At 72.7% G+C, this 55,391-nt stretch carries 51 protein-coding genes and 1 pseudogene (2 of these 52 only partly in view); 19 read left to right on the top strand and 33 right to left on the bottom strand.

Annotated features, from left to right (window positions below; all coding sequences use genetic code 11):
- Window positions 1-806 carry the 3' portion of a TerD family protein gene (locus ACFV1J_RS08015; RefSeq protein ID WP_385856397.1) on the top strand. It extends 298 nt beyond the left edge of the window, so 806 of the gene's 1,104 nt are visible here — the last part of the coding sequence; the start codon falls outside the window, past its left edge; it ends in the stop codon at window positions 804-806.
- 81 nt (window positions 807-887) lie between these two features.
- Here the strand turns inward: ACFV1J_RS08015 and ACFV1J_RS08010 are convergent, their stop codons facing one another.
- Both ACFV1J_RS08010 and ACFV1J_RS08005 read right to left on the bottom strand, forming a co-directional pair.
- Complete coding sequence (locus ACFV1J_RS08010; protein WP_385856437.1) at window positions 888-1,574, bottom strand: DUF305 domain-containing protein; 687 nt, start codon at window positions 1,572-1,574, stop codon at window positions 888-890.
- Window positions 1,575-1,728: 154 nt separating this feature from the next.
- Window positions 1,729-2,205, bottom strand: coding sequence for a DUF6153 family protein (locus ACFV1J_RS08005; protein ID WP_385856396.1), 477 nt, complete (start codon window positions 2,203-2,205; stop codon window positions 1,729-1,731).
- Between the two features lie 291 nt (window positions 2,206-2,496).
- Between ACFV1J_RS08005 and ACFV1J_RS08000 the strand changes: the two genes are divergently transcribed.
- The gene (locus ACFV1J_RS08000) at window positions 2,497-3,396 is read left to right on the top strand and encodes a hypothetical protein (RefSeq protein ID WP_385856395.1); all 900 of its coding nucleotides are present in this window, start codon (window positions 2,497-2,499) and stop codon (window positions 3,394-3,396) included.
- Window positions 3,397-3,412: 16 nt separating this feature from the next.
- Here ACFV1J_RS08000 and ACFV1J_RS07995 read toward each other — a convergent pair whose 3' ends face one another.
- Together ACFV1J_RS07995 and ACFV1J_RS07990 are read right to left on the bottom strand one after the other, a co-directional pair.
- Window positions 3,413-4,936 (bottom strand): chitinase, encoded by a 1,524-nt coding sequence (locus ACFV1J_RS07995; protein WP_385856394.1) that lies wholly within the window; start codon window positions 4,934-4,936, stop codon window positions 3,413-3,415.
- A gap of 193 nt (window positions 4,937-5,129) precedes the next feature.
- Window positions 5,130-6,602 carry an MFS transporter gene (locus ACFV1J_RS07990; RefSeq protein WP_385856393.1) on the bottom strand — a complete coding sequence of 491 codons (1,473 nt, stop codon included), beginning with the start codon at window positions 6,600-6,602 and terminating at the stop codon, window positions 5,130-5,132.
- Between the two features lie 138 nt (window positions 6,603-6,740).
- Between ACFV1J_RS07990 and ACFV1J_RS07985 the strand changes: the two genes are divergently transcribed.
- The gene (locus ACFV1J_RS07985; protein WP_385856392.1) at window positions 6,741-7,745 is read left to right on the top strand and encodes a LysR family transcriptional regulator; all 1,005 of its coding nucleotides are present in this window, start codon (window positions 6,741-6,743) and stop codon (window positions 7,743-7,745) included.
- Here the strand turns inward: ACFV1J_RS07985 and ACFV1J_RS07980 are convergent.
- From ACFV1J_RS07980 to ACFV1J_RS07970, 3 genes are all read right to left on the bottom strand, one after another.
- Complete coding sequence (locus ACFV1J_RS07980; RefSeq protein ID WP_385856391.1) at window positions 7,650-9,218, bottom strand: protein kinase; 1,569 nt, start codon at window positions 9,216-9,218, stop codon at window positions 7,650-7,652. The two genes, ACFV1J_RS07985 and ACFV1J_RS07980, sit on opposite strands and share 96 nt — an antisense overlap.
- 176 nt (window positions 9,219-9,394) lie before the next feature.
- Window positions 9,395-10,135, bottom strand: a complete 741-nt coding sequence (locus ACFV1J_RS07975) for a PP2C family protein-serine/threonine phosphatase (protein ID WP_385856390.1) — start codon at window positions 10,133-10,135, stop codon at window positions 9,395-9,397.
- 42 nt (window positions 10,136-10,177) lie between these two features.
- Window positions 10,178-11,314, bottom strand: coding sequence for a site-2 protease family protein (locus ACFV1J_RS07970; RefSeq protein ID WP_385856389.1), 1,137 nt, complete (start codon window positions 11,312-11,314; stop codon window positions 10,178-10,180).
- A gap of 157 nt (window positions 11,315-11,471) precedes the next feature.
- Between ACFV1J_RS07970 and ACFV1J_RS07965 the strand changes: the two genes are divergently transcribed.
- Window positions 11,472-11,759: a hypothetical protein gene (locus ACFV1J_RS07965; protein ID WP_385856388.1), complete on the top strand. Its 288-nt coding sequence runs from the start codon at window positions 11,472-11,474 to the stop codon at window positions 11,757-11,759.
- Window positions 11,760-12,068: 309 nt separating this feature from the next.
- Window positions 12,069-12,479 carry a hypothetical protein gene (locus ACFV1J_RS07960; RefSeq protein ID WP_385856387.1) on the top strand — a complete coding sequence of 137 codons (411 nt, stop codon included), beginning with the start codon at window positions 12,069-12,071 and terminating at the stop codon, window positions 12,477-12,479.
- A 70-nt stretch (window positions 12,480-12,549) separates the two neighbouring features.
- On the opposite strand, the gene ACFV1J_RS07955 is transcribed toward ACFV1J_RS07960, so the two are convergent.
- From ACFV1J_RS07955 to ACFV1J_RS07945, 3 genes are all read right to left on the bottom strand, one after another.
- Window positions 12,550-12,888: a hypothetical protein gene (locus ACFV1J_RS07955; RefSeq protein WP_385856386.1), complete on the bottom strand. Its 339-nt coding sequence runs from the start codon at window positions 12,886-12,888 to the stop codon at window positions 12,550-12,552.
- 265 nt (window positions 12,889-13,153) lie between these two features.
- On the bottom strand, window positions 13,154-14,032 hold the full coding sequence (locus ACFV1J_RS07950) for a transglycosylase family protein (RefSeq protein ID WP_385856385.1): 879 nt from the start codon (window positions 14,030-14,032) through the stop codon (window positions 13,154-13,156).
- A gap of 281 nt (window positions 14,033-14,313) precedes the next feature.
- The gene (locus ACFV1J_RS07945) at window positions 14,314-15,114 is read right to left on the bottom strand and encodes a hypothetical protein (RefSeq protein WP_385856384.1); all 801 of its coding nucleotides are present in this window, start codon (window positions 15,112-15,114) and stop codon (window positions 14,314-14,316) included.
- Window positions 15,115-15,440: 326 nt separating this feature from the next.
- Here ACFV1J_RS07945 and ACFV1J_RS07940 point away from each other — a divergent pair, with 326 nt between their 5' ends.
- Window positions 15,441-16,730 carry a sensor histidine kinase gene (locus tag ACFV1J_RS07940; protein WP_385856383.1) on the top strand — a complete coding sequence of 430 codons (1,290 nt, stop codon included), beginning with the start codon at window positions 15,441-15,443 and terminating at the stop codon, window positions 16,728-16,730.
- A gap of 256 nt (window positions 16,731-16,986) precedes the next feature.
- Window positions 16,987-17,637, top strand: coding sequence for a response regulator (locus tag ACFV1J_RS07935; protein WP_385856436.1), 651 nt, complete (start codon window positions 16,987-16,989; stop codon window positions 17,635-17,637).
- Window positions 17,638-18,210: 573 nt separating this feature from the next.
- Here the strand turns inward: ACFV1J_RS07935 and ACFV1J_RS07930 are convergent.
- The 6 genes and pseudogenes from ACFV1J_RS07930 to ACFV1J_RS07905 all read right to left on the bottom strand — a co-directional run.
- A pseudogene (locus tag ACFV1J_RS07930) lies at window positions 18,211-18,576 on the bottom strand (protein-L-isoaspartate O-methyltransferase); the annotation flags it as partial.
- 614 nt (window positions 18,577-19,190) lie between these two features.
- Window positions 19,191-19,595, bottom strand: a complete 405-nt coding sequence (locus ACFV1J_RS07925; RefSeq protein ID WP_385856382.1) for a hypothetical protein — start codon at window positions 19,593-19,595, stop codon at window positions 19,191-19,193.
- Window positions 19,592-19,930: a DUF6415 family natural product biosynthesis protein gene (locus ACFV1J_RS07920; protein WP_385856381.1), complete on the bottom strand. Its 339-nt coding sequence runs from the start codon at window positions 19,928-19,930 to the stop codon at window positions 19,592-19,594. The genes ACFV1J_RS07925 and ACFV1J_RS07920 overlap by 4 nt, the downstream gene beginning before the upstream one ends.
- A 273-nt stretch (window positions 19,931-20,203) precedes the next feature.
- Complete coding sequence (locus ACFV1J_RS07915) at window positions 20,204-21,394, bottom strand: helix-turn-helix domain-containing protein (RefSeq protein WP_385856380.1); 1,191 nt, start codon at window positions 21,392-21,394, stop codon at window positions 20,204-20,206.
- 101 nt (window positions 21,395-21,495) lie between these two features.
- Window positions 21,496-22,137: an HAD family hydrolase gene (locus tag ACFV1J_RS07910; RefSeq protein WP_385856379.1), complete on the bottom strand. Its 642-nt coding sequence runs from the start codon at window positions 22,135-22,137 to the stop codon at window positions 21,496-21,498.
- A gap of 508 nt (window positions 22,138-22,645) precedes the next feature.
- Window positions 22,646-23,254 (bottom strand): TetR/AcrR family transcriptional regulator, encoded by a 609-nt coding sequence (locus ACFV1J_RS07905; RefSeq protein WP_385856378.1) that lies wholly within the window; start codon window positions 23,252-23,254, stop codon window positions 22,646-22,648.
- Window positions 23,255-23,438: 184 nt separating this feature from the next.
- Here ACFV1J_RS07905 and ACFV1J_RS07900 point away from each other — a divergent pair, with 184 nt between their 5' ends.
- Window positions 23,439-24,596: an FAD-dependent oxidoreductase gene (locus ACFV1J_RS07900; RefSeq protein WP_385856377.1), complete on the top strand. Its 1,158-nt coding sequence runs from the start codon at window positions 23,439-23,441 to the stop codon at window positions 24,594-24,596.
- 127 nt (window positions 24,597-24,723) lie between these two features.
- On the opposite strand, the gene ACFV1J_RS07895 is transcribed toward ACFV1J_RS07900, so the two are convergent.
- From ACFV1J_RS07895 to ACFV1J_RS07865, 7 genes are all read right to left on the bottom strand, one after another.
- Complete coding sequence (locus ACFV1J_RS07895; RefSeq protein ID WP_385856376.1) at window positions 24,724-26,538, bottom strand: FAD/NAD(P)-binding protein; 1,815 nt, start codon at window positions 26,536-26,538, stop codon at window positions 24,724-24,726.
- A gap of 88 nt (window positions 26,539-26,626) precedes the next feature.
- Window positions 26,627-26,704 carry a class III lanthipeptide gene (locus ACFV1J_RS07890; protein WP_355782455.1) on the bottom strand — a complete coding sequence of 26 codons (78 nt, stop codon included), beginning with the start codon at window positions 26,702-26,704 and terminating at the stop codon, window positions 26,627-26,629.
- A gap of 77 nt (window positions 26,705-26,781) precedes the next feature.
- Complete coding sequence (locus ACFV1J_RS07885; RefSeq protein WP_236680023.1) at window positions 26,782-26,859, bottom strand: hypothetical protein; 78 nt, start codon at window positions 26,857-26,859, stop codon at window positions 26,782-26,784.
- Between the two features lie 132 nt (window positions 26,860-26,991).
- On the bottom strand, window positions 26,992-27,069 hold the full coding sequence (locus ACFV1J_RS07880) for a class III lanthipeptide (RefSeq protein ID WP_355782455.1): 78 nt from the start codon (window positions 27,067-27,069) through the stop codon (window positions 26,992-26,994).
- Between the two features lie 9 nt (window positions 27,070-27,078).
- Complete coding sequence (lanKC, locus tag ACFV1J_RS07875) at window positions 27,079-29,760, bottom strand: class III lanthionine synthetase LanKC (protein ID WP_385856375.1); 2,682 nt, start codon at window positions 29,758-29,760, stop codon at window positions 27,079-27,081.
- Window positions 29,757-30,458: a GNAT family N-acetyltransferase gene (locus tag ACFV1J_RS07870; RefSeq protein ID WP_385856374.1), complete on the bottom strand. Its 702-nt coding sequence runs from the start codon at window positions 30,456-30,458 to the stop codon at window positions 29,757-29,759. The genes lanKC and ACFV1J_RS07870 overlap by 4 nt, the downstream gene beginning before the upstream one ends.
- Before the next feature lie 79 nt (window positions 30,459-30,537).
- On the bottom strand, window positions 30,538-31,803 hold the full coding sequence (locus ACFV1J_RS07865) for a beta-ketoacyl-[acyl-carrier-protein] synthase family protein (RefSeq protein ID WP_385856373.1): 1,266 nt from the start codon (window positions 31,801-31,803) through the stop codon (window positions 30,538-30,540).
- A gap of 461 nt (window positions 31,804-32,264) precedes the next feature.
- Here ACFV1J_RS07865 and ACFV1J_RS07860 point away from each other — a divergent pair, with 461 nt between their 5' ends.
- Window positions 32,265-32,444 carry a DUF5708 family protein gene (locus ACFV1J_RS07860; RefSeq protein WP_261956826.1) on the top strand — a complete coding sequence of 60 codons (180 nt, stop codon included), beginning with the start codon at window positions 32,265-32,267 and terminating at the stop codon, window positions 32,442-32,444.
- A 690-nt stretch (window positions 32,445-33,134) separates the two neighbouring features.
- Here ACFV1J_RS07860 and ACFV1J_RS07855 read toward each other — a convergent pair.
- Window positions 33,135-34,439 carry a helix-turn-helix domain-containing protein gene (locus ACFV1J_RS07855; RefSeq protein ID WP_385856372.1) on the bottom strand — a complete coding sequence of 435 codons (1,305 nt, stop codon included), beginning with the start codon at window positions 34,437-34,439 and terminating at the stop codon, window positions 33,135-33,137.
- 496 nt (window positions 34,440-34,935) lie between these two features.
- Between ACFV1J_RS07855 and ACFV1J_RS07850 the strand changes: the two genes are divergently transcribed.
- Together ACFV1J_RS07850 and ACFV1J_RS07845 are read left to right on the top strand one after the other, a co-directional pair.
- Window positions 34,936-35,604, top strand: a complete 669-nt coding sequence (locus ACFV1J_RS07850) for a DUF1707 domain-containing protein (RefSeq protein ID WP_385856371.1) — start codon at window positions 34,936-34,938, stop codon at window positions 35,602-35,604.
- 14 nt (window positions 35,605-35,618) lie between these two features.
- Window positions 35,619-36,461 carry an ABC transporter permease gene (locus ACFV1J_RS07845; RefSeq protein ID WP_385856370.1) on the top strand — a complete coding sequence of 281 codons (843 nt, stop codon included), beginning with the start codon at window positions 35,619-35,621 and terminating at the stop codon, window positions 36,459-36,461.
- A gap of 235 nt (window positions 36,462-36,696) precedes the next feature.
- Here the strand turns inward: ACFV1J_RS07845 and ACFV1J_RS07840 are convergent, their stop codons facing one another.
- The gene (locus tag ACFV1J_RS07840) at window positions 36,697-38,421 is read right to left on the bottom strand and encodes a thiamine pyrophosphate-binding protein (RefSeq protein ID WP_385856369.1); all 1,725 of its coding nucleotides are present in this window, start codon (window positions 38,419-38,421) and stop codon (window positions 36,697-36,699) included.
- On the bottom strand, window positions 38,418-39,659 hold the full coding sequence (locus tag ACFV1J_RS07835; protein ID WP_385856368.1) for an aldehyde dehydrogenase family protein: 1,242 nt from the start codon (window positions 39,657-39,659) through the stop codon (window positions 38,418-38,420). Before ACFV1J_RS07835 ends, ACFV1J_RS07840 begins: the two co-directional genes overlap by 4 nt.
- A 385-nt stretch (window positions 39,660-40,044) precedes the next feature.
- Between ACFV1J_RS07835 and ACFV1J_RS07830 the strand changes: the two genes are divergently transcribed.
- Entirely contained in the window at window positions 40,045-41,319 is a 1,275-nt protein-coding gene (locus tag ACFV1J_RS07830; protein ID WP_385856367.1) for a helix-turn-helix domain-containing protein, read from the top strand.
- A gap of 968 nt (window positions 41,320-42,287) precedes the next feature.
- Here the strand turns inward: ACFV1J_RS07830 and ACFV1J_RS07825 are convergent.
- Entirely contained in the window at window positions 42,288-42,782 is a 495-nt protein-coding gene (locus ACFV1J_RS07825; protein WP_385856366.1) for a 4'-phosphopantetheinyl transferase superfamily protein, read from the bottom strand.
- Between the two features lie 676 nt (window positions 42,783-43,458).
- Window positions 43,459-43,713 (bottom strand): acyl carrier protein, encoded by a 255-nt coding sequence (locus ACFV1J_RS07820; RefSeq protein WP_385856365.1) that lies wholly within the window; start codon window positions 43,711-43,713, stop codon window positions 43,459-43,461.
- Between the two features lie 343 nt (window positions 43,714-44,056).
- Between ACFV1J_RS07820 and fabI the strand changes: the two genes are divergently transcribed.
- The 3 genes from fabI to ACFV1J_RS07805 are packed head-to-tail and all read left to right on the top strand — an operon-like array spanning window position 44,057 to window position 47,120.
- Window positions 44,057-44,827, top strand: a complete 771-nt coding sequence (fabI, locus tag ACFV1J_RS07815; RefSeq protein WP_385856364.1) for an enoyl-ACP reductase FabI — start codon at window positions 44,057-44,059, stop codon at window positions 44,825-44,827.
- 6 nt (window positions 44,828-44,833) lie between these two features.
- Window positions 44,834-45,592, top strand: a complete 759-nt coding sequence (locus ACFV1J_RS07810; protein WP_385856363.1) for a MaoC family dehydratase — start codon at window positions 44,834-44,836, stop codon at window positions 45,590-45,592.
- Window positions 45,593-45,611: 19 nt separating this feature from the next.
- Complete coding sequence (locus ACFV1J_RS07805; protein WP_385856362.1) at window positions 45,612-47,120, top strand: class I adenylate-forming enzyme family protein; 1,509 nt, start codon at window positions 45,612-45,614, stop codon at window positions 47,118-47,120.
- Window positions 47,121-47,457: 337 nt separating this feature from the next.
- Here the strand turns inward: ACFV1J_RS07805 and ACFV1J_RS07800 are convergent, their stop codons facing one another.
- The 3 genes from ACFV1J_RS07800 to ACFV1J_RS07790 all read right to left on the bottom strand — a co-directional run bounded on the left by ACFV1J_RS07800 (window position 47,458) and on the right by ACFV1J_RS07790 (window position 49,011).
- Window positions 47,458-48,018: a DUF6344 domain-containing protein gene (locus ACFV1J_RS07800; RefSeq protein ID WP_385856361.1), complete on the bottom strand. Its 561-nt coding sequence runs from the start codon at window positions 48,016-48,018 to the stop codon at window positions 47,458-47,460.
- Between the two features lie 340 nt (window positions 48,019-48,358).
- Window positions 48,359-48,775, bottom strand: a complete 417-nt coding sequence (locus ACFV1J_RS07795) for a DUF5994 family protein (RefSeq protein WP_385856360.1) — start codon at window positions 48,773-48,775, stop codon at window positions 48,359-48,361.
- Entirely contained in the window at window positions 48,772-49,011 is a 240-nt protein-coding gene (locus ACFV1J_RS07790) for a hypothetical protein (RefSeq protein ID WP_385856359.1), read from the bottom strand. The genes ACFV1J_RS07795 and ACFV1J_RS07790 overlap by 4 nt, the downstream gene beginning before the upstream one ends.
- A 621-nt stretch (window positions 49,012-49,632) precedes the next feature.
- Between ACFV1J_RS07790 and ACFV1J_RS07785 the strand changes: the two genes are divergently transcribed.
- From ACFV1J_RS07785 to ACFV1J_RS07775, 3 genes are all read left to right on the top strand, one after another.
- The gene (locus ACFV1J_RS07785; protein WP_385856435.1) at window positions 49,633-50,058 is read left to right on the top strand and encodes a BlaI/MecI/CopY family transcriptional regulator; all 426 of its coding nucleotides are present in this window, start codon (window positions 49,633-49,635) and stop codon (window positions 50,056-50,058) included.
- A gap of 56 nt (window positions 50,059-50,114) precedes the next feature.
- On the top strand, window positions 50,115-50,363 hold the full coding sequence (locus ACFV1J_RS07780; protein ID WP_385856358.1) for a hypothetical protein: 249 nt from the start codon (window positions 50,115-50,117) through the stop codon (window positions 50,361-50,363).
- A gap of 474 nt (window positions 50,364-50,837) precedes the next feature.
- Window positions 50,838-52,169 carry an LCP family protein gene (locus ACFV1J_RS07775; protein WP_385856357.1) on the top strand — a complete coding sequence of 444 codons (1,332 nt, stop codon included), beginning with the start codon at window positions 50,838-50,840 and terminating at the stop codon, window positions 52,167-52,169.
- A 127-nt stretch (window positions 52,170-52,296) separates the two neighbouring features.
- On the opposite strand, the gene ACFV1J_RS07770 is transcribed toward ACFV1J_RS07775, so the two are convergent.
- Window positions 52,297-52,569 (bottom strand): DUF1876 domain-containing protein, encoded by a 273-nt coding sequence (locus tag ACFV1J_RS07770; protein ID WP_385856356.1) that lies wholly within the window; start codon window positions 52,567-52,569, stop codon window positions 52,297-52,299.
- A gap of 217 nt (window positions 52,570-52,786) precedes the next feature.
- Between ACFV1J_RS07770 and ACFV1J_RS07765 the strand changes: the two genes are divergently transcribed.
- Window positions 52,787-53,554 (top strand): DUF4097 domain-containing protein, encoded by a 768-nt coding sequence (locus ACFV1J_RS07765; protein WP_385856355.1) that lies wholly within the window; start codon window positions 52,787-52,789, stop codon window positions 53,552-53,554.
- A 49-nt stretch (window positions 53,555-53,603) separates the two neighbouring features.
- Here ACFV1J_RS07765 and cobN read toward each other — a convergent pair whose 3' ends face one another.
- Window positions 53,604-55,391, bottom strand: partial view of a cobaltochelatase subunit CobN gene (cobN, locus tag ACFV1J_RS07760; protein ID WP_385856354.1) — the 3' portion only. The gene runs 1,863 nt beyond the window's last position; the window shows 1,788 of its 3,651 coding nt (coding positions 1,864-3,651); the start codon falls outside the window, past its right edge; the stop codon is at window positions 53,604-53,606.

Genomic DNA, 55,391 nt, shown 5'->3' with positions numbered 1-55,391 from the left:
CCGCGGTCCCGCCCGAGGTCGAGAAGATCGTCTTCCCGGTCTCGCTCTACGAGGCCGAGCAGCGCGGGCAGAGCTTCGGCCAGGTCCACCGCGCCCACATCCGCGTCGTCGACGAGACCAGCGGCACCGAACTGGCCCGCTACGACCTGCGCGGGGACGCGGCCACCGAGACCGCCATGGTCTTCGGCGAGCTCTACCGGCACGGCGCGGAGTGGAAGTTCCGGGCCATCGGCCAGGGCTATGCGTCCGGGTTGGCCGGTATCGCGCAGGACTTCGGCGTCGACGTCCTGCGTCCCCAACCGCCGGCCGCCGCACCGGGCGCAGCGCCCCTGTCCGCCGAGCCGGCCCCGCCGGCCGCCGCCCCGCCGGCCCCGTACCCCTCATCCGCCCCCTCCTCCACCGGGAGTTCCGCCATGACCTGCTTCTTCGACCCCGGCCACGGCCCCGGCAGCACGCCCGTCACCTGGTCCCCGCAGTGGGGCGTTCCGCGCCAGATCCAGGCGTGCCCCGGCTGCGCCCAGCGCGTCCGGACCACGCCGCCGCCGTACTACACCGCGCCCCAGGCCGGATACCCGGACCCGTACGCGCAGGGGAATCCGCAGGGTTACCCGCAGGGCTACCCGCAGCCGGTGCAGCAGGGTTATCCGCAGCAGCCGGACCACCACCAGCAGGGCGGCGGGCGGCGGTTCGGCACCGGTGCGCTGATCGGCGCCGGCGCGGCCGGACTGGTCGGCGGCGCCCTCCTCAACGAGGCCTTCGACGACGACGAACCGGACGTCGTGGTGAACAACTTCTACGAGGAGTAGGCGCGCGGCCATGAGCGAAGGGGCGGGCACCGGTGCTCCGGGTGCCCGCCCCGTTCCCTGGGTGCCGCGGGAGACGACGCGTCAGCCGAGCAGCTTCCGCATCGTGGCGATCTCCGCGTTCTGGGCGGTGATGATGTCACCGGCGAGCTTCTTGGCCGGGCCGTACGCGCCCTGCTTCCGCTCGGTGCCGGCCATCTCGACCGCGCCCTGGTGGTGCTTGACCATCAGCTTCAGGAACTGGGTGTCGAACGCCTTCCCGGTGGCGTTCTTCATCGTCGCCATCTCCTGGGCACTCATCATGCCGGGCATGGCCTCGCCGGCGCCCTCACCGTGGTCCATGCCCGGCATGCCTTCCATGCCGTGTGTGCCGCCGTGCATCCCGGCCATGTCCTGGTCCTGCGGGACCTTCTCGCCCCAGGACTTCAGCCAGCCGGACATCTTGGTGATCTCCGGGTCCTGGGCCTTCTTGATCGCGGCGGCGAGTGCCTTGACGTCGGCCGAACCGGCCCGGGTCGCGGCCAGGTCCGCCATGGCCACGGCCTGCCGGTGGTGCGGGATCATCCCCTTCGCGAAGGTGACATCGGCGGCGTTGTGGGTGCCCGCGGACGCGCCGGCCGCGGCGGACGGCCGGCCGCTCGGGGAGGTGCCGTCGGTCTTGCCGCCCTCGCTGCCGCAGGCGGACAGGGTGAGGGCCGCAGCGGTCACGGCGGCCGCCGCCAGCGCGGCGCGACGGATCGGAACGGTGCGGGCAGAACAGGTTGCGTGCATCACGCAGAGCTCCTGGGTCAGTGGATCGATCAGCGGTCGATCGGTGCGTCGATCGGTGCATCGACCAGTGCGTCGATCAGTGGAGGGAAGGCGTGCTCGTCCGTGGCGCGGGCCGGCCATGAGGGCGTACGGCGCCGCGCCGGGCGGGCGCGTCCTATATCCGCAGGACCTGGAGCTGGGCGAGGGAGGGCGGGGCGCGGGCACCGGTGGTGCCGTCCGCCAGCCGGCCGGCCAGGGGCGCCGCGTGATCGGCGGTGCCGGTCAGGGACGCGGGCAGCGCGGGCAGGACCACGGCGCCGGGCAGCGCGGCCGAGGCGCAGGTCGGGTCGGCGTGGTGGGCGTGCCCCTGGCCTCCGTCGCTGTCCTTACCGCTGTCACCGTGGTCCGGGCAGCAGGCGTGCGGCCCGTGGGCGTGGGAAGCCGAGACCAGGGCCGGGGCCGGGGCCGGGGTGGCCCTCGCCGTCATCGGCCGGTGCTGGTGGGCGGCGTGCGGCCGGGACGGGGTGGTCGGCGGTGCACCGGCGTTCGCCAGTCCGTGCATGCCCAGCAGACCCGCCAGCACGGTGAGGACGAGCAGCACCTTCAGCCGCGGCCGGGGCGGCGGGGCGGAGGCGTGCTCGCGGATGCTCACCGGCCCATCGTAGGGAAGCCCGTACGGCGGGCCCCCCGGCCGGTACGGCGAGGGCCGTTCTGTGATCCATGTCGCACAAGGAAACGGCGAAGTCCAGCCTGCCCGTAACGGATTCATCAGGGCTTGTCGGTCATGCCGGGGCCGCTGCCCGGGAATCTCCACGGAAGCGTCACAACCTCTTCGTGCCGTGTGCGGGGGGTGCCGTTAGCGTTGCTGATCGCTCGATACCGAGTGCGATGAAGATCCGGTCTCCGGCGCCCCTGGCGGCGCGACAGCACAGAAAGCTCGCAGATGGACTACTGCTCCTCGTGCCGCCGGAACCTCAACGGGGCGCTCGTATGCCCGGGTTGTGGTGATTACGCCCCGGACATAGCCCCACCCACCCAGCAGCAGTCCCGGACGGGTGCCGAGGCGGCCGCGCTGTGGGAGTCCTGGCAGATACCGGAGGCCACGGCCGCCGCTCCCTACGAGGACGCCATGACGCCGGCGGCAAGGGCTGCCGGATCCGCACCGGAGGCGGGCCTCGCGGCCTCCGAAGGCGCGGACGTCCCGACCGCCACCGGCACCGGACAGGGCCGCGCCGCCCGGCGCCGGCAGCTGGCGCGGTGGAAGAAGTACCGCCGCCGGGCGGTGGCCGCCACCGCGTTCGCGCTGGTCGGCGGCGGTCTGACCGCGACGCTGCTGCAGAACAACCGGCCCGCCACCGCGCACACCGAGGCGTCCGCGGCACCGGACCCGGAGACCGTGTCCGCGCCCGGCACCCCGACCGCGTCGCAGGAGCCGGACGACCGGGCCTCCCGGCAGCCCGGGGACCGCGCGCCCCTGGGCCGCCACCGCAAGCCCGACTCCGCCGCCGGCCACTCCTCCGCACCGGCGGCCGCGCAGCAGCCCTCCGCCGCCCCGACGCGCCCCGCCGCCCCGAGCGCGGCACCGCACACCGCGGCCGCCCCCGCCCCGGGCGGGCACTCCGGCCACACCGACACGGCACCCGCGGCCGCCGCCCCGGCCTCCTCCGGACACTCCGACGACGGCTCGGGCGGCTCCTCGGCGCAGCAGCCCGCCGCCTCGGGTGCGGACTCGGGCTCGTCCTCGACGACGCCGAAGGCCCCGGAGCAGCAGCCCTCGACGTCGCCGTCGACCGAGCCGACCTCGCCGTCCCACCTCTGCGTGCTCGGCGTCGTCTGCCTCTGACCGGCCGGGCCGTCGTTCAGCAGGCCCCGAGGTCCTGCCAGACGCCCCATTCACCGGTGGTGCCGGGCTCCTCGCCGGTCGTCCACCACTTGGCCTTCCAGGTGTGGCCCTGGTGGGAGACCTGCTGTCCGCCGGTGTAGACGGTGCCGGCGGACCAGGCCGCGGCGGTGCACTGGTGGCCGCTGCCGCCGGTGACGGTCAGGGCGTACGTGGTGGTGTGGCTGCCTTTGGTGCCCGTACCGGTGACCGTGAGGGTGTAGGTGCCCGAGGCGGTCGCCGGGGTCGTGGCGAGGGTGAGCGTCGAGGAACCGCCGGCGGTCACCGAGGCCGGGCTGAACGAGGCGGTGACGCCCGCGGGGGCGCCGCCGACCGTGAGCTTCACCGGCTGCGCGGCGCCCGCGGTCACCGCCGTCTTCACCGTGGTGGTGGCCGTCCTGCCCGCGGCGACCGAACCGGCGGCCGGTGCGGCGGTCACCGAGAGGTCGTCGGCCGGTGTGCCCGTGCCGCCCGTGAAGGGCGCGAAGACATGGGTGAAGTCCCAGGTGTTCTGCTGGATGCCGGAGCAGTTGTCCGCGGCCTTGCCGCCGGGGCAGCCGCCGTTGTCCCGTTGGAGCGCCCAGAACGACAGGGTGTTGATGCCCTTGGCGACCGCCCAGTCGTAGACCTGGGTGGCATGGGCCAGGGTGAAGGTCTCGGCCGGGCCGAAATCGTCGACCCCGGGCATCTCGGTGACGCCGATCATTCCCCACAGCTGGGCGGTGGACTTGCCGGGGTAGAGCTGGGCCAGCTGGTCGTGCAGGCCCTGGGCGGCGGTCCTGGTGTCGGCCGCCATGTCGTGGGTGGCGTTGTCGTAGTAGTCGAACGTCATGAGGTTGGCGACGTCCACCCGCGTGCCGTTGCTCACCGCGTTCCGCAGTACGGCGAGACCGCTGTCGGCGAGGCCGTGGGTGGTGGTCGGCAGGGTGTAGGAGATCTGCAGGGGGCGCCCGTTGGCCGCGGCCCAGTCCTGGACCTGCTTGAGGGCCTTGTTCCGGCGGTCGATGCCGGCGGTGTTGTTCAGCGAGTCGACCTCGACGTCCATGTCGAGCCGGGCGACGTCGTAGGTCGTGATGACCTTCTCGTAGGCGGCGGCGATCCTGCTCACGTCCGTACAGCTGTCGGCGATCTCGGTGCCGGTGGTGTCGGCGGCGTAGCCACCGAACGAGGGGATGGCGTCCCCGCCGCGGGCCTGGAGGGTCTTGATGTCGTCGCCGAACGCGGCCGGGGAGACCGGCAGCCCGGTGTTGCCGTTCCAGTACGGCGTGCACGAGCCCTTGGCCTCCGTCTGGAGGAAGGCCATGGTCAGGTGCTTCGCGCCCGACGCGGCGGCCAGCGCGGCGGGGCTCTCACCGGTCCAGGTCTCGACGTAGGGGGCGAAGACCCGGTCCGGAAGAGGGGTCGCCGCGTGGGCGGTGCCGCCGCCCAGCGCGGTCAGCCCGGCCGCGGCCACCGCGGTGACGGCGGCCGCGAGAGCCGCCCGGAAGGAGCGCGTACGTCTCATGTCTGTCCAAGGGGTGAGGAGGGGGAAGGGGGAAGGACTCTCCGCCAATTCCCTTTCATGCAAGGGAAGTTGCATGTCAGGGAAGTTGGCGTGAGATATGGGATAGCCCCGTGGACGACGACCCGTCAATGGACTGGACCAAGACAGGAATAGACCAATTCCTGGGCGACGGCGCTGCGTTCCTGCCCAGCTTTCAGGCGGCGCCCTGGACCACTCGCCCGCCCCGCGCGAGGAAGACGACGGCGAGCAGCCCGACGACCACCAGCACGGCTCCCGCCACGGACAGCCCGGGCAGGGTGCCGAGGACGGCGACCCCGAGCGCGGAGCCCGCCTGACGGATGCCGTTCAGGGCCCCCTGGCCGGTCGCGGCGGCCTCCGGCGGCGCGGCGACGGCCATCTCGGCGGCGGCGCCGGGGATGGACAGGGTGCCGGTGGCGGCCAGCGCGAGTTCCGCCGCGAGGAGGAGCGGCAGCGGCGGATGCGGGCCGGTGGCGCAGGCCAGCAGCACACCCGCCAGCGCGGCGGCGGACATGCCGGCCAGCAACACCGGGCGCGCCCCGTACCGCGCCACCAGCCGCCCGGTGAAGAACGGCATCACACACACCGGGAAGGTGAGCGGCAGGACGGCCAGACCGGCCCGGAACGGCGAGAGCGCGTACGCGTGCTGCAGCCACACGCTGAGCGTGTAGAGCCCGCCGAAGTAGGCGAAGCAGGACACCGCCGCGGCCACCATGGCGACGCGGACCCGCGGCAGGGCGAACAGCGCGGGCGGGAGGACGGGTGCGGCGGCCCGGCGTTCCCAAAGGGCCAGTACGGCGAAGGCGAGCAGTGCGGCGACGATCGGAAGCCAGGCGGCGGGTGCGGCCCAGCCGTCGAGCCCCGACTCGACCAGGCCGAAGGTGAGCGCCCCGAGCGCGGCGGTGGACAGCAGCAGACCGGTGCGGTCGACGGCCCGGGTGGCCCGGACCGGCGGGGCCGGCAGCCGACGGGCCAGCAGCAGCGCGGCCAGCGCGAGCGGCGGGTTCACCAGGAACACCAGCTGCCAGCCGCCGAGTTCGACCAGGGCACCGCCCAGGACCGGCCCGGCGGCGGCACCCAGCCCGCTCAGCGCGGCCCAGGCGCCGATGGCGCGGGCGCGGCGGCCGGGATCCGGGTGGAGCGCGATCAACAGGGCGAGCGAGGCGGGCACCAGCCCGGCACCGGCGGCACCGAGCAGTGCCCGGCCGGCGATCAGCAGACCGGCGTCCGGGGCGGCGGCGCAGAGCGCGGACAGCACGGCGAACGCGCAGAGCGCACCGCGGTAGAGCCGGCGGGCACCCCAGCGATCGGCGAACACCCCGGCGGCGAGCAGCAGTCCGGCGAAGACGACGGTGTAGGCGTCGACGGCCCAGGGCAGCGCGGCGGGCGACGGGTGGAGGTCGCGCTCCAGGTCGGGGACGGCGACGTTGAGGATGGAGGTGTCGAGGAGGACGAGCAGATTCCCGGCCGCGATACCGGCAAAGGCGAGCCGCGAACGGGACGGGACGGACGGCGGGGCGGTCGGCGGGGCGGACGACGGGACGATCGGAGAACTGTCGGCGGTCGCAGAACTGTCGGCGGTCGCAGAACTGTCGGTGGTCGCAGAACTGTCGGTGGTGGGACAACTGTCGGTGGACTCGGTGGACATGGGAGAACCGTCGCCCGAGGTCCGCTCGGCGCGCGACGACGCACTTCCGATGGGCCCATCGGGAATTCCGATGGCCGGCGCCACGGAAGCGGCCACCGCCCCCTCAGGGTCGCCGGCGGCCGGTGGCATCCTGAACGGGTGGACACTCGCTATCTGCGTGCCTTCGTCGCCGTGGCCGAGCACGGCGGGATCTCCGCAGCCGCCCAGCAGCTGGGCTACGCCCAGTCGAGCGTGAGCGCCCAACTCAAGCGGCTGGAGGCCGAGTTGGGCGCGACCGTACTGACCCGCGGCGGGACCGGCGCGACGCTCACCGACGCCGGGCGGCGACTGCTGCCGCATGCCCGCGAGGCGCTGGTGCTGGAGGACCGGATGCGCCGGGCCGCGCTCGGGGACCGCCCGCGGCTGCGGATCGGCGCCCAGGAATCGCTCGCCCACGCCTGGCTGCCGGAGGTGCTGGCGGCGCTGGAGTACGGCGCGGGCGGCCCCGGCGCGAGCGCCGACATCGAGCTGACGGTGACCAGCCGCAGCCGCCTCCACCAAGCCTTCGCCGCGGGCGAGCTGGACCTGGTGTTCCAGTACGACAACGGGGTACGGGCGCTCGGCCCGCACGCCGTGGTGGGCCACGACCGCACCGTCCTGGTGGTCGCCCCCGGCCACCCGCTGGCCCGGCAGGACACGGTGCCGCCCGCGGAGTTGCTCGGCTACGACTTCCTGGTCGCCGAGCGGAACTGCACCTCCGAGATGCTGGTGGACCGCCTCGGCCGGGACCTGCTCGCCGGCGCCCAGCTCACGATGGTCGTGGGCTCGCTCTCCGCACTGCTGCGGCTGGCCGGGCACGGGCACGGCGTGGCCCTGCTGCCGGAACTGGCGATCGCCCGCGAACTGGCGGCCGGCGAACTGACCGCACTGCGGCTGACCGAACGCCTCCAGCCGGTCGCCATCCTCGCCCAGTGGCACCCCCGCCTCGGCCTGGCCGAGCCCGCCGTACGGGCCCTGCTCGACCTGGCCCGGCAGGCGGACCCACTGCCGGACGTCACCCGTAGCGGGTCAAGTGCCCGCCCGCGTCCGGGACTTGAGGACCTGGGTGCCGATGGCGAGGGTGACGGCGAGGAGGAGGACGTAGAAGACGCCTATCTTGCGTAGGTCGTCCAGGAAGAACCAGATGGCGGTGAGGGCGGTGAACCAGAAGGCCACCAGCGCGAAGCCACCGGAGCGTTCGTCCCGGTAGCCGGCGACGAAGCACAGTGCGGCGACGACCGCGAGGAGCAGGGCGATGACGACGTAGTGGGTGTCCCAGCCGACATAGCCACGGGCCAGTTCGGACCATACGGCCACGGCCTCGGCGACCGGGCCCCACACCACCGCGCAGGCGAGCCGCGCCGACCAGAGCAGCAGCACCGCACCGGCGACCGCGGCGAGCAGCGCGACGCGGGAGAACTGGCCCACCTCGATCACCTGCGAACGGGAGATGACCAGCGACAGCACACAGCCGAGCAGGGCGACCGCACCCTCGGGCGTGGGCCGGAAGACCACCCGGCCGGGCAGCCGCCGGCGCCGCGGCCGCGGTGCGGACTCCGGCGCGGGGCCCGGGGCCTGCGAGGGGCCGGCATCGCGCGAGGCGGCCGGATCGTGCGAGGGGGTCGGGTCGTGCGAACGGCCCGGCTCGTGCGAGGGGTCCGCAGCGCGCGCCCGGTCCGGATCGTGCGAGTGGGCCGGTCCGGCCGGGGCCACCGCCCGCGGATCGAGGGCGGTGGGGGTCGGGACCGCGGCGGGTACGGCCGCGGGGGCGGCGGTGGCCGCGGTGAGGGCGGTGCGCATCGCGGCGGCGCTCGGGTAGCGGCCGTCGCGGTCCTTGTGGAGCGCCCGGACGATCACCGCGTCGAGCGCGGGCGGCAGGTCCGGCCGGAGCCGGGACGGCGGGAGCGGGTCCGCCGCCAGGTGCTGGTGCATCACGGAGAAGGGCGAGTCACCGGTGTACGGCGGGCGGCCGGTCAGCAGTTCGTGGAGCAGGCAGGCCACCGCGTAGAGGTCGGTGCGGTGATCGGTCTCGGCGCCCTTGATCTGTTCCGGTGCGAGGTAGGCGGGCGTGCCGACCGCCACCCCCGTGCCGGTCAGCCGGGTGGCCATCTCGCTGAGCGCCTTGGCGATGCCGAAGTCGACGACCTTGGCGGTACCGGCGTCGGTGAGCATCACGTTGGCGGGCTTGATGTCGCGGTGGACGATGGCGTGCCGGTGGCTGTGGTCGAGCGCGTCCAGCACCTGGCAGGTGAGGTCGACGGCCTGTGCCAGCGGCAGCGGCCCCGCGTCGAGGACCCGGCTCAGGGTGCGGCCCTCGACGTACTCCATCACCAGATAGGGCTCGGTGGACCCGTCGGCGGTGTCCTCGCCGACGTCGTGCACGGTGGCCACGCCGGGGTGGTTGAGCGCGGCCGCGGCCCGCGCCTCGCGCTGGAACCGGCTGAGGAACTCGGGCTGCCGCGCCAGCTCGGCGGAGAGCGTCTTGACCGCGACGGTGCGGCGCAGCCGGTGGTCGACGGCGCGGTGGACCGTCCCCATCCCGCCCTGCCCGAGCTGTTGCACCAGCTCGTAACGCTGCCCCAGCATTCTGCGCTCCACCCGGGTTCCTCCACGGACCGTCACCGTTTGCACCACGGCCGAAGACGCCACCGGGCGGGGGCGGGTTCCGTGCGGGGAGGGCGTGTGGGATGACCCACTGCGGCTGCCGATGCGGTCCCGGGGGCGGCGCCGGGCCGTCGCCCCGAGTGCCGTCGGCCCGGCGCCGTCGTGGGCCGTCAGTCCCCGAGGCCGATCAGCGCCAGCGTGATGTTGTCCGGGCCGCCGGCCTCGATGGCGGTCTTCCACAGTTCGAAGGCGGCCCGGCCGGTGTCATGGGTGCGCAGCAGGTCGCCGAGGGTCGGTTCGGGGACCGGGTCGGTCAGGCCGTCGGTGCACACGAGGTAGCGGTTGCGGGGGGTGAGCGGGGCGGTGGTGACGTGCGGGGTGATCTCGTTGAACGTCCGGGTGCCGCCGAGCGCCTGGGTGACCAGGGAGGTGCTGCGGCGGCCCGGGGCGAGCGGCGGGCTGTCGTCCACGCTCATCCGGTGCAGGCCCTCCTCGGTCACCGACAGCACCCGGCTGTCGCCGACGTTGAACACCAGCAGGGATTCGTGCAGTACGACCGCGCCGGCGACCGTCGTACCCATGGTGCTGAGCTCCGGGTCCCGGCCGGCGGCCGCGTACACCGCCCGGTTGCAGACGTCCAGCGCCTCCCGGACCGCCTGTTCGCTGACGAGCCCGGGGCCGACCGCGGCCAGTTGCCGGACGGTCAGCGCGCTGGCCACCTCGCCGGCCGGCTGTCCGCCGATGCCGTCGGCGACCGCGACCACGAGCGGGGTGCCCAGCGGGAACACCAGCGTCTGCGGGTTCTCGGTCACCGTGCCGCACAGCGTCCACGGCCCGGCCACCAGGCTGTCCTCGTTGTGGTCGCGCAGCAGCCCGGGATGGCTGAGGGCGGTGACGGTGATGTACGGCATGGCGGGTCCCGTCTCTCTTCGGCCGGCGTGCGCCGGCCGTGGTCAGCCCTGGCCGCCGGTGCCGCCCAGCGTGCGGCGCCGCAGGAGCCGGGTGATGTCCTTGGCGGTGACGATCCCGACGAGGTGGCCGCCGTCGACGACCAGGATGCGCGGGCCGGTGCGCAGCGCGATCCGGTCGACCGCCTCGCCCAGTTCCTCGTCCGGGGCGGCGACCGCGCACTGCGACAGCGGCACCGCCACCTCGCGCACCCGCAGCGTGTCCCGTTCGGCCACCGGTACGGCCGCCAGCCGGCGCAGCTGGACGAGCCCGCTGGGGCGGCCCTCGAAGTCCAGCAGCGGCACGGCGGAGTGGTGCGAGGGCACGGCGACCTCGTCGATGAACCGCTGGACGCTCAGCCAGTCGGCGCCGGTGGTCACCGGGGTCGTCATGGCGTCGGCGACCCGTAGGCCGCGCAGCTCGGTGTGGAGCGCGGCGCGGCGGCGTTCCGCACCGGCCACGATCATCACGAAGAGCCCGATGAAGACGATCCACAGTCCGCCCGGCGAGCCGCGCAGCACGGAGATCCAGCCGCCGGCCACCAGCAGGACGGCGAGCACCTGACCGCTCCGGGAGGCCGCCAGGTCGGCCCGCTCGCGGTCCCCGGTCCGCCACCACAGGACGGCCTGGACGACCCGCCCGCCGTCGAGCGGTACGGCCGGCAGCAGGTTGAAGACGCCGAGGAAGAGGTTGGCCCAGCCGAGCCACATCAGCACCACCGCGGGCACCTCGGCCCAACCGGTGAGCTGGTGCAGCCCGATGCCCGCGCCGAGCACGGCGCCGCCGATGAGCAGGCTGGTGAGCGGGCCGCTGACGGCGACCGCGAAGGCCGCGGCGGCGGTCTGCGGCCGGCCCATCCGGGTCATTCCACCCAGTGCCCACAGCGTCACGTCCTCGACGGAGATCTGCTTCCGGCGGGCGGTTGCGGCATGGGCGGTCTCGTGCAGCAGCAGACTGCCGGTGAGCAGCGCGGCACCGACGACGCCGGCGAGGGCGTAGACCGCGTCCGGCCGGCCCGGGGTCCAGGTGGGCAGGGCCTGCCGGCCCAGCCCGTAGGCGAACATCACCACCAGCAGGGGCACGCTCCAGTGCATCCGCAGCGGTACCCCGGCAATCTGTCCGACACGCACCGAGCCGTTCATCGCCGTCTCCCACGCCCATTGTCGCTCGCGATCCTCGCTCTCCGCCGGACGGACGTCCTCCGCAGCCTCGCTCTCCGCCGGACAGTCGTCCTACGCTGGTCGTAACGGCCGCGAGCGCGGCCGCGCCGTCCGTACCTGGCTCTGCCGGAGGTGCGCCATGGGGCACAGCCACCACTTCCACCTTGATCAGGGGGGCCACTCGATCACCGTGAACGTCGGCCCCGGCCGGGACGGGGAGGTCGAGCTCCTCGTCGACGGCAAGGTCGTCGCGTACCGCAAGCACCACGCGCCGGGGATGAACGTGCTGACCGGTGAGCTGCCCGACGAGCCGGTCCACCCCTTCCGGGTCCTGCTGCGGCAGCCGCACCTGGTCCCGTCCATGCCGCGCTGCACGCTGGAGCTGGACGGGGTCAAGCAGCCGATGCCGGAGCGGCTGGTGATCTGACCGGGGCCACGGACCGGGGACGCTCCCGGGCCGACCCGGCACGGCTCGGAGACGCTCCCGGGCTCACCCGGTCGGCTCCGGGCAGCCCGTGGGGCCATCCCGGCACGACCTTGGGACGGCCCGTGGGGCTCCGGGGGAGGTGCCGGGGCGGCCCGTCCCTAACGGCAGCACCCCGGCCCGAGTTGTTGGGCCACCCGGCTGATTCTGGCCGACGAGCGTTTTACCTCCTGCGGGTTGAAGGGGGATGCGGACCGGCGGGCGCAGCACGATACGTCTGGCATCGGAACGATGAACAGGCGAGGGAGCATCGTGAGAAGACTTGCGCAGGCGGGCACCGTCATCGGGGCGTGTGGGTTGGTGCTGCTCAGCACCAACCCCGCCCAGGCCGTGACCATTCCGGGCGAATCATTGCTGTCGGCGGTGGCCGGGGCCGACGTCGGCACCATCACCGGCATGATTTCGGGCGTGGTGTGCAACAACCGCTTGGCCGATTTCCACTACAAGTCCCCCAGGATCAACTCGCCGTCGCCGCAGCCCTGCATCAACGGCCCGGTCCACAGCGGCAACAGCCTGAACAGCGGCAACTTCATCAACCACGGCAACCCGAACCACAGCGGCAACTTCGCGAACACCAACGGCTCGACCAACAGCTCCAACCTGGTCAGCGGCGCCCAGCAGGGCAGCGGCAACACCGTCCAGAAGATCCTCAAGTTGCACTGACCCGTCCGCACCTCACACAGCGGCCCCGCTTCCCGGTACGAACCCGGAAGCGGGGCCGCCGCAGTTGGCGTCAGATCTTGGTCGATCCGGGGCCGTTGTGCTGGATGTCGTTGCCGGTGTGGTTCTCGGCACCCGTCGTGCCGCCGCTGTCGACGTTGGTGTTGCCGTTGCTGTTGGTCGGGCTGCCGCTGTCGCTGTTGTTGCCGGACATGTGGACGTTCTGCGAGTTCTTCGTATTACCGGAGTTGACCGGTCCGTTGACGCAGATCTTGGCCCGCGGCGAGCAGCGGATGATGGAGTGGAAGGAGGCCCAGACGTCGCTGTCGATCACGTTGCCGCCCGTTCCGAACCCCCCGTACCCGCCGTCCCAGGCCATGGCGGGGCTGACCCCGCCGGCGGCCAGGAGCATGCCGCAAGCTCCTGCGATCACGATGCTGACGCGTGTTCTCTTCTTCACTGTCGCTCCTGCACTTCGCGGTGGATGAACCCGCGGTCTTGCTACCGGGCGGGCCCGCCTGTACCAAGCCTGAGCAACGGCCCGTCCCTCGCATTCACCCTCTCCGACCACTGGATTCACCGTGACGGCCCTCGTCTCCCCGGCATCCCGAGGCGGGCCGCCGCTCCCCGCCGCAACCGCCCGCGCGCCCGCGCACCGACCGGATCCGCCCGGGCGGCTACGCCCGGAGGCGCAGCCGCTGGCCCGGGTAGATGTGGTCCGGGCCGTGCGGGAGCCGGTGCTTGTTGAGCTCGTAGAGGGCCTGGGTGCCACCGGGGACGTGGTTCCGCTCGGCGATGACGGAGAGGCAGTCCCCGGTACGGACGGTGTAGGTCGCACGGTTGGGATGGTGGTGGTGGGGATGGTGGTGGTACGCCGCGACACGGACCGGGGGGTGGGCCCGGGTCGACGGGGCCTGCTGGACCAACTGGCCGGTGTCCGCGGGCTCTTGCTGCGCCGGGGCCGCCGTCCGCGGGGCCTGCTGCGGCGGAATCTGCTGCGTCGGGGCGGAGGCCCGGGGGCTCTCCCGGTCCGGGGCGGTGGCCCGCGGGCTCTCCCGGTCCGGGGCGGACGCCCGCGGGCTCTCCCGGTCCGGAGCGGTGGCCCGCGGGCTCTCCCGGTCCGGGGCGGACGCCCGCGGGCTCTCCCGGTCCGGAGCAGAGGTCCGCGGGGCCTGCTGGCCCGCGGTGGTGGCCCGGGGGGACTGCTGGGTGTAGCCGCAGCGCGGCCAGGCGGACAGGCCGCGGTCGCGGACGATGCGCCGGCCGACGGCGATCTGCTCGGCCCGGGTGGCGAGGTCGGCCCGCGGGGCGTAGCGGCTGCCGCCGTAGGCGCGCCAGGTGGCGGGGTCGATCTGCAGGCCGCCGTGGTAGCCGTTGCCGGTGTTGATGTGCCAGCGGCCGTTGCTCTCGCAGTCGGCGATCCGCTCCCAGTCGGGCACCGGCCCGGACGGCGCGGCCGCGGCGGCCCGGTGGACGGCGAGGCCGACGACGGTCAGCACGGCCAGCAGCACGGACAGGACCGCGTGGGCGGATCGCTTGGCGAGGGGCGACGGCATCACGGGAATCCTCCGCTGTGCTCCGGCGGCGCCGTGACGCGGTTCTCGCCACGACCGGTGGGCAGGCACCAAGTAACCCGGCAATATGGTTTTCGGCATGCCCGGGGCGTGCGACATGCGCGAGTTTCACCCGGGTGGTCCATTGCCCGTCCGGTAGCGGTGCCGTAGTGGTCCCTTACCGGTGCCGTCGCCCGCGTTCGCCCGCGTTACGGCCCGAATTCCGGCCAGTGGCGGGAATTCCCCGCCGACCGGATTCCCGGGCCGGATGTGGGAACGGGCATTCAGCTGACCGAATAGGCGAAGGAGGGGGCGAGCGGCAGCGGTTCCGGAGTGGCCACCGCGAACTCGTAGGAGGGTGAGAAGGTGAAGTTCCTTACCGACACCGGCACTTCACAGCCGTACGGGCCGGGCACGGTGACCGTGCCGTGATCCGCCGGGAAACCGGCCTCGATGCGCTCCGGACCGATGGACAGCCCCCCGCCGGCGGCCTGCATGGCGGCGTCCTTGCGGACCCAGAAACGGGTGATCATCCGCTCCCGCTCGGTCTCCGGACATCGGTCCGCGGCCCGCAGTTCCCGGGCGGTCAGCACCTCGTACGGGGTGTGCGGCGGCGGACTCCCGCGGCGCACCGACTCCACCGAGAAGCCCATCTGCCGGGCGTCCTCCCCGCAGGCCACGACCAGCAGGCCGCGGGTTCCGCACAGCTCCCAGTAGGTGGCCTCGGCCATCGCCGCGCTCACCCGGGCGGGGAGCCCGGCCAGCAGCCAGCGGCGGGAGGCGTCGTCGAGGGTGGCCGCGGAATGGCCGTTGAGCCCCAGACAGCTGTCCGGGGACAGTGCGCTGCCCGAGCCGCGGGAGGAGGAGGGCGAGCCGGCGAAGGAGGGCGAGGACGGCAGGTACGACAAGGAGGGGGAGGGGGACGGGGGCGGCGCGGAGGGGCCGTCCTCGCCGATCGGGACGATGAATATGGGGACGGGGGCGAGGGGCGCCAGGCGGGGCCTGGCGGGCTGGTGCGGGTGACCGGGGACGTCCTGGTCAAGGTGTCCCGGACAGAGTTCGAGAAGAGCGGCGTTCGTTTCCACGTACTTTCCGTCCTCCACTGGTGAGCGGTGCCAAGACTGCCCTGGGTGAGTGGCAGCCCGTCAAACAGCTGGAGTCTCCCCCTATTCCACCTACATCGATCGATACAGACAGCCCAAGGTTTGCAGATCCTCCGGATCCTTCGAGTCATCCCTCTTGCTGATGTCCGGCTACATACTTCGATGTACGGGAGACCTCCTCAAATTCGGGCGCCAGGGCCAGGAGAACGGGCAACGCCCGGAAGTACTGTCCTCGTGTGTGGTTACGTCTTTTCAGAGGTACGAACGCGCGCCGGCCTCCCCTGCCGCTCCGTGACCTCAGACTGGCCGTGGGCTTTTTCGCCGCCTGTCTGATTCTCTACGTCCTGGGCGGCTCCCGGGTCATGGGCGACATCCCCGTCTGGCAGGCCGTCCTGCCGGTCGTGGTGCTGTGCACCGCGAGCGCCTTCCGCAGCACCCTGCCGACGGCCGCGGTCCTGGTCGGCACCGTCACCGTCCTGGTGGAAATGACGTCGAGCGGCGGCCTCGGCCCGGTCCTGGTCTACACCGACCTGCTCTACGCCGCGGCGCTGTACGGCGCGCCCTGGCTGTGCCGGGTGCTGCAGTTCGGGACGGTCGCGGTCACCGTCGCCACCACCATCACGCTGATCGCCCTCAGCGACCGTTCCGAGGGCGTGACCACCGGCGTCATCGTCGCGATGCTGCTCATCTCCCCCGTATGGACCGGCATCCTGATACGCAACCACAAGGAGCGCGCCGACGCCGAGCGCGAGCGCGCCGCCCAGATCAACCGGCTAGCGGAACTGGACCGCAAGACCGTCCTGCAGACCGAACGCACCCGGATGGCCCGTGAACTGCACGACCTGGTGGCCAACCACCTCAGCGCGATCGCCATCCACTCCAGCGCGGTGCTCTCCCTGACCGAGGCCAAGCGGACCCAGAACGGCGAGGCGGGGCCTGCCGGGCCTGTCGGGTCCGCCGAGCCTGCCGGGTCCACCGGCTCCGGGGGCTCCGGGGGCTCCGGGGGCTCCGGGGGCTCCGAAGGTTTCGGGGGTTCCGGTGAGGACGACCCCGTCCTCCGGGCGCTGGCCGTCATCAGGGAGAACAGCGTGCAGGGGCTGGCCGAAATGCGTCGCATGGTGGTGCTGCTCCGCTCCGACCGCGGCGTCGACGACGACTGGGACCGGCCGCAGCTCAACGCCCTGGGCGCACTGGTCGAACAGGCCCGGCCGGCCGCCGACGCCGCGGCACTGACCCTCCACACCGAATTCCCCGAGACCTTCCCCGAGGTCTCCTCGGTGATCGAGGTGACCGCGTACCGCATCGTGCAGGAGGCGCTGACCAACGTCCTCAAGCACGCCTCATCGGGCCGGGTCCGGATCCGCTGCGAGGCCGGCGCCGAGCAGCTGACCATCTCGGTCGACAGCCCGCTGGCCCGCCCCGACGCCCGTACCCGGCAGCGCCCGGTGGCCCCGCTGACCAACGGCGCGGGCGCCGGGCTCACCGGGATGTCCGAGCGGGCCGCCCTGGTCGGCGGCATCTTCGACGCGGGTCCCGACCGCACCGCCCCCGGACGCTGGCGGGTACGTGCGGTCCTCCCCCTCACCCAGACCACCTGACGAACCGGAACGGGGGCGATGACGAGAGGCCGAGAGCCCTAGCGGCCGAAAGGCGGACCACATGAACGAATCGTTCACAGCATTACCGGCGTCATACCCATCACATCCCTCACATCCCTCACATCCATCCCAGTTATCACGGGCATTAAGGGCATCACACGCATCGCGAGCGCTACAGGAGGACCTGGTGCAGGACACGGCGGCGGACGGGCGGACGGACGAGCCGGCGGAGCAAGCGTCCGAGCGGCCCTCGCGCATCCGGGTCCTGGTGGCCGACGACCAGGCCGCCGTCCGGTCCGGGCTCGTCCTCGTCCTCCAGACCGACCCCGGCATCACCGTCGTCGGCGAGGCCGGGGACGGTGAGGCGGCGGTCCGCATGGCCGCCGAGCTACGCCCCGACGTGGTCCTCATGGACATCCAGATGCCCCTGCTCAACGGCGTCGCCGCCACCCGCCGGATCGTCGAACGGCAGCTCGCCGAGGTCCTCGTCCTGACCACCTTCGACATCGACGAGTACATCTTCGGCGCCCTGCGCGCCGGCGCCGGCGGCTTCATCCTCAAGAACGCCGAACCGACCGTCCTGGTCGGCGCCGTACGCGAGGTCGCCCACGGCGAGGGCTTCCTCACGCCCGCCATCGCCCGCCGGCTGATCACCGAATTCGCCCACCGCCCGCCCTCGGCCCGCCCGCCCCTGCCGCACGGCACCACCCAGGCCCTCGACACCCTCACCAAACGCGAACGCGAGGTCCTCGCCTGCATCGCCCGCGGCCTTCCCAACAGCGCCATAGCCGAATCCCTCAACCTCGCCGAGGGCACGGTGAAGACCCACACCAGCCGCATCTTGTCGAAACTGAACCTCCGCAGCCGGGTACAGGCAGCGATCCTGGCGCAACAACAGGGCATCTGACATCTGACACCCCCGCACGCGACGGCGGCGCCGTGGCTCCAGACTTCGTCCTCCGGTCTGTCCCCTCCCGTGAGCAGGTGGGGAAACGTTGGGTGGGGGCTGGGGCCCGCCATACCCGACCCTCGCCCCGTGGTCGATTGGGTTCACCGCCTCCGTGCGCTCCCTCACCCAGACCCGTTCGCCCGCCCTGCTGACCGTCAGCCCCATCTCGCCATCAACCGGACGCCCCAGGTCGTCCCACTCACGCCAGACCGACTCCACGTCCCTCCACATACCGGGGCCCCCGAACTCGGTGACGGTGCCCTCAGCATCCGCAATCGCTCCCGAGCCCCGTCCGTCCTGCACCCACACCCTCAGCCGGGCGTCCTCCCGCCCTTCGACGAGAGTGACACCCGGCAGGCGGGCGCCGGCGTACAGTGCGAACCCGGGCGTGAGCGTCTCCTGCGGCGGTACCTCCGTGGTGCGCGAGCGAGGTGCTGACGTGTCGGGAGTGATGCCGCTGGTGCCCCGGTGCGAGCGCATCGGCATGTAGGTGGCCGTTCCCGCGAAGGGACCGGACGCCGTCCCGTCGTCGTCCCGAGTCAGGCGCACCAGAGCCCCGCACCAGAAGTCCCCCACCCTGGGAGCCACCAGAACCCCGCCCGGCCGCAGCTGGTCCACCAGTTCGTGCGGAACCTGGCGCACGGCACAGGTGACGATGATCCGGTCGTACGGCGCTCCCTCCCGCCAGCCGTGTTCGCCGTCGGCGACGACCAGCCGCGGCCGGTGCCCGGCAGCCGACAGGAACCGCTCCGCCTGCGCGGACAGGGACGCGTCGATCTCCACACTCGTCACGTACCGATCGCCCAGCCGGGCCGACAGCAGGGCGGCGACGTACCCGGTGGCGGTACCGATCTCCAGCACCTTCTGACCGTCGTGCACGTCGAGCAGACTCAGCATCCGGGCAACCATGGACGGCATGCTGTTGGAGGCGGTGGCAATGCCGGGGCCGTCCTCCGTCCCGTCGTCGACCTGCGTGATCACGGGCTCATCGGACGCCACCAGGGCGGCCCACTCTTCGTCGGTGGTGATCGGGCGGCACCAATCGGGGTCCTGCCGCCAGATCCGTTCGGGCAGATATGCCGCGCGCGGGGTGCGCTCCCACACAGCCCGCCACTCCGGGGTCAACAGGCCGCGCTCGTCCAGAGACCGGACGAGCGCGGCGTGCCCCTGTCGGGGGTCGGTCATCGGCTCATGCCACCTTGGGACGGTCGCCGTCGGGGGAGGGCGGGGTCGGCGGCGGTGTCCACGGCTTGTCCGAGGGCGCGCCTCCGTGTTCACCGTCGTCGTCCGTCATGTGCGTGACGATCACGATCTCTCCTCCTCCTGGTGGGGTCAGTCCTCTTCGTGCACGCGCCGGGCAAGGATGCGAGCGACGCCGTCCGGGACGGGGAGCGCGGCTGCGGGAGCGCATCGGCCGCAGCACGTCACCGTTCTCAGCGGCCCCGACGCCGAGTCAAGGAGCACCTCCCGCAACCCGAGCGTGCTGCCGCAGCCGCAGCGCGTGGAAGCGGTCACCGGCCACCTCCTGCGCAACCGACCATCAGGGCAGCTCGGGTGCGGTGATCGGTCTCACCGAACGTGGTGATCGTCCAGCCGCCGGCCTCGATGATGCGCTGCTGGAACACCAGGCGGTGAGTGTGGTCCGTCGCCAGCCGGCCCCAGTTGTGCACCAGGCACAGCACCTCGCGCCGGCCCGCCTCCGCCCGCATGGCATCCACCAGTGCGGACAGGCACGGTCGGTACGAGCTCAGTGCGTCGGCGCCACGGTCGATCCACTTGCCGCCCGCCAGCGCCCAGCCCCTTCCGTCCGCGTAGGCGTGACACCCGGTGATCCGCATCTCCAACTGACTACGGGCCCGCAGCCCACGACTCGCACACCGGTCGTAGACGAACGCCAGCGGAGCCATCGCGCTCATCGGCCGGCCTCCGCCGGGCACTGGTCGAGCAGCCACTGACACTCGCGAGCGAGCGCACGCACCTGCATCTGCGCGGACATCAGCCCGTCACCGAGACCGACCGCGGTCTGGTAGCGGATCGCCTCCAGCCGAGCCCGCCGCGGCCCTCGGCCCGTAGCCCCCGGGCCCCGCCGCTCGGTCTCCTCCACCGCCGCCCAGAGGCCGGCGATGGCGTGGAGCAGCGTCTGCTCCAGCACCACCAGCTCGTCGTACGGCGGGGGCGGCCCTGGGCGCAGCGCTCGCTCGATCGTTGCCTGGATCTCGTGCTGGTACAGCACGCCGGTTGCCGCAATCACTGCGGCCTCCGGTGCCGGTGGTGCGGACAGGCCGCGATGAACCAAACCCGAACGCCTCCGCGGGCCGGAGTGCTGACCGATCCGGCAGGGGTGCGGGTGCCATGTGCGCTGCCGCACCAGTAGCACGCCTCACCATGCAGCCGCACGATACTCACGTCGGGCTCTGCAGCAGGTGAAGCTGTCGTTGTAGCCACGGTTTCTCCCTATGCCGTTGGGCTCAAGGAGAGAGTGGTCCCGCGGATGCCCCTCAAGTACCCCTGCGCGGGGTACCGTTCAGACACCAGCCCCCGCGTGACACCACTCGGCGAAGTTGCTGAGCGATGCGGCGTCGGCACGCTTCAGCCGGCGCAGGGTAGCCGCGTCCTCCTTCACCCACCGGTGCTCCCTGGCGTGCTGCGGTGCGATCCGACGGGCCACCTTCAACGACTCAAATGCAGCATCCGGCCGGCCAGCCCAGAGCTGAGCGCGACCGAGTTCGATGTAGAAACCCGACCTACGCTCGGCCGGCAGGTTTCGCGGCGGCTTCCACTCCCGGGCCAGCTGCAGTGCTCGGTCGAGATGGGTATCACCGAGACTCACAGCAACCGACACCTCGTGGACACGGACACTGTCCGGCCCGAATGCTGTCCCCTGATAGATGTTCTCCGGCACCCGGTCACCGAGTGCCCGCGCATCGTCGAGATGGCCGTCTGCAGCGGCGTCGTCACCGGCTCGGCCAGCGAGCACCGCGGCCCGCATGTGCAGTGCGCCACGGGCCGCCAGCGCCTCTGCGGAATCGGTACGAGGAGCGCGATCGAGAGCCCTTTCAAGAGCCCTCAGACCCATCGCATGCGTCTGGGCACCGAAGTGCAGTTCGGTCCGTACGTAAGCCACCGTGGCACTCACGATCGGATCATCGACCTGCGATCCTGCCCACCGCATCAGATCGAGAAGGCGCGCCGAAAGGTCCTTCGCACCGAGCTTGAACGCCACCGCGTCCGCGGCTCGGCATGCGTCCACCAACAGCCGGGCCATCTCGGGCCGATCGCTGGTTGAGGCTGTGCTCAGGGCGCGGCACAGCTCGGCCAGGAGACCAGGTGCGGACCGGGCGATGCGGACATACTGCGCGCTCAGCCTCTGGGCAACGACAGTGGAGACAGCGTCGCGTAATGCGGGGAGGCCGCGGCACGGGCCGTCCTCCGGCTCCTCGTACTCAGCGAGGACAGCTGCCAGCCCCGGCATCGCCTGGTGCACACGATCGTCCGGACGCTCCCGGCCTGGCAGCAGACGAGTTGGCTCGATGTCGAGCGCGTCGGCGATGGCGCCCAGTACGACCTCGGACACCCCTCGTTCGCCACGCTCGACCTTACGAATGGTTCCCAGGCTGACGTCTGCAGTACGTGCGAGGTCGGCTTGGGTGAGGCTGGCGATGCGTCGTTCGTAAGCGATGCGGGGGCCTACCCCGCGGTACACGATGCTGAGCATGTGGACTCCGTTCGGTGCAGCCATTCCGAACGGTACCCGCGCCGTCACGGTGCGGGACGGTAAACGGCACCCCGCATCACAGGCGGGGCCGTCGAGTTGCCTCAACGAGGCCGGAGTACGTCCACCAGCTCAGCCAGGCTCCCGATCCGCCAATCGGCAGCCCGCGCTTCCTCGCTGTCCGCCCACAGATGCCCAAGCGGTCCGCGGCGCAGATGCGCAGCCCGAAGGCCGGCGGCCCGCGCAGGTACTACATCGTTCTGCGGGTGATCGCCGACGTACAACACCTCACCCGGCGCCACGCCGGCCAGCTCAACGGTGTGCGTGAAGAACGCAGACGCAGGCTTGGCCACACCCCACTCCCCGGACGTGGCCAGCGCATCCACCGGGAGGTCGAGGGCCCGTAGCAACTCGGCTGTCCGCCGAGTCTGGTTGCCGGCCACGACCACTCGGATCCCAGCGTCCCGCAGCGCGGCAAGAGCTGGCCGGACATCCGGGTACAGGTCCGACTCGTCCAGGAACTCCCCGCGCCCCGCCTGCTCCATAGCCGCCCGCTCGGACTCGATGTCGACCCCTGGTCGCACAAGTCGCAGGGCGTCGGCGTTGTCCCGTCCCTGAGCAACCACAGCACCCACCAATGCCGAGAGAGTGTGGCGGTTGACGCCGAGCCAGTCAGCCCATGCCCCCCACCCGCGGTCGTCCCTGATCAGGGTCTCTCCCACGTCGAATGCCACTGCACGGATCATGCGAGCAGCCTACGGCGGGCCAATTCGCGTACGTCTGCCAGTGACCAGCCGGTGGGTGGCGGGGATGGAGCCGCTTGCTCGGCGCTCGCGGCTCCACTCATCCGCGTACGCCGCCCGGAGCTGCGGGCGTTGGTGCGGCCACCGGCCTGCCGCCCGTTGAGGCGCATCGCCCTCCGTTCACTGCCCGCGCGTAGGTGATCACGTGCCCCCCACCGGCCTCTTCCCACCCACTCACGGGAGGGGACAGACCGGAGGACGAAGTCTGGAGGGCTGTCACCGCACCCGAAACACAACCGCCCGCCGCTGGGGGCACCTCCCACGCCCTTCAGGCAGTGGGGGAGCAGCGGCGACCAAGCCCCGCGGCGGGAAAGCCAGGTACGTGGGAGGCGCCGCAAAGCACGCAACGGCGAGCAACACCCACGGCGGGACGGCCAAGTACGTACGCGGCACCGCAAAGCGCAACGGCGGGACGGCCAACAACGTACGCGGCACCGCAAAGCGGCACCCGTTACCCGTCGTCCTCGCCGCGGCGGTCTTCCCCATGCGCCAGAGGCGTGCTGGCCCAGCCCCGTTCCAGCAGGACGAACAGGTCGTGGATGGCGCGGGGCGGGTCGGCGGTGGTGCGGGCGAGGGTGGGGGCTTCCAGGGCGAAGCGGGCCAGGCCCGTGACGGTGAGGTCGTCCGGGGGCAGGCCGGTGGCCTCGGCGAGGGCGGCGGCCAGTGCCTTTTCGTGGCGGGACCACATGCGGCGGGCGTAATCCTGCAACGCCGGGGTGGCTTCGACGAGGCGGAAGGTGGGGTTGTCGGTCGGCACCGCCGTACGGGTCTGCATCAGGTGGTCGCGTAGGGCGTGCAGGACGGGCTGACCGGGGGCCCGGTCGCGCACGGCGGCGATCAGGGCGCTCTCGATGTCCGCGTCGAGGTCGAAGACCAGGGCTTCCTTGCTGGGGAAGTGCTTGAAGAGCGTGCTCAGCGAGACGTCGGCCGCCTCCGCCACCTCGCGGACGCCGACGTTGTCGAAGCCGCGTTCCGTGAACAGCCGCATCGCGGCATCCGCCAGGGCCTGCCTGGTCTGGGCCTTCTTGCGCTCGCGGCGCCCTGTCGTCGTCTCGGCCATGGCCCCACCCTACCCCACTTGAGGGGACTCGATTGGAAAGACGATCGAGTGGAAAGTCGGAGCAGATTTACTTTTAGAGCTGGTTGTGTTTTCGTGAGTGAGGTGAGCCCCGGCGGATCTGGATCGCTGCCGGAAGCCGGGGCGTGCCCGCACTCTCGATCCGTAGAACGGAGCGTGACCTCTCATGTCCACCACCCCTCGTATCGCGATCATCGGCGCCGGACCCGGCGGCCTCGTCTGCGCGAGCGTCCTGCAGCAGCACGGCGTGCCGGTCACGGTCTTCGAGCGGGAGGGCGACCCGCACTCCCGCTCGCAGGGCGGCACCCTCGACATCCACGAAGAAACCGGCCAGGTCGCGCTGCGCGCAGCCGGACTGTTCGACCGGTTCCTCGCACTGTCCCGGCCCGAAGGCCAGCAGTGGCGCCTGTACGACCGGCACGCGACCCTGATACGTCACGACCAGGCCGGCGAGGGCGAGGTGAGCAAGCCCGAGATCGACCGCGGCCAGCTGCGCGCCCTCCTGTTGGACTCCCTCGCCCCCGGCACGGTCCGCTGGGGCCACGGCGTACGGGCCGTCACCCCGCTGCCCGACGGCACTGCCCGGCTGCACCACCACGACGGCTCCGTCGAGGACTTCGACCTGGTCATCGGCGCCGACGGCGCCTGGTCCCGGGTACGCCCCGCGCTCTCCGCCGCCGAACCCTCCTACGCCGGTGTCACGATGGTGGAGATCCACTTCGACGACGTCGACCACCGGCACCCCGGCATCGCCCGCCTGGTCGGTCCCGGCACCATGTCGGCCAAGGCGGGCCGCCGCAGCCTGGTGCTACAGCGCAACAGCAACGGACACGTCCGCGGCTACGTCACCTTCCGCGGGCCCCAGGACTGGCACGCCGGTCTCGACCTCGCCGACACCGAAGCCGTACGGGCCCGCCTCCTCGCCCAGTACGAGGGCTGGGACGAGAGTCTGCTGGACATCCTGCGCGACAACGAGGGCGGTTTCCTCAACCGCCCCATGTTCGTCCTTCCCGTTCCCCACACGTGGCAGCGCGTCCCCGGCATCACCCTGCTCGGCGACGCCGCCCATCTGATGCCGCCCGTCGGCGTCGGCGCGAACCTCGCCCTGCTCGACGGCGCCGAACTCGCCCGAGCCGTCATCGACCACGCCACCGTCGACGAGGCCCTCGACGCCTACGAAAGCGTCATGCTGCCCCGCGCCGTCGACCACGCGAAGACCGCCCAGCAGATGCTGACCAGCCTCATGCCGGACACCGACTCCGACGTCGCCGCCTTCCCCGACACCCAGTGGCCGGCCACCGCCCGCGCCACCCGCGCGCAGTAAACGGATCGCGTCCACCCCCACCGGCACGGCGGCACGGCCGGACGGCGGGACGGCCGAGTGCGTACGGGGCGCCGCAAAGCGCCACGGCGAGCAACCGCCGCGGCGGGAAAGCCAGGTACGTGGGAAGTCAGGGCGCAGCCAACACGCGCCGCGCGATCGCGTCGTTCTGGCGGAAGAAGACCGCGTTCGTTCCCGGGCGGGGGAACTGGGCCGGGCCGGCGATGATGCGGTCGTGGTGGACCGTGCCGTGGGCGTCGATCGGATGCAGGTCCGGGACGGACAGGCGTAGTTCGCCGGTCGGGGTGCCGTCCTCCGCGTGGGCCTCGGTGAGTTCGCCGCGGGCGAGCAGGGCGCGGAGGAGGGGGTCGGCGAGGCGGTCGGGGGTGGGGGCCGACAACCGGGCGTCGAGGAGGACGGCGGCCTCGTGGGCGGCGCCGGGCACGGCGGGGCTGGTGGCGCGGAACACCGGTCCGGTGTCCGTCACCGCCGTCTCCACCCGCATCTCGGGGCCCACGAACACCACCACCCCCGCCTCCGCCAGCGCGAGCAGTTGCTCGGCGCGCAGCGGCGGCGGGCCGGAGCTGAGGTACGTGCCCAGGGAGAAGCGGCTGAGCGCGCCCGCCAGCTGATCACCCGTCAGGTCGCCGGAGCGCCACAGGTCCTCGATGACCGCGCCGGTGCGCTGCAGGCCGTCCACCAGGGCGGTGCTGACGGCCCGGGCCGGGCCGGTACGGCGGTGGTGGACCTCGGCGAGGTGCGTGCGCAGCCAGCGCTGGAGGTCGTCGGTGTCGGCGAACCGGCGGCCGGCGAGCGGGGCGGCCAGGCGGTCGAGGTCGAGACGGTCCGCGGGGTCCGGCACGGCCTCGCGGGCGAGCTTGGCGAGCCGGTCGGCGTCGGTGAGCAGCACGGCGTACTGGGCGTCGAAGTCGTCCCACGTCATACGGGTGCGGGCGGGCTGTTCGGCGAAGAGCGCGCGGTAGTGGCTCCAGCCCAGCTCGGCCAGGATGAGCGGCCAGACGTCACGCCCGAAGGTGGCGCCGGGCCGGGACAGCCGGGCGCGGCAGGCGTCGGCGGTGGCGAAGCGGAGGGCGGCGGCCGGCGTCGACGGGGCCGGTGCCGCGGAGTACCCCGGCTTCGGCGGGAGCGGGACGCCGCGGCGGGAGCCCGCGTACAGGCGGGGCTCGCGGCCGGAGGGCAGGTAGCGGAGCCGGCCGTCCGGGGTGCGGTCGAAGCGGCCGCCGCGGCCCTCCGTCAGCAGGGCCAGACAGTCGATGAAGACCAGGCCCAGCCCGCGGACGACGACCGGCGCGCCGGGTGGGACGGCGTCCAGGGCGGCGGGGTCGGCGGGGCCCGGACCGATGCGGGTCAGGCCGGCCGGTGCGGGTTCGGTACGCACGTCCGGATGGCCCTGTGCCAGGACCACCTGGTCAGCGAGGAACGGGGGTTCGGCGGAGTCGAGGACCACCTGTTGGCGGGTGGCCGGGGTGGCACCGCCCGCGGAGGTCCGGCGCAGGTCGACGGCGCGCGCCCGGTGGACGTACAGACGGACCGAGGACGGTCGCCCGGCCGTCACCGTCTCGAAGAAGTGGCGCAGATAGCGGCCCTGGTCGCGGCGGGCGGCGTAGCCGCCGTCGTGCAGCGGGCCGGTCAGCCAGTCGGCGGTGGTGGGGCCGGGCCGCGGCGGGCCGGCGCAGGAGACGCTCGCGTCGGGGTAGAGGGTGACCTGCTCGGCGGCGGAGTTCATCCACAGCAGGCCGGGCTGGTCGGTGCGCCAGGTGCGGCCGGCGCCCGGCGGGTACGGGTCGACGAGGTGCAGGTCCAGGGGCCGGTCGCCGTACAGGGCGGGGACGTTGGCGAGGATCCGCTCGACGAGGGAGGTGCCGCGGGGGCCGCAGCCGATGATGCAGAGGGAGCGGGCCGCCGGCCCCGTACGGTCGTTCAACTCGGCTCTCCCCCCGGGAAGTTCGGCTACGCGGAAAAAGGGAACCCGGTGGCCCCGCGCCGGGAGCACGGGACCACCGGGTACCGGGTCAGCAGCCGGTGCTGACGGTGGAGCCGAGCGCCTGGGCCTCACGCTCGCCCGGCACCTCCAGGCCCTGAAGATCCATGATGGTCATTTACGACACCTCCCTTCCGTTGTCCGTTCCGGATGCGTACAGTGCGTAGGACGACACCGAACTCGGTGTCAGCAGCCGCCGCTGACGGTGGAGCCGAGCGCCTGAGCGTCACGCTCGCCCGGCACCTCCAGACCCTGAAGATCCATGACCGACATGTGAACCTCCCTCCGGGGGGTGAGCAGGAGCGGTGGACAGCGGTACTGACGTGTCAGGTGCCGTTACGGGACACCTGGATCCGACGGGCCGTGCAAAGACGGTGCACGGCCCTTCGGCGTCAGTCAGCAGCCGGTGCTGACGGTGGAGCCGAGCGCCTGGGCCTCACGCTCGCCCGGCACCTCCAGACCCTGAAGATCCATGATGGTCATTTACGACACCTCCCTTCCGTTGTCCGCGGTTCCCGCCGGCCCGGTCGGGACGGTGGGGGTCGTGGCGCCGTGGGCACCACGGGCGCGCTCCGGGACGGCCGGTGAACCGGCCGCGGCGGACCGCGGGTCAGGGAGGAACGGCAGCAACTGGGTGCCCCGTTCGGCGGCGGAGAGTGCCAGCAGTACGCCGGCCCCGCCGGTGGCCACGTCCATGGAGATCCGGGCCCGGCCGTCACAGGGGAAGACCGTTGCGCCGTTCAGCGTCATGGCGTGCTGGTGAAGGTTGGTCAGATGGCGGCGCAGATACCGCTCGGCGGTCTCAGGCGGCCAGGGGACCTGCGTGCGCAGGGTGGCGAGGGTGCCGATGAGACCGGCGCGGCCGCCCCACAGTCCCGACTCGATGACGAAGTCGGAGGAGCAGGCCCGCAGCAGACCCGGCAGTGCCTCGCGGAGGCGGGCGTCGTCGCGGTGGCGGAGGACTGCGGCCGCCACGAGGGCGATGCCCGCGCTGCCGTTGTCGAGGTAGGGCAGCAGCCGGAACCCCTCGTCGACCTGGAGGGTGTCCTGCGGTCCCGGACTCAGGCGGTCGAGGTCGCGGTGGACGGCGCGGACCGCCTCGTCGAGCAGGGCGGCATCGCCGGTGGCCAGGTGGGCGCGGAGCAGGAAGAGCGCGGGGCCCGACCAGCCGTACATCAGGCCGGCGGCGTGGGTGGAACCGCGCCGCCGTTTGTGCTCGACGGGTTCGGTGCGGGCCGTGGCGAGCCGCGCGGTGACGCGGTCGGCGAGGCCGAGGGCCTGCTGCCGCAGGGCGTCGTCGTCCAGCGCGTCGGCGAAGTGCAGGAGGTTCAGGCCGACGCCGGACAGGCCGCGGTAGAGGCTGGGGCAGTGCCGTACGGAGAGCCGGTCGGCGGCCCGGTCGAGGGCCCGCAGGGCTCCCTCGTCGTCGCCCAACTCCCGTAGGACGTAGGCGATTCCGTGCAGACCGTCGTAGAAGCCGATGCGTTCGGCGGGGACCCGGTCGACGGCGGCGCGCAGCCAGGCCGCGCCCTCCTCGTCGCGTTCCCCGAGGGCGGTGTGGCGGGCCCACAGGACGCCGGCGGCGCCGTGTCCGAAGCCCGCGCCGCCCTCGGCGAACTGCGCGAAGTCGCCGGGGTGGAGCCGGTCGGTGCGGTGCGGGGTGGCGCTGTCGCGCAGACCGCGGCCGATCGAGGCCAGGATGTCGGAGGGTGGGAAGGCCTCGGGGACGCTGCGCAGCGGCGACGTGGTGTTGTCGTTCGGGGCGAGCTGGGGGGCCAGCCGGGACACCAGGTGGCCGGGGAGGCCGAACCGGCGGGTCGCGGTGTCGAGCAGCGCCGACGCCTTGTCGGGGGCCAGTCCGCCGAGCGCGGCGAGCGGCAGGAACATCCACAGGGCGATCGCGGCGAGGGCGTAGTGGTCGCCGTCCGCGCCGGTGGCGTCGGCCCGGTGGAAGCCGGGGGCGCCGAGGCTGCTGGGGGTGGCCAGGTCGATCGCGTCGGCCACCTCGAAGTCCAGGAGGACGGGGACGTCGCCGGGCTGGATGATGAAGTTGCCCGGGTGCAGGTCGCCGATGCGCACCCCGCGGTCGTGGACCGAGGCGATCAGCTTCTCGATCCGGCCGAACAGGGCCAGCGCGCGGTCCCGGTGGGCGGCCACCGCCGCCTCGTCGGGTTCGGGCACGGTCAGCGGGTAGATCCCGGCGAGCCAGGACTGGAAGTCCTGTCCCTCGATGCCCTCCAGGACGAGGAAGAGGTGCTCGCCGGCCTGGAAGGTGCCGAAGGTGCGGGGGATGCCGGGCAGTCCGGCCAGCTGGGTCAGGATCCGGTGCTCGTGGGCGAGCCGGGCGACCGCGTCCCGGCCGACGCCGTCGGTGCCGGAGTACGGCCGGCCCTCCTTGAGGACGACGCTGCGCTGTCCGGCGCCGAGGGCCGCTTCGGTGGCCGGTTCGGCGCGGTAGACGCCGCCGCCGTGCGAGAAGTGCAGGGCACCGGTGATCCGGTACGGGAAGTCGTCCACGGCCTGCCGGGCGGCCAGCGAGTCCTTGAGGACGTCCGGGACGGTGACCCAGTCGGGGGTGTGGAAGACCGGGGTGCGGCGGTCCGGTTCGAGCGTCCCGTCGGGGCGCCGGAAGGCCGTGACCAGCTCGCCGTCGGCGTCCTCCACGTAGTGGGTGCGGAATCCGCCGTAGCGGACGTACAGCGGGCCCTCGCGGAAGCGCAGGTCGGTGAGGACGTACGGGCCGGGGCGGCCGCCGACCAGCGCGTCCAGCCCTTCGAGGGTGCGGGCCAGTTCGGCGTCGTCCGCGGGGTAGACGGTCAGCAGCTTGCCGGCGGAGGAGCGCTGGGCGTACTTGCGGCTCAGGGCGCGCAGCACGTTGGCGCTCTTGAGGTACTTGAAGGCGATGCCGTGCCGGGCGCAGTAGCCGGCGACGTCGGCGATGGTGCGCGGGGCGTCGTCGCCGGTCGCGCTGACGTGGATCTTCCAGCCCTGGTCGGGGAGCCGGTCCTCGGGCGGGCGGCAGAAGGTCCAGGCCTCGTTGTCGTCGCGGGTCCAGCCGTCGGGCAGCGGCGGGGCGGGGAAGCGGGTGGCCTCCAGGTCCCAGTTGCCGGGCCAGTCGAAGAAGGTGCGGTCGGCCAGGGCGAAGCTCTCGGCGCCGTCTCTCATGCGGCACCCCGCTCGGCCGGCAGGATCGTGCCGGCGGTCCCGGCGTCCTGCTCCAGGTAGGGCGTGAGGGCGGTGCGGTCGGCCGTGGCGAGGTGCTCGGTGAGCACCGCGCGGGCCTGCACCTTGTCGTCCTCGGACACGAAGTCGGCCAGCCCGACGGCCAGTACGCGGTTGTCCTCGCTGGGCTTGAGCGAGGCGTAGTGCTCGTCGCGCAGCAGGCCCCACACGATGGCGTCGTGGTACTCGCCGTCGAGGTAACAGTGGTCCCGCAGGATGCCCTCGACCACGAACGGGGTCTTGGTCATCAGCCGGATGATGCCCTTGTTGTAGCCGGCGGTGGTGACCTGCACGCGGTGGGCGTCGAGCTGGTGGAAGAGGTAGTCGACGAGCAGGACGACGGCCTCCGCGCCGTAGCCGCGGCGCCACAGTTCGGGCGAGCCGATCGCGCCGCCGACGGTGAAGCCGCCGATCCGGCCGGAGCGCTGGTAGCTGACGGTGCCGATGCGGGTGCCGTCCTTGGTGCGGATCACCAGGTGGTGGACCCGTCCGGAGCGGTTGGCCTGCTCGACCTCGGCGGCGCCCAGCAGCTCCCAGTCACCGCTGAGCACGGCCGCCGGCGAGCCGGGGCGCAGCCAGGAGGCGATCGCGGCCCAGTCGTCGTCGCCGGGCCATTCCAAGGTCACCAGTCGTCCCTGCATGGTGCGTCTCCTCCTTCAGTGGTCTCGTGGGTCAGCGGGTGTGGCCGTCGCGGGGGCGGCGCCGGGGGCGCGTACCGGGTCATGCGCGGTAGCGCTTCAGGACGAGGACGGCGTTGTGTCCGCCGAAGCCGAACGAATTGCTCAGCACCACGTCGCCGTCCCAGTCGCGGGCGCCCTTGAGAACCAGGTCGAGGTCGTCGTCCTCGGGGTGGTCGCAGTTGCGGATCGGCGGGATGGTGCGGTCCCGCAGCGAGAGCGCCGCGGCGGCGGCCTCGGCGGCCCCGGACGCGCCGAGCATGTGCCCGGTCATGCTCTTGACCGCGGTGATCGGCGTGCGGCGCAGCTGGTCGGGGCCGAGCACCTCGCGCAGCGCGGCCGCCTCGATGCGGTCGTTGAGGACGGTGCCGGTGCCGTGGGCGCTGACCTGTCCTACGTCGTCGGGGGTCAGGCCCGCGTCGGCGAGCGCCCCGCGCATGGCGCGGACCGCACCGGCCCCGGTCGGGTCGGGGGCGGTGGCGTGGTGCGCGTCGGTGGTGGCGGCGTAACCGGCGACCTCGGCGAGGACCGTCGCACCGCGGCGTTCCGCGTGTCCGGCCTCCTCCAGGGTCAGGACGGTGGCGCCGACGGCCATCACGAAGCCGTCGCGGTCCCGGTCGAAGGGCCGGCTGGCGCCTTCGGGATCGTCGTTGCGGCGGGAGAGCGCCCGGGCGTTGGCGGTGCCGGCCAGGTCGGCGGCGGTGAGGGAGTCGTCCGTGCCGCCGGCCAGGACCACGTCGGCCCGGCCGTGGCGGATCAGTTCGGCGGCCTCACCGATGGCCACCGCGCCGGTCGCGCAGGCCGCGGAGACCGCGCAACTCGGGCCGCTGATCCCGTACTTGATGGACAGCAGACCGGCCGGGTGGTCGATGGCGGTGAGCACCGAGTGGTACGGGGAGACCCGCCGCGCGCCCTGGTTCTTGAGCACGTCGTACTGCTGCTGGATGGCGTGGGCGGCGCCGTAGCCGGAGCCGATCACCGCGGCGAAGCGGTACGGGTCGACGTCGGTCCTGGGTTCGAGGCCGGCGGCCCGCATAGCCTGGCCGGCGGCGACCACCGCGTACTGCGTGAAGAGGTCGGTGCGCCGGACCTCCTGCGGGGTGAGGAAGCCGGAGCCGGCCGGGTCGAAACCGGTGAGGTCGCCGCCGATACGGACCGGGAGCCCGGAGGTGTCGAAGCGGGTGAGCGCGGTGACGCCGCTGCGGCCGGCGAGAAGGGCGGTCCAGAAGTCTTCGGTGGTGTTTCCCACGGGGGACACCACGCCGCAGCCGGTGACGACGACGCGCCGCCGATCCGTGCGTAACTCCATGAAACGCCTCCTGATTTTCTGCCCCGTTGTCACGCTCGGGGCGTCCTCATGACCAGAAACATGACAGCTGAGTCATCGGCTTGTCAACAGGTTGCGGAAGAGTCGGTCAGTCAAGGCTCTCCGACAATGCCTGCCATCAGGCCCTGCACCAGCGGAAACGCTCTCAGAGCGATGACTCAAGGAGTCAGGAAAATTGACTACGGGGACGGTTCGAGGGGGCGGATCGGGAGGCGGGGAGGGGACGCGTCACGGCGGGCGGGCTCCGGGGGCGTGCGCCCCGACGGCCCCCTGGTAGGGCCCGGCGTACATAGAAAGTGACAGACCGCGGGGCGGAAAGTGCCTACCTGCGGACGATCCGGAGGCCCTGCCGCGACGGGACGCTGGTGACTACCACCGCCCCGCGCCGGCCGGCCGGGGCGCCATCAGCGGAACCATCACCGGACAAGGAGACAAGGGAACCGATGAAGGGTATTGCGGTAGGCATTGTTCTGGCGGTCATCGGGCTGGTCCTGTGGCTGACCACCAAGGAAGTCGAGACGCCGATCGTCTCCCTGCACAAGGCGGGGCTCATCCTGGCGATCGTGGGCGGCGCGGAGGCCCTCTTCGCGCTCCTCGGATTGGGAAAGAAAGCTAATAAATGAGTGCGTCAATTACGTGCAATAACGACATAAGGGCATAACGCCCCACGGCCCTTTGCGCCGCCGCGGCGTCTTTCCGTCCCGGCGGTCGCCGGCCCACTTTTGCGACCGGTCGCACCGCAAATCCCGTTCACCGGCCATGTATATGCGGACCGCGGCCTTGCTTTTGCGCTCAACCATCCGGGTGCCGACGCCCGCTTTGGCGCCGGTACGGCCGTCCGCCGGGCTTTCCACCGCGGAGCTATCCACCGCCGGCCGCACAGGAGGCGATTGCCGGATTTGCTTTCGCCGGTTTGCTTTCGCGGCCGCGGGACGGCTGCGACGGCTCGACGACCAGTTCGCGGGGCGCCTTCGACAGGCTCACTTTCGCGGGTGCTGGGCGCCTTCGACAGGCTCACTTCCGCGGTCGCCGGGTGCCTTCGACAGGCTCATTCTCGCGGTCGCCGGGCGGCGGCTGCGACGGGCTCAACGACCCGTTCTCCGGACGGCTTCCGCAGGCTCGCCTTCGCGGCCGCCGGGCGCCTCGGTCAGGCCGCTTACGCGCACGTCAGAGCTGCGCCGGAGCCGTATGCGGGGCCGACTCCGAGCCGCTCCGGAGCCGTATGCGGAGCCGCTGCCGAGCCGCGGTGGGGCGCATTCAGGGCTTGTCAGGGCTGCCTTCCGGACCGCTTCAGGGCCGCCTGCGGGACCGCTTCAGAGTTGTTCCTGCGGCTGTCGGGCCGGGCTTTCGGCGAGCTGTACGAGCCGGTCCCGGGCCCGCTCGGCGTGCCGGTAAGCCTGGGCCCGCCGGAACAGGTCGGCGGCCTGCCGGTAGTGCCGGGCCGCCCGCTCCCGGTCCCCCACCCGCTCGCACGCCGCCGCGATCTCCAGGAGCGCGGCGGCCTTCTCATGACTGCGGCCCGTCTCGGGCAGCGCCGCCAACTCCTCGCCCAGGGCTGTCAGTCGGTCCCGGTCGCCGGACGCCTCCGCGCAGACCGCGTCCGCCGTGGTGAGCCAGAGCGGGAATTCCGGCTCCTGCGCCACCGAGGCGACCACCAGCCCGCGTTCGACGATGCTGCGCGCCGCCGCCCGCTCACCGCGGTGCAGCAACAGCAGCGCGTACTGGCCGTTGACCTTCTCCCACAGGGGGAACCCGGCGGCCGGGGTGACCCGGCGCGCGCACTCACCCAGCAGCTCGGTGGCCCGCTCCCACTCGCCCTGGTCGCGCAGCGCGAGCGCCCGGTGCAGGTCGATGGTGGCGCGCGGCCCGGGGAGGACACCGTCGGCCGGCGGGCGGGGGCGCTCGGGCTCGGGGGCCCAGTCCGGGCAGCCGCTCCAGTAGGCGCAGCGGGTGAGCACGTCGAGGACGAGCAGCAGGTGGAAACCGGTGCCGGGGCCGGTGGCCGGGCCGCCGCCGGGGCCCTGGCCGGTCCGGCGGTCGGTGCATTCGAGGTAGCCGGTGAGGGCGTAGCGCAGTCCGTCCTGCACCCGGCCGGCCGATTCCAGCAGGTCGGCGAGGGCGATCAGGGCGCGCAGCCGGGCCTCGGCGTACGGCGCGGGGGCGAGCGCGTCCAGCATCCGCAACAGGACGTCGGCGCCCTCGTCGGCGCGGCCGAGCGAGCCCAGTATTTCGGCAATGGCGAGCTGCGCCTCGGTAAATACGTCGTCCTGCCGGCCGGCCGGCTCCATCGAGGCCAGTGCGCGGAATTCTGAGAGCGCTCCCTCGGCGTCGCCGCCCTCCCATTGCCGGCGGGCCGCGACCAATCGTCCGACCAGGTCGAGCCGGCGGGCGAGGCCCGGGCTTTCGGCCGGCTGGGGGCTGCTGGAGATTTCGTCCACGCCGACGCCGAGGCGGGCCGCGAGGATCTTGAGCGCCCGACCACTGGGAATGCGCTTCCCGCGCTCGACCAGCGAGATGTAGCTGGATGACATATCGGACCCGGCAAGGTCGTGCTGTGTCATTCCCGCGCTGACCCGAAGCTCTTTGATTCGCCGCCCGGTGTCCGCCAGCTCAGGCATTCGACAAGCCCTCCGGATTTCGAACAGTGGATGACTCCGGCCGGTCGGATCAAATCGCCGAGTCACAATGAGTGCTGGGCACTTTACCAAGTAGTCAAGAAGAAGTCGACCGATATTCGGATTCCTTCACCGGTCTTCACCGGGCGTCACCGAGATCATTTCCCGCGTGACTACCGGAGCGGAAAACCGGCCGTCGAGTCCACCAAAGCCCGGCGAAGTCCACCGGACCGTCGAGGACCGGGAAGCCCGGCCCGCCCCGGCCCCCTCGCCCCGGGAAGCCGTGCCCGCCCGGGCCCCTCGCCCCGGCAGCCCGCACCGGCCCCGTTCCCGCGGCAGCCCCGTACGCCGCGGACGCTGCGTACACCGAACTGTGTGGCCGGGGCCGCGGGTCAACCTTTCGATGTAGTACCCCGCGCCGATGCCCGCGCCCGGCGCGACGTGGTGCGATGAGCACGCACACGCCCCACCACCGCCGGACCCCGCGGAGGCACCACCGATGACCCAGCCCCATCGCCCCGACCTGACCAAGGATGCGGCGCCCGCCTCCGCCTCCCCCGCCCCCTCCGCCTCCGCGCGTTCGGTGCTGGCGTCGGACGCCGAGCGGGAGGCCATGGTCGAGCGGCTCAGGGAGGCCACCGCGGAGGGCCGGTTAACCCTCGAAGAGCTCGCCGAGCGCTCCGAGGCGGCGTATCTCGCCCGGACCCGCGAGGAGTTGGCGTCCGTCGGCGAGGACCTCCCCCATGTCACGGCCCCCGCCACCGCCGGCTCCGGCCAGCGCTCCTTCCGCGCCCTCTTCGGCGACCTGGTCCACCACAGCCCCGCGCTGGACCACGGCATCGAGGCCACCGCGGTCCTCGGTGACCTCACCCTCGACCTGTGCTCCTCCCCCGCACCGCCGACCGGTGAGCTCACCATCCAGGCCAAGGCGCTCGTCGGCGATGTGCATCTGCTGCTCCCCGAGGGCGTCCGGGTGGAGATGAACTGCAGCAAGGTCTTCGGCGACCTCCGCGATCTGACCCGGGCGCACTCCGGCCCCGAGTCCGTCACCCCGCGCATCCGCGTGAACGGCTCCGCCGTCTTCGGCGACATCGTCGTCGCGCACCCCAGCAGCGACCGCCGCTCGTACTGGCAGAAGTGGCTGGACGAGCGCCGCGGCCGGGCCTGACCGGAGGAACAGCCGTGACGACCCTTCAGGCCGCGCCCGCCCCCGAGGCGCCCGCTGCCCTCCTCGACGAGGGCCGGATCGGACTGCGTGCGACCGCCCGGCACACCGGCGCGCTGGTCCGCCGCAACCTCCTCCAGATCCGGCAGAACCCGGAGTCGATGACCGACGCGCTGCTGATGCCGATCGTGCTGACGCTGCTGTTCGTCTACGTCTTCGGCGGGGTGATCGGCCGCGGCGGCAGTCGCGCCCAGTACACCGCCTTCCTGGTGCCGGGCCTGATGGTCATCCTCGGCATGACCATCGCCATGGCCGTCGGCACCGGCGTCAACGACGACTTCCGTACGGGCGTGATGGACCGCTTCCGCACGATGCCGATCGCCCGCTCCTCGATACTCCTCGCCAAGGTCGTGGTGGAGACGGGCCGGATGCTGGTCGCCATCACGGTCCTGCTGGTCGTCGCCGCCCTGCTCGGCTTCGACTTCTCCGGCCGCTGGCCCGGTATAGCCGCGGCCATCGGCCTGACCACCCTCTTCGGCACGTCGCTGATCTGGATATTCATGCTCCTCGGCCTGACCCTGCGCACCGCGCAGGCCATCCAGGGGCTCTCCGTCGTCGTGCTGACCCCGCTGCAGTTCGCCTCCTCGATCTTCGTCTCGCCCACGACGATGCCGGACTGGCTGGCCGCCTTCACCCGCGTCAACCCCCTGACCCACATGGCCGACGCGGCCCGCGGACTCGCCCTGGGCGAGGGGCCGGTGGCCGGCCCGGTGCTCTGGACGGTGGTGTGGTCGGTGGGCCTGACCGCGCTCACCGCCCCTCTGGCCGTCACCAAGTTCCGCCGCAAGACCACGAGCTGACACCGATCCGTACGAAAGGGAGCGCATCCCCCGTCACGCCCCCGGCGTGGCTCCCCGTACGAAGAAGACGTGGACCGGCCCCGCCCCCGGCTACCCCCGGGCCGGGGAAGGGGCCGGCCCACGCACACCCCGTCGCGCAGGCGGGCCGTAGCGGCCCGGGCGCCGGTGCAGGTGTCCGGATACGCACGTGGGGGCCGTGCCGCCCACGGCAGCACGGCCCCCAAAAGGCCAGGTCCTACTGCTCCTCCGCCCGCTCCGGGAAGTCGCCCGCCGCGCCCGTCATCCCCGGCGGGGTGTCCGACAGGGCGACCGCCACCTCGACGACGGACGTGGTGCCGGCGGCCACCTCGCGCCAGGCCGCGGCCAGCGCCTCGGCCAGCCGGTCGGGGTCCGTCACCCGGCGGTGGCCCAGGCCGTAGGCGCCGGTCAGGCCGTCGGTGCCGGTGGGCCGGGGGCGGGTGAAGGCGAAGCGGGAGTCCGGGCCGGAGACCCGGTCGAGGTTGGACTGCAGCCAGCCGTAACCGCCGTTGTCCAGGACGACGTAGAGCACGGCCGCACCGGCGTCCGCGACCGTCGGCAGCTCGGCGCGGAAGAGGTGGAAGGCGCCGTCACCCACCACCGCGACCACCGGCCGCCCGGCCGGCTCGGCCAGCCGTACGCCCACCGCGGCCGCCGCGCCGAAGCCCAGCGGCGTCTGCTCACTGGGGACGACGGAGCCGCCGCCGGCGCCGAGCGCGTAGTGCGGGAAGAAGTACGACCACATGTCCTGCAGGCCGTTCTCCTGGACCAGGACCCGGTCGGCGGGGACGGCCCGCTCCAGTTCGGCCAGCACCCGGGCGACCGGGACGGTGCCGTCCGGCGCCCGCTTCCCGGCCTCCTCGGCCCGGTCCGCGGCGCGCTGCGCCAGCGCGGTCCGTACGGAGCGGACCCGCTCGGCCCAGGCACCGGCCGGCCGGTGCCCGTCGAGCAGCCCGGTCCAGCCGTCCACGGTCGCGGCCACGTCCGCCAGGACGTACGCCCCCGGCCGGTCCAGGACCAGGCTCTCCTCGCCCAGGACGGCCTGGACGACGGGGAGTTGGTCCGCGCCCTCCGGCCAGCCGAAGGTGGCCGTCTCCTCCAGCCGGCTGCCCAGCGCGACGACCAGATCCGCCTCGCGCCACAGGGCGTCCGCCGGCGCGACGGTGTAGAGGCCGCTGACACCGCAGTGCAGCGGGTGGTCCTCGGCGACGGTGCCACGGCCGGAGGCGGTGGTGAAGATCCCGGCGCCCAGCCGCTCGGCGAGCCGCTCGATCCCGCGGTCCGCGTTGCGGTGCCGGGCACCCCCGCCGACCAGCAGCAACGGCCGTTCCGCTGCGGCGATCCGGGCCGCGGTCGCGGTCAGCGCGGCGGGGTCGGGGGCCGGTCGCTGGGGCACGGCAGGCCGCCAGGCCCCGGTACGGGGGACGGGTTCGCCGGCGATCTGCTCGGCGAGTTCGACGTAGACCGGCCCGGGGGTGCCGTTGACGGCGAGCGCGGCGGCCTTCTCCAGGGCGCCCGGCAACCGCTCGGCGTGGTCGACCCGGACCGCCCACTTCACGTACGGGCGGACCGCGGCCAGCTGGTCCAGCTCCTGGAAGGCGCCGGTGCCGACCCGGTCCAGCCGGGTGCCGTCGGCGATCAGGAGCAGCGGCACGGCGGCGGAGCGCGCCTCCAGCAGGCCGGTGAGCGCGTTGGTCACCGCCGGGCCCTTGCCGATCACGCAGACCCCGGGGCGGCCGGCGGCGAGCGCGTAACCGGTCGCCATGAAGACGGCGTTGCGCTGGTCGCGGCAGAGCACCACCCGGATGTCGGAGTCCTCCAGCGCGCCGAGCGGGGCCATGTCGTCGCCGGGCAGCCCGAAGACGGCGGTGGTGCCCAGGTGGTGGAGGTGGTCGGCGATGGCCGCCCAGGCGGACGGGTGGGCCGCGGTGTCCTGGCTCATCGGCCGTCTCCCGGGCGGTGTGCGGCGACGGCCTTGGAGATCAGTACGGGTTCGGCGCGCACTTCCCGGCCGTCGGAGATGTAGTTGGCCATCCGGCCGTAGCCGCCGAAGGGGGCGTTGCCGTCGTCGATGGACAGCAGGGTGGTGTCCAGGGTGACGGTGGTGCGCCGGCGGAGCGCCTCGACGAGGGCGGGGGCGTGGCCGTAGACGCTGGAGCCGAGGGCGCGCTCGGTGAAGGTGCCGGTGGTGAGGGTCGCGGCGAGGGTGTCCTCGTCGCGGTAGGAGGCGACGTTGAAGATCGGGGCGAAGAACTCCGGCACGTGGGTGCGCGGGGTGACCTCGTCGCCGACGACGACGGTGGGGTCGAGGCGGCGGGCCCGGAAGTCGACGTGCCCGCCGTGCACGATGCCGCCGCGGTTGCGGGCGAGGAACTGTGCGCCGTCCTCCAGCGCGTTTTCGTAGAAGATCGGCCCGAAGTCGGCGTCCGGGTCGGTGTACGGGCCGTAGCGCAGCCCCTTCAACTCGCTGACCAGGGCGTCCACGAACGGGTCGAGCAGCGACTCGTGGACGCTGAAGAGGTCCGGGCCCAGGCAGTCCTGGCCGGTGTTCAGGACGCGGATGGCGACGGCGTCCCGGGCGGCCTTTTCGACGTCGGCACCGGGGGCGACCACGAACGGGTTGACGCCGGAGCCGAGGAAGAGGAACAGCTGCCCGGGGGTGAGCCGGGCGCGGATCTGCTCGGCGTTGGCGTAGGCGCCGGTGAAGACGACGACGTCGGCCGGGCCGACGTGGTCCTGGAGGAACTCGCGCTGGCTGGCGGTGGTGAGGGTGATGGGCAGGCGGTGCTGCTCGGCCAGCAGGGCGTGCAGCCGGCGCATCTGGTCCTTGACCCGGCTGGAGGGCCGGAAGACCAGCCGCTCGGTGTAGAGGGCCGGGACCAGGAGGTAGAGGGCGTAGGAGTAGAGGATGACGTTCGACGGCATGAAGGCGGCCAGCCGGGGGACGCGGCCGGGCCGGTGGGTGGCCACCTCGTCCAGGGCCCCGTCGAGGGTGGCGACGGTGGACTCGATCTCGTAGCGCGCGGCGCTGTGGGTGGAGATCTCGCACAGCAGCGCGTGCACGGTGTCGGCGTTGTCCACCAGAAAGTCCCGGACCCGGTGCACGGCCGCCGCACGTCGGCCGTCGACACGGTCCTCCGGCTCGGCGGCCACGGTCGGCCATGCGGGAGCGGAGCTCATATGTCCCTCCTCGGGGCGTAGTCCATGGAGGGTCAGCGTCAGCCAATTGTCATTTATTGTCAAGTAAAGTCATTGCACTCGACCAGGCGTTGTGACAAGCGACCCCCGTCGTACCCCGACCGCAACCCTCGCCGCAGGCCCGCCGTTCCCCTCCCCACGAGCCCGAACACGCCTCCGAACTGTCGTAATGTCGGTCGCACCGACAAGAGGAATCCCGACCTCCGTAAGTGACAAAAAATGACTCCCCGGCGGAACGAAGGTCGTCCACAAGGGCCCCCGCGCGGGCGTCCGGTGAGTAGACTCGCCGTCATCACGTTCCGCCGGTCCGGAACGTCCGTACTCCGTCACTGTCCGTCCACCCAACTCAACTGCGAGCGATTCCTTGGTGATTGAGCAGCCTGCTTTCGGGAAGCGAGTGCGGGAGGTCCGCCGCGCGCAGGGCCTGTCCCAGGGGGACCTCGCCGGGGGCGATCTCTCGCCCAGCTACGTCTCGCTGGTCGAGAACGGCCGCAGAATCCCGAGCGCCAAGATCGCCCGGTCGATCGCCGAACGACTCGGCACGACCGTCGAGGCCCTGAGCGCCACCGAGGAGCCCGGCGCCCGGCTGACCCAACGCCTCGGCCTGGTCGGCCAGTTGGTGGCGGCCCGCGCCAGCCAGCTGGCCGGCGACTGGGCGGCGGCGCGGCGCCAGCTGGAGGCCGTGGTGGAGCAGGCCGGCGGCGCCGACCAGGACGAGGTGCGCTGGGAGGCCCACTGGGAGCTGGCCACCGTCCTCGGGCGGCTGGACGACCCGGCCCGCCATGAGGCCGCGCTGCGCCGGCTGCTCGACGACCCGCTCACCCGCACCGCGCCGGTGCTGCACGCCAGGGTCGCCATCGAACTCGCCCAGCTGCTGCGCACCGAGGGCCGCCTCCCCGAGGGCGTCCGCTTCGCCGAGGAGGCCGTACGGGTCACCGCCGAGCTGGAGCCCGGCCGCCCGGAGCGGGCCCAGGCCCGGATGGCGCTGCTGTCCGCGTCCGTCGACAGCGGCGAGTGGAACCGCGCCGAGCAGCTCGGCAAGGAGCTGCGCGCCGAGGCCGCACCGCTCCCGGCCGGCGAACTGCGGGCCGGCGCGCTGTGGGCGGTGGCCGGCGCACAGTATCTGGCCGGGCACCCGGACGAGGCCCTGGAACTCCTCGCCGAGGCCGAGGAGCTGCTCGCCACCACCGACGGCGTACGGCTCCGCCTCCGGCTGGCCCGCGCCCGTACGCTGCTGGCGCTCGCGGCCGGCCCGGAGGACGAGGCGGACGCCCTGCTCACCCGTGCCCGGCAGGCCACCGCGCTGGTCGCCACGCCCTCGGCCCGGACCTGGCTGGCCGTCCTGGAGACCGCCGCGGCACTGCGCCGCAACGACGCACCGGCGGCCGCCGGCCACGCCGCGCGGATCGACCTCACGGCCGGTGACCTGTCGCCGCTCGACCGCGCCCGCTGTCTGCTCCACCTGGCCCGCTCCCACCGCGCGGACCACCACGAAGAGGCCGCCGAGGCCGACTTCAAACTGGCCGCCGAGGGCTACGAACAGGCCGGCGCCTTCCGCCTGGCCCTGGAAACCTGGCGCGAACTCACCTCCGCCCCCCGCCGCCCGGAGGCTATGGACCCGCATGCGGTCCTCATGCCGTAGTTCCGCTTCGCGGTGCCCCGTACGTACCCGTCCGTCCCGCCGCGGGGCTTGCTCACCGTTGTGCTTTGCGGCGCCCCGCACGTACCTGTGCGACCCGCCGCGGGACTTGCTCGCCGTTGTGCTTTGTGGCGCCCCGCACGTACCTGTGCGTGCCGCCGCGGGGCTTGCTCACCGTTGCGCTTTGCGGCGCCGCCTACGTACTCGGCTGCAGCGGCGCGCTTGTTGCTCGCCGTTGCTCCCCCACTGCCTTAAAGGGCGTGGGAGGTACCCCCAGCGGCGGGCGTGGTGTTTTTGGGTGCGGTGACAGCCCTACAGACTTCGTCCTCCGGTCTGTCCCCTCCCGTGGGTGGGGGGTGAGAGGCCGGTGGGGGCGGGCGTCGTCATTCAGCCGTACCTTCGCGTCGTGCCGTACGTCGCGTCGTGCCGTACGTCGCGTCGTGCCGTGTCGGGAATACCTCCCCCGCCCGTTGAGTTGAGGCCCAGCAAGGGGCGCTCGCACCCCCTACGGGATGTGTTCGGCCTTCCCCTACGGGACCCCCACACCCACCCCCACCCACCCTTTCCCCTCCCACTCACGGGAGGGGCCGCGCCGCAGGACGAAGTCCGGAGGAGCGGCACCGCACCCGACAACCACCAGCCCGCCGCTGGGGGTACCTCCCACGCCCTTTAGGCAGTGGGGGAGCAACGGCGAGACGCCCCGGGGTGGGACAGAGAAGTACGTGCGAGGCGCCGCAAAGCGCGCAACGGCGAGCAGCCCCGCGGTGGGAAAGCCAGGTGCGTGCGGGGCGCCGCAAAGCGCAACGGCGAGACGCCCCGCGGCGCCGCAGACAGGTGCGTGCGGGGGCGCCGCGAAGCGCGACGGCGAGCAACCCCGACGGCGGGACAGACAGGTACGTGGGAGGCACCGCCAAGCGCGCAACGGTGAGCAAGCCCCGCGGCGGGACAGACGGGTACGTGGGAAGTCGTCCTCAGAGGCGCCAGGTGTGGAGGCCGGTGGCGGGGGTGAGGGTGGCCACGGAGGCGACCGTGCGCGGGCCGGTGGGGAGGTCGCGGACGTAGGCGATGCCGCCGGGGTGGGCCGGGGACGCCGGGATGACGACCTTGCCGTCGCGCGCCTCGCTCAGTGCGTCGATCTCGTCGGCGAGGGCCAGTCCGCCCCGGCCGGTCAGCCGCAGGGCCGCCTCCTTGCGGGTCCACAGCTGGGCCAGCCGGTGGGCCCGCCGGTTCTCCGGTGCCTCCTGGACGTAACGGCGCTCCAACGGGGTGAAGGGCAGGAGGAGTTCGCCGACCGGACCGCGCGGCACGGTGTGGACGGAGAGCGCCACCGGGAGGTCCCTGGCCACGGCGAGGAACTGGCGGCCGGGGTCGGTGGCGATGCCGAGGCAGAGACGCGCGCCCGGAGGCCAGCCGGCTACGGCCGGGGGTGCGGCGGAGACCGGGCGGCCGAACCCGTCGTGGGTCACCGGAATATCCCGCGGAGAACACTGGAGTAACCTGCCGAGAAATTCCGTCAGACAGCGCGTCTGGCGAATGTCTTCGCCGTCGGGCCGGAATATGTGTAATGCGCCGTCGGCTAATTCTTCGGTGCGATCCGGCTGCCACAAACCGTCGTCACCAGGCATGTTGGACGTGTCACCGGGGTCGGCATGTCTGAGTGAATGACCGCTCGGATGCGTGTCACAGAAAGGCTCGTCCCCCCGCATAGATCCCCTCGCACCATGTCTCCTTTCTGCGGGCCGATGACGTCCGCAGAAAGCAGTGCACTGAGTCGATTTGATTTACCGTTCGAGGATCCTCAAGGTAACCCTGGTCTATGCCTGCGTCAACAAGCGACGACCGAAAATCAACTCCGGTTTACTCATCGGCATTACTAAATTTCGCCAAGTTGTGGCCGAGGTTCCGTGCCGGGCGCTCTCCACCGTGGTCCGCCCGGGCCACCAGGGCGACTCGCGCAGGCCTTGGGCCTGCGAGGGAGCGACAACTGCCTGGCGTGCTGGGCGAGTTGATCTTTCTGACCGGTATTCACACGCGTCCGGCGTCCTTCGCGTCAGCGGTGCGCTCCTGCCGGACGAGGCCGTAAGCCGGCAGGAGCGCGCGCCGACGGAGGGGCCGCGTGGCGTAGGCGTTCCCGGGCGGGGGTCAGGACGCCAGCTGCTTCTCGATCCGGAGCACAATGTCCAAAACCCTACGCATGTCCTTCATTTCCTCTTCGGGAAGCGCGATCCCGAAGCGCTCCTCGGCGACCACGATCACCTCGGCCATGGCCAGGGAGTCCACGTCCAACTCCTCGACCAGGGACTTCTCTTCGGTCACCTCGGCCGGTACGACACCGGCCACCTCGTGCAGGATCTCGGCGAGCTGAGCAACGATCTCTTCTCGGGTCGGAACGGTCATGACGTTCACCTCTCTGTAAGGCACGGATGGGGCCACGGACCTACGGCCGGACGGGTGGCCGGGCCGACGGCCGGAGTGCGGCCGGATGGGTGGCCGGCGTAGCGCCGGGTGTACGGCCGGATGCACGGCGCCGCGCTGCCGCCCAGGCGGAGTGACGATGCGGGGCGGACGCCGGCGCGCCTACGTGACACCCGAGTCACTGTTTTGACTATGCTTGACTATTCCAGTCAACTGGAGGTCGGATAGGTTGTCAATGACGACCTATCAAGACCAAGGCCGGACAATGGCGTTGAGTTTTGTCCGGTGACTCTGAAGTCGAGGACGAGTCAGACGGAGGCACCGCATGAGCGGTCTGCTCGACGGAAAACAGCTGGTGATCACCGGCGTCATCACCGAAAGCTCGATCGCCTACGCGGTGGCCCGGCTCGCCCAGGAAGAGGGCGCCAAGATCGTCCTCACCGCGTACGGGCGGCCCAGTCTGGTCGCCCGGCTCGCCCGGCGGCTGCCGCAGGAACCCCCCGTCGTGGAACTGGACGTCACCGACGAAGCGCAGCTCAGCACGCTCGCCGAGCGGGTCGGCGCCCACCTCGACGGACTGGACGGCGTGCTGCACTCGGTCGCGCACGCCCCCGCCGCCTGTCTGGACGGCGGCTTCCTGACCGCCCCGTGGCGCGATGTGTCCGCCGCGCTGCACACCTCGACGTACTCCCTGGTGGCGCTCACCATGGCCTGCCGGCCATTACTGCGACCGGGCGCCTCCGTCGTCGGCGTGGACTTCGACGCCTCGCGGGCCTGGCCCGGTTACGACTGGATGGGCGTCGCCAAGGCCGGGCTGGAGGCGACTTCCCGCTATCTGGCGCGGGACCTCGGCGGCCAGGGCATACGGGCCAACCTCGTCGCGGCCGGCCCGTTGCGCACCCTGGCCGCACGGGGCATCGGCGGCGACGGCCCGTCCTTCGAGAAGAGCTGGTCGGCGCAGGCCCCCCTGGGCTGGGACCCGCAGAACGCGGAGCCGGTGGCACGTACCTGCCTGGCCCTGCTCTCGGACTGGCTGCCCGCCACCACCGGCGAGATCGTCCACGCGGACGGCGGCCACCACATGATCGGCGCCTGACGAGCGATGACGGGCAGATCGACCCCTGGCCCCGCCGCACGCCCGGCGCCCGGCACGGACACCGCCCCGCACAGCGGCACCGGCACCGGCACCGGCACCGGTCCGGGCCACGGCACCGGTCCGGGCCACGGCTCCCGTCCGGGCCACGGCACCCGCGGTACCGACCCGGACAGCGGCACACGCACCGGCCAGGCACCCGACGCCTTCCCCGGCGATCCGAACGCCTACACCCTCCCCGGCGATCCGAACGCCCACGCCCTCCCCGGCGATCCGAACGCCCACGCCCTCCCCGGCGACCCGTACGCCCGCGCCCTCCCGAGCGGCCCGGACGTGCTCCACTGCGGCCCCTATGTCCTCGACCGGACGCGGATCGCCGTGTTCGCCGCCGCGGTCGGCGATCCGCACCCCGCCTACACGGATCCGGCCGCCGCGCGCGCCCTCGGGTACCCGGACACCCTCGCCCCACCCACCTACCTCGTCACCCTGGCGGCGCGCGCCGAGGATCAACTCCTGCGGTCCCGGCCCGACATACCGGGTCTCGACGGCGCCGTGCACCGCGCGCAGAGCCTGCGCCACGCCCGCCCGGCCCACGCCGGCGACGTCCTGCACGCGACCGTCCGCCTCGCCGACGCCGCGTTCCTCGCCGGCCGCCGGCTCCTCACCCTCGACTGCGCCTTCCACGACGCGGACGGCCTGTGGGTGGCCACCACCACCTCCACGCTGATGTGCCGTCCCCTCGACCCCACGGGATCGGAGCACTCATGACCGACACCTCGGAGCACCCATGACCGACACCATCGCCCCTCCGGTCGCCGCCGCCCGGCTCGTCGACGGCACCGCGGCCCCGCGCGGCGGCACCGCCCGTCCCCTCGACGGACCGGCGCTCGGCCGCCGCCTGGCGGCCACCGCACACGCCCTGCACGGACTTGGCATCCGCGCCGGCGACCGGGTCCTGGTCCAGGGCGACAACAGCATCGACTACGTCGTGACGCTGCTGGCCCTGATGCGGCTGGACACCTCACTCGTCCCGCTCGACCACCGGCTCTCCGCCGCCGACGCCGCCGCGGCCGCCCGCCAGGCCCGGGCCCGCTGGCTGGTCACCGCCGCCGACCGCACCACCACCGGCTTCGCCGGCATACCCGACCACCGCGTCGTCCACTACCCGCACCTCGCCCCCGTACCGCCGGCGGCCGACGCCCCGCAGCACACCCCCGCGCCCGAGCCGGTGGCCCCCGGGGCCGACCCCCTCGCCGCCTGGTTCCGCCGCCCGGACGCGCTCGTCCTGTGGTCCTCGGGCACCACGGGACGCCCCAAGGGCATCGTCAAACCGGGCCACGCCGTCCTCGACAACTCGCTGCGCACCATCCAGGCCATGGGCTACCGGGCGGACGACGTCCTCGCACCGCTGCTGCCCTTCTCGCACCAGTACGGGCTCTCGGTCATCCTGCTGTGGTGGCTGGCCCGTTGCACCCTGCTGGTCACCCCGTACCAGCGGCTCGACGCGGCCGTCGGCCAGGCCGCCGCGCACGGCGCCACCGCCGTGGACGCCGCACCGTCCACCTACCACTCGCTGCTCGGCGTCGTCCGCCGCCGCCCGGAAGTACGCGCCGGTCTCGCCGGCGTCCGCATCTGGGGCGTGGGCGGCGCGCCCCTGCCGGCCCCCCTGGCCGAGGCCTTCCGCACGACGATGGGCCGTCCGTTGCTGGACGGCTACGGCCTGACGGAACTCGGCAACGTCGCACTGGCCACGCCCGACTCGCCGCACGGCTGCGGGCGCCCCCTGCCCGGCGTACGGCTGCGCGTGCTGCGCCCGGACGGCACCGTTGCCGCCCCCGGCGAACTCGGCGGCATCGAGGTGCGCTCCCCGGGCCTGATGGCCGGCTACCTCCACGAGGACGGCTCACTGCGTCCCGTCGACCCGGACGCCTGGTACCCGACGGCCGACCTCGGCCGTGTCGACGCCGACGGCACGGTGCGGGTGGTGGGCCGCAATCAGGCGGTGCACCGGCTCGGCTTCACGCTCTACCCCGAGAGCCTGGAGCGCCGTGCCGAGTCCTGCGGCCGCCCGGTCAAGGTCCTGGCGGTGGCGGACCAACGCCGCGGCAGCGCCCTGCACTTCGTCGTCGCGGACCCGGAGGGCGGGGCCCCGCTCACCTGGCGCCGGCGCCTCGCCGAGCACCTCGCGGAGTACGAACAGCCCAACGTGGTCCATGTCGTCGACCACTTCCCCCTCACCGCCAACGGAAAGCCGGACACGCGTGCGTTGCGTGCTCAGCTGGGGTTGGGGTCCTGAGGAAGGGAGCTCGATCCTCCGGGGAGGACGACTCTCAGGGGAGGACGACTCTCAGCGGAGTTGAACTCTCAAGTCTTGTGGTGTTGTTCCTGCGTCTGTGTCTGTGTCTACGCCTGTGTCTGCGTCTACGTCTGCGCCTACGTCTGCATCTGTGTCTAGCTCTGCGTCTGGATCTGCGTCTGGATCTGCGTCTGGATCTGCGTCTGGATCTGCGTCTGGATCTGCGTCTGCTTCGGTGTCTGCTTCGGTGGCTCGTCTCGTCGGCGCGGAGCTGTCACGCGCCGTCCCGCCCGTCAGGGCCGGCGGGCCTGCCCGGTGGAAAATGCCGCGGCCCGGCTCAGACCGTACGGGCGGTGTGTGCACGACGGCGGGCGGCCGGGATGGCCGCGGGGCGCGGGTTCATGGTGCCGGCGGTCTGCGGGGCGGCCCCGGCGGAGGCGGTGGGCAGCGGCTCAGTGCCACGGATGCAGCGGCTGCGCAGACCGGGAGAGGCACCGTGCGCCTCGGCGTGGATGCGCTGCTTGATGGTGGGCGGCAGCTCGGGCCGGGTGAGCTTGAGCCGGGCGGGAGCGGCCTGGCCGTAGCGCGTCACCGTACGTGGTGCCGGTACCGTGGGTCCCTCAACTACCGGCGTCGCCAAGGCGGGCGCCTCCGCAGTGGGTGTCGCGGCAGCGGGTGCGGCCGCGACGGGTGTCCTTGGTGCGGGGGTATCCGCGCCTCCCGGACCGTCCGCGCCGCGGGGTTCGGTGCCCGCGTCCGTGCTGCCCAGCGTCCGCTCGTAGAGCGCGGCCTCCCGACGCGCCGCCGACGCCGGCGCCGAGACACCCAGCGATGCCAGCAGCTTGCCGAGCACGGCAAGGCACATCGCCCAGAACTTCATGACCTTGTTCGCAGCCATGGCTCCTCACTTCCGATCAGGATCTCCCCGAGAGATCCGCTTGCTTCCCTCTGTACTTCTGTTGCACCGCCTCAGTTGCGCCGCTCCGCTCGCATCGCTTACGTTGCGCCGCTTCTGTTGCGTTTTCTTATGATGAGTACGCAATGGGAGGATTCACGGACCGACGCCCCCGGGTCGGCGTTCTTCTGATGAACACCACCCGTACGCAGTAGCCGCCCCGGGTGCGCACCGCCGAACCCCGGGTTATGGCGGGTCGTGGCAGGTGTTGCCGCAACGCGAGACACGTGGCGCCGGAACGCGGCAGGGGGAAGACGGAAGTCAGGCGGAAATCAGGCGGAAGTCAGGCCGGGGTGGGTGGGGTCAGGGCTCCCGTGCGGGCCATCTCCGCCATCATGCGGACGGCCTCGGGCTCGGGGGTGGCGGGCGGGATGATCAGCAGGTCCCAGCGGCCGTGGCCGGTGGAGACCAGGCAGAGGGTGTCCGGGCCGTGGTGCCCGCTGGTCCGGCGCAGGCGGACGACGTGCCCGTCGACGATGATCCGGGCCGGCAGGGCGGGCCAGGCATCGCCGTTCACCGTGGCGTGGGTGATCCGCGGCCAGTCGAAGGGCAACGCCAGGAGCAGCGCGGGGAGTTCGGCCAGCAGATCGGTCGAATGCGGCCACCAGATCCCGTCGATGCGGCGGACCGTTTCGCTGTGCGGGGCGATGGCGACCCGGGCGACGGGCGGCGGGGCGTGGTGCTGACCGGCGGTCGTCACAGGTCGCCACCCGTCTTGCCGGAGGGTGGTGGCGCGGGTGGTGGCGGTCCGGGCAGTGGTCCCGGGCGGGCGCCGTCGCGCGGGCGCCGGTGGGCCCGCTGCCGCATCGACTGCATCCAGTCCGCGTACCGGTGGGTGGCCGGCCGTCCGGTCTGCTGGGCATTGACCCGGGCGATGAACAGCGCCCCCAGCGCGATCAGCGCCAGCAGTACGGCCACGGTCAACAGAGTCTGCATGGTGCTCACCTCACTCGGGCGAACCGCGGCAGATCGGTGGACGGCGGACGGTCTGTGCGCGGCAGACGATCTGTACGGCAACCGAAGCGGGCCATCGGCGAGCTCCGGGTGCGACGGACGATCGTCCGGGTACGGCAGACGGTCGGTGGATCGCGGCCGATCCTGGTGCGCCCGGTGTTGTGGGTCCCCGAGTCCCTTGGTGCTTTTACGGTACCCCGCAGGGGCCCGGCGCATCCCTCCGTAGCAGGTGAAGGGCCCTGTGCGCTGGGTAGCGGGGCGGACCGGGCGGCCGGCCGACCGGCCCCGAGGGGCCCCGGCTTCCACCGGCCGGGGGCGTGCCGCGGCAACTTCTACAAGCCTGTCGAGGTGAAGAAGACGCCGGGTCTAAGATGCCCGGACGTCCCGGCCGACGGGACGCCCCGCGCGATGGGAGGCGACGGCATGGGCGGAAAGCCCTTCGGGACGGCGCCGGACGGCGGGGGAGCCGACCGCGGGAGTCCGGGGCACGGCAATCCGGGGCACGGGAATCCAGGGCACGGGAATCCGGGGCACGGCAACCCGGGGCACGGGCGCGTCGGCGCGGCGGGGCCGGAGCACGGCCGCCGGCGTGGGCAGGGCCAGCTGGAGGCCCAGGTGCTGGCCGTACTGCACCAGGCACCGGGGCCGGTCACCGCCGCCTGGGTGCGGGAACGACTCGGCGGCGACCTCGCGTACACGACCGTGATGACGACCCTGTCCCGCCTGCACGCCAAGGAGGCCGTCGCCCGCGAACGTTCCGGCCGCGCCTACGTGTGGACCCCGGCCGCCGACGAGGCCGGGCTCGCCGCGCTGCGGATGCGCCGCGTCCTGGACGGCGAACCGGACCGGGAGGCGGTCCTCAGCAGCTTCGTCTCCGCCCTCTCGGCCCACGACGAACGAGTGCTGCGCACCCTCCTCGACCGCGCCACGGCCGACACCCCGGACCGGGACGTGCCGGACGCCCCGGAGCGGACCGCGGCCGACACTGCTCCCGTAGCGCCTCATCGGCGTTCTTCTACACCCATGTAGAACGTGCCGGTAGAGTTGCCCGCACACATGCGCAACGGGCGTGTCCGGAGGGGGAGATGGCGACGAGGTGCGGACTCCTGAGCCGGGACCGCCCGCCTCCAGAGGCGGAGGTGCGGTGGGTCTACCAGCCGGTGGAGGTCCATTACCCGGACGACACCTGGGTGTTGGGCCGGATCAGCGGCTGGTGGACGGATCCCGCCGGCGAGGTGTGGTGCCGGCTCCGTACGCTGCCCGGTGCCGACGGCCCCCGGTGGTGCCGCTACGACCCGGAGTCCGTCCGGCTGTTGCCCAGCGCGGGCATCTGACGGCCTGCGGGCATCCGGCCCACCGCCTCCGTGCCGGCCCCTCCCGCCGGTGTCGCCGTCACACCACCCCGGCCGCCCCGGGCCGCGACTTTGGCGTTCCGTGCAACCTTCGGGGCGCCCGAACCATCTGCATCAGCAGACCGGCGCACTCCTCGTACCGAATGCGCCGGGCAGGAGAAGTTCGACCAGCACCACCCCCCGACCAGCAGAACCAGCAGCAGGACCGGCAGGAACGGCCTTCCCGGCAGGGACGGCTCCTCCGGCAGGTCCGGCGCGAGCAGAAGAGCCAGAAGGGCCATCCGCGTGCATGACAGGAAGCCGCACCAGCAGACGGCCCCATGGGACGACGACGCGACCCCCGATGCCACGCCGCACGCCTCCCCCGACGCGCCCGGCCGCAGGTCCGGCGGCTCCCGCAGGGCGAGCCGGGCGAAACCGTCGGGCCGGAGGAGCGCGTCGGGAGGGAAGGTACGGATGACCCGCCGCGGTCGGATCGTGGCCTGGACCGGTGGTGTGCTCGGCGTCCTGATCCTCGGTACGGCCGGGGTCGGCGCGTGGGTCTACCAGCACCTGGACGGCAACATCAACGGCGTGGACATCGGCGTCGACGGCAAGCGGCCGGTCAACCTCAGCCCCGGCTCCAAGAACATCCTGGTCGTCGGGTCCGACAGCCGGGCCGGTGCCAACGCCAAATACGGCAAGGGCCTGACCACCATGCAGTCGGACACCCTGATGGTGCTGCACATCGCGGCCAACCATGAGTGGGCCACCGCGGTGTCGTTCCCCCGTGACTCGTGGGTGAAGATCCCCGCATGCATCCGCGGCAACGGCTCGAAGTCGTCCCCGCACCACTTCAAGATCAACGAGGCGTTCTCGATCGGCGGTGACTCGGGCGAGGTCCGAAAGGCCGCGGCCTGCACCATCAAGACCGTCGAGCAGAACACCGGACTGCGGATCGACCACTTCACCTCGATCGACTTCCAGGGCTTCAAGGGCATGGTCAACGCGCTCGGCGGCATCGAGGTCTGCCCCAAGCACGCCATCCACGACAAGAAGGCGCACCTGGACATGGACGCCGGCTGCCAGAACGTCCAGGACGAGAAGGCGCTCGGCTACGTCCGCACCCGTTACAGCGTCGGCGACGGCTCCGACCTCGGGCGGATCGGCCGCCAGCAGGAGTTCATGAAGGCGCTGGCCGCGAAGGCGCAGTCCAAGCTGACCAGCCCGGGCGACCTCTACGACTTCCTGGATTCGGCGACCAAGTCCCTCACCACCGACAAGGACCTGGCCGGCCTCAAGCCGCTCTACGACCTGGCCGCGACGGTCAAGGACATCCCCACCGACCGCCTCACCTTCCTCACCGTGCCCAACTACTCACGCGAGGCCGACGTCCCCACCGACCACGCCAATGTGATCTGGCAGTACCCGGAGGCCGGCCGGCTGTTCAGCGACCTCGCCCACGACCGGGAGATCGGCGCGGCCGGCAAGGCGAAGTTCGCCGAGGCCGCCAAGAACCCGATGACCGCGCGCTCCGTGCGGGTCCGCGTCCTCAACGGCACCGGCACCTCCGGCCAGGCCGCCACCGCAGCGGAGCAGCTGCGCAGGCTCGGCTTCACGGTCGTCGGCACCGGCAACGCCCCGGCGACGGACAAGACCACGCTCACCTACCCCGGCTCCCTCAAGACGCAGAGCGAGGTCCTCGCCGGCCGTCTGCCCGGCCTGAAGCCGACCGGGTCCGCCGACGCGACACCGGGCGCGGTGACCCTGACCATCGGGCCGGACTTCACGGCGCTGATGGGGAGCTAGGCAGCTCACGGTGGGGCGGGGCACGTCCCGCCCCGAGCGGCACACGCCCTGAGCGGCACACCGTGTCAGCGCAGCACGGTATGCCGCTCGGCCTCGCCTTCCCGTACGCCCCGGCCCTGCGGGCTCCTCACGCCTGCAGCCGCTCCACCGGCCGGGCGGTGTGGACCTCGATGTCGTGCGCCGCCCGCTGCAGCAGCTGGTGGCTGAGGTCCGACATCGCCCGGGCCACGGCCAACTCGTCGCCGATGGCCGGGACGTTCTCGTCCGTGGGGTTGCAGCGCGCCGACCCCTGGCCGACCATCTGGCCGCCTTCCTTGCCGCGCAGCCTGGCCTCCGCCCGGACCTCGCTGCCGGCCTCGGTGATGCTGATCTCGGCGTTCCATGTCTTGGTGGCAGTCACCGGAAGCCTCCTCATCCGCCCGTACGCAGCTCATGAACCGCCCCCACGAAAATCCTCGCACCGGGGCCCGCGGGCCGCACCTGGTGATTTCTGCACCCCGCACTCTCGGGTTTTCCCCATGGTTCCCGGCCTCGCCGCCGTCTTAGGCTGCTGCTTCGCGGCCGCCCGACGGCCCATCTCCACCGACCACCAACTGCCGTTCCACCCGGGGGACTTGATGCATCACCGCCACCAGCACCGCGCCCGTTCGCCCCGCCGTGCCCTCGCGGGCGCCGCGGCGGCCGTCGTCGGGGTGTGCGGCATCAGTGCCTGCGGGCTGCTGCCCGGCAAGACCTTCGAGGACGACGCCACGGTGTCGAAGAAGATCACGGCCGTCCGCCTGGACACCGACTCGGGGGGCGTCACGATCCGCGGCGGCGAGGGCGGCGGCAAGAACGGTGCCGGGGCCTCGCTGCACCGCTCGGTGGAGTACCACGGTGACCGCCCGGAGGGGGCGACGCACCGGGTCGAGGACGGTGTGCTGGTCCTCGGCGGCTGCGGCGACGCATGCTCGGTGACGTACACGGTCGAGCTTCCGGCCGGCATCCCGGTCAGCGGGGAGACCTCGAACGGGGCGGTGGACCTGAGCAAGGTGGGCGCGGTGAAGGTGACCACCAGTTCCGGGGCCGTCGATCTCGACGGCGTCACCGGCCCGGTCGACGTACGGACCAGCAACGGCCGGATCTCCGGGCGCGGCCTGGCGGGCGCCCACACCACCGCGGAGACGTCCAACGGCGCGATCGAGCTGACGCCGGCCCGGCCGCAGGACGTCCGCGCGAAGACCTCCAACGGCTCGGTCACCGTCCGGATGCCGAAGGGCCGCTACGACATCGCCGCGCACACCAGCAACGGCGCCAAGCACATCGGCCTGGCCGACGACCCCGCGGGCCGCTACCGGCTGAACCTCACCACCTCGAACGGGGACATCACCGCGAAGGCGGCGTGAGGCGTTCACCTGCGGGTGCCCGGCCGGTCGGCCGGGCACCCGGGAGGGCTTATTCCTCGCCCTCCAGCTCGCCCTCGGTCTCCAGGAAGACGTCCCGCAGCGCGGCCAGGGTCTCCGCGTCCGGCTTCTCCCACATGCCGCGGGACTCGGCCTCCAGGAGGCGTTCGGCGATGCCGTGCAGGGCCCAGGGGTTGGCGTCCTGGAGGAAGGCGCGGTTCTCCGGGTCGAGGACGTAGGTCTGGGCGAGCTTGTCGTACATCCAGTCGGCGATCACGCCCGTGGTGGCGTCGTAGCCGAACAGGTAGTCCACGGTGGCGGCGAGTTCGAAGGCGCCCTTGTAGCCGTGCCGGCGCATCGCCTCGATCCAGCGGGGGTTGACCACCCGGGCGCGGAAGACCCGGGAGGTCTCCTCGACCAGCGAGCGGGTGCGGACCGTCTCCGGGCGGGTGGAGTCGCCGATGTACGCGGCCGGCGCCCGCCCCCCGCGCAGGGCCTTGACCGTCGCCACCATGCCGCCGTGGTACTGGAAGTAGTCGTCGGAGTCGGCGATGTCGTGTTCGCGGGTGTCGGTGTTCTTGGCGGCGACCGCGATCCGCTTGTACGCGGCCTCCATCTCGTCCCGGGCCGGGCGCCCTTCGAGGCCGCGGCCGTACGCGTAGCCGCCCCAGACGGTGTAGACCTCGGCGAGGTCGGCGTCGGTGCGCCAGTCGCGGGAGTCGATCAGCTGGAGCAGGCCGGCGCCGTAGGTGCCGGGGCGGGAGCCGAAGATGCGGGTGGTGGCGCGCCGTTCGTCACCGTGGGCGGCCAGGTCGGCCTGGGTGTGGGCGCGGACGAAGTTGTCCTCGGCCGGTTCGTCGAGGGCCGCCACGAGCCGTACCGCGTCGTCCAGCAGGCCGGTGACGTGCGGGAAGGCATCGCGGAAGAAGCCGGAGATGCGCAGCGTGACGTCGATGCGGGGGCGGCCGAGTTCGGCGAGCGGGAGGGCTTCGAGGCCGGTGACGCGGCGGGAGGCCTCGTCCCATACGGGGCGGACGCCGAGCAGGGCCAGCGCCTCGGCCACGTCGTCGCCGCTGGTCCGCATGGCGCTGGTGCCCCACAGGGACAGGCCGACGGACTGCGGCCAGTCGCCGTTGTCGGTGCGGTACCGCTCCAGCAGCGAGTCGGCGAGCGCCTGGCCGGTCTCCCAGGCGAGCCGGGAGGGGACGGCCTTGGGGTCGACGGAGTAGAAGTTGCGGCCGGTCGGCAGCACGTTGACCAGGCCGCGGAGCGGTGAGCCGGACGGGCCGGCCGGGACGAACCCGCCGTTCAGGGCGTGCACGGCGTGGTCGAGTTCGTCGGTGGTGGCGGCGAGCCGCGGGACGACCTGGCGGGCGGCGAAGTCGAGGATGTCGGCGACCTGCCGTCCGTGGCCGGCCGCCACCGCGGGCACCGCGGCCGGGTCCCAGCCGGCGTCCTCCATCGCCTGGACGAGGGCGCGGGCCCGGGTCTCGGCGTCGTCGGCGGCGGTGCGGGTCGCGGCGGACTCGTCGAGGCCGAGGGCCTCGCGCAGCCCGGGCAGGGCGGAGGTGCCGCCCCAGATCTGGCGGGCACGGAGGATGGCCAGCACGAGGTTGACCCGGGCCTCGCCGGCCGGCGCGGCGCCGAGGACGTGCAGGCCGTCGCGGATCTGGGCGTCCTTGACCTCGCACAGCCAGCCGTCGACGTGCAGCAGGAAGTCGTCGAAGCCGTCGTCGTCGGGGCGCTCCTCCAGACCGAGGTCGTGGTCGAGCTTGGCGGCCTGGATCAGCGTCCAGATCTGGGCGCGGATGGCCGGGAGCTTGGCCGGGTCCATGGAGGA

The sequence above is a fragment of the Streptomyces sp. NPDC059649 genome, from assembly GCF_042734445.1.
Classification (GTDB): domain Bacteria; phylum Actinomycetota; class Actinomycetes; order Streptomycetales; family Streptomycetaceae; genus Streptomyces.
The sequence above is the reverse complement of the archived record's forward strand: the minus strand, read 5'-3'. Positions and strand labels throughout refer to the sequence as shown.

What these genes read in the sequence shown, in the direction of transcription:
- ACFV1J_RS08010 (WP_385856437.1), bottom strand. Translation starts at nt 1,574, where the DNA reads ATGCACGCAACCTGTTCTGCCCGCACCGTTCCGATCCGTCGCGCCGCG.
- ACFV1J_RS08000 (WP_385856395.1), top strand. Translation starts at nt 2,497, where the DNA reads ATGGACTACTGCTCCTCGTGCCGCCGGAACCTCAACGGGGCGCTCGTA.
- ACFV1J_RS07995 (WP_385856394.1), bottom strand. Translation starts at nt 4,936, where the DNA reads ATGAGACGTACGCGCTCCTTCCGGGCGGCTCTCGCGGCCGCCGTCACC.
- ACFV1J_RS07990 (WP_385856393.1), bottom strand. Translation starts at nt 6,602, where the DNA reads ATGTCCACCGAGTCCACCGACAGTTGTCCCACCACCGACAGTTCTGCG.
- ACFV1J_RS07975 (WP_385856390.1), bottom strand. Translation starts at nt 10,135, where the DNA reads ATGCCGTACATCACCGTCACCGCCCTCAGCCATCCCGGGCTGCTGCGC.
- ACFV1J_RS07970 (WP_385856389.1), bottom strand. Translation starts at nt 11,314, where the DNA reads ATGAACGGCTCGGTGCGTGTCGGACAGATTGCCGGGGTACCGCTGCGG.
- ACFV1J_RS07965 (WP_385856388.1), top strand. Translation starts at nt 11,472, where the DNA reads ATGGGGCACAGCCACCACTTCCACCTTGATCAGGGGGGCCACTCGATC.
- ACFV1J_RS07955 (WP_385856386.1), bottom strand. Translation starts at nt 12,888, where the DNA reads ATGCTCCTGGCCGCCGGCGGGGTCAGCCCCGCCATGGCCTGGGACGGC.
- ACFV1J_RS07950 (WP_385856385.1), bottom strand. Translation starts at nt 14,032, where the DNA reads ATGCCGTCGCCCCTCGCCAAGCGATCCGCCCACGCGGTCCTGTCCGTG.
- ACFV1J_RS07925 (WP_385856382.1), bottom strand. Translation starts at nt 19,595, where the DNA reads ATGAGCGCGATGGCTCCGCTGGCGTTCGTCTACGACCGGTGTGCGAGT.
- ACFV1J_RS07915 (WP_385856380.1), bottom strand. Translation starts at nt 21,394, where the DNA reads ATGCTCAGCATCGTGTACCGCGGGGTAGGCCCCCGCATCGCTTACGAA.
- ACFV1J_RS07910 (WP_385856379.1), bottom strand. Translation starts at nt 22,137, where the DNA reads ATGATCCGTGCAGTGGCATTCGACGTGGGAGAGACCCTGATCAGGGAC.
- ACFV1J_RS07905 (WP_385856378.1), bottom strand. Translation starts at nt 23,254, where the DNA reads ATGGCCGAGACGACGACAGGGCGCCGCGAGCGCAAGAAGGCCCAGACC.
- ACFV1J_RS07900 (WP_385856377.1), top strand. Translation starts at nt 23,439, where the DNA reads ATGTCCACCACCCCTCGTATCGCGATCATCGGCGCCGGACCCGGCGGC.
- ACFV1J_RS07890 (WP_355782455.1), bottom strand. Translation starts at nt 26,704, where the DNA reads ATGGATCTTCAGGGCCTGGAGGTGCCGGGCGAGCGTGAGGCCCAGGCG.
- ACFV1J_RS07885 (WP_236680023.1), bottom strand. Translation starts at nt 26,859, where the DNA reads ATGGATCTTCAGGGTCTGGAGGTGCCGGGCGAGCGTGACGCTCAGGCG.
- ACFV1J_RS07880 (WP_355782455.1), bottom strand. Translation starts at nt 27,069, where the DNA reads ATGGATCTTCAGGGTCTGGAGGTGCCGGGCGAGCGTGAGGCCCAGGCG.
- lanKC (WP_385856375.1), bottom strand. Translation starts at nt 29,760, where the DNA reads ATGAGAGACGGCGCCGAGAGCTTCGCCCTGGCCGACCGCACCTTCTTC.
- ACFV1J_RS07870 (WP_385856374.1), bottom strand. Translation starts at nt 30,458, where the DNA reads ATGCAGGGACGACTGGTGACCTTGGAATGGCCCGGCGACGACGACTGG.
- ACFV1J_RS07865 (WP_385856373.1), bottom strand. Translation starts at nt 31,803, where the DNA reads ATGGAGTTACGCACGGATCGGCGGCGCGTCGTCGTCACCGGCTGCGGC.
- ACFV1J_RS07860 (WP_261956826.1), top strand. Translation starts at nt 32,265, where the DNA reads ATGAAGGGTATTGCGGTAGGCATTGTTCTGGCGGTCATCGGGCTGGTC.
- ACFV1J_RS07855 (WP_385856372.1), bottom strand. Translation starts at nt 34,439, where the DNA reads ATGCCTGAGCTGGCGGACACCGGGCGGCGAATCAAAGAGCTTCGGGTC.
- ACFV1J_RS07850 (WP_385856371.1), top strand. Translation starts at nt 34,936, where the DNA reads ATGACCCAGCCCCATCGCCCCGACCTGACCAAGGATGCGGCGCCCGCC.
- ACFV1J_RS07840 (WP_385856369.1), bottom strand. Translation starts at nt 38,421, where the DNA reads ATGAGCCAGGACACCGCGGCCCACCCGTCCGCCTGGGCGGCCATCGCC.
- ACFV1J_RS07835 (WP_385856368.1), bottom strand. Translation starts at nt 39,659, where the DNA reads ATGAGCTCCGCTCCCGCATGGCCGACCGTGGCCGCCGAGCCGGAGGAC.
- ACFV1J_RS07820 (WP_385856365.1), bottom strand. Translation starts at nt 43,713, where the DNA reads ATGACCGTTCCGACCCGAGAAGAGATCGTTGCTCAGCTCGCCGAGATC.
- fabI (WP_385856364.1), top strand. Translation starts at nt 44,057, where the DNA reads ATGAGCGGTCTGCTCGACGGAAAACAGCTGGTGATCACCGGCGTCATC.
- ACFV1J_RS07810 (WP_385856363.1), top strand. Translation starts at nt 44,834, where the DNA reads ATGACGGGCAGATCGACCCCTGGCCCCGCCGCACGCCCGGCGCCCGGC.
- ACFV1J_RS07805 (WP_385856362.1), top strand. Translation starts at nt 45,612, where the DNA reads ATGACCGACACCATCGCCCCTCCGGTCGCCGCCGCCCGGCTCGTCGAC.
- ACFV1J_RS07800 (WP_385856361.1), bottom strand. Translation starts at nt 48,018, where the DNA reads ATGGCTGCGAACAAGGTCATGAAGTTCTGGGCGATGTGCCTTGCCGTG.
- ACFV1J_RS07790 (WP_385856359.1), bottom strand. Translation starts at nt 49,011, where the DNA reads ATGCAGACTCTGTTGACCGTGGCCGTACTGCTGGCGCTGATCGCGCTG.
- ACFV1J_RS07780 (WP_385856358.1), top strand. Translation starts at nt 50,115, where the DNA reads ATGGCGACGAGGTGCGGACTCCTGAGCCGGGACCGCCCGCCTCCAGAG.
- ACFV1J_RS07775 (WP_385856357.1), top strand. Translation starts at nt 50,838, where the DNA reads ATGACCCGCCGCGGTCGGATCGTGGCCTGGACCGGTGGTGTGCTCGGC.
- ACFV1J_RS07765 (WP_385856355.1), top strand. Translation starts at nt 52,787, where the DNA reads ATGCATCACCGCCACCAGCACCGCGCCCGTTCGCCCCGCCGTGCCCTC.